At 70.5% G+C, this 57,671-nt stretch carries 49 protein-coding genes and 1 pseudogene (2 of these 50 running past the window's edge); 19 read left to right on the top strand and 31 right to left on the bottom strand.

The genetic code is table 11. From position 1 onward, the window contains the following. The 10 genes from OHA89_RS25900 to OHA89_RS25945 form a co-directional block, all read right to left on the bottom strand. Positions 1 to 34, bottom strand: partial view of a cell division protein FtsK gene (locus OHA89_RS25900; RefSeq protein ID WP_406367225.1) — the beginning only. It extends 2,030 nt beyond the left edge of the window; the window shows 34 of its 2,064 coding nt (coding positions 1–34); it begins with the start codon at positions 32 to 34; the stop codon falls past the left edge of the window. 93 nt (positions 35 to 127) lie between these two features. Next, positions 128 to 367 carry a DUF6257 family protein gene (locus OHA89_RS25905; protein ID WP_406367226.1) on the bottom strand — a complete coding sequence of 80 codons (240 nt, stop codon included), beginning with the start codon at positions 365 to 367 and terminating at the stop codon, positions 128 to 130. A 72-nt stretch (positions 368 to 439) separates the two neighbouring features. After that, positions 440 to 811, bottom strand: a complete 372-nt coding sequence (locus OHA89_RS25910; protein WP_406367227.1) for a DUF6251 family protein — start codon at positions 809 to 811, stop codon at positions 440 to 442. A 9-nt stretch (positions 812 to 820) separates the two neighbouring features. Beyond that, positions 821 to 1,057 (bottom strand): hypothetical protein, encoded by a 237-nt coding sequence (locus OHA89_RS25915; protein ID WP_406367228.1) that lies wholly within the window; start codon positions 1,055 to 1,057, stop codon positions 821 to 823. Positions 1,058 to 1,076: 19 nt separating this feature from the next. Beyond that, positions 1,077 to 1,469, bottom strand: coding sequence for a DUF3307 domain-containing protein (locus tag OHA89_RS25920; protein ID WP_406367229.1), 393 nt, complete (start codon positions 1,467 to 1,469; stop codon positions 1,077 to 1,079). 21 nt (positions 1,470 to 1,490) lie between these two features. Then, entirely contained in the window at positions 1,491 to 1,874 is a 384-nt protein-coding gene (locus OHA89_RS25925) for an RRQRL motif-containing zinc-binding protein (protein WP_406367230.1), read from the bottom strand. Continuing rightward, positions 1,871 to 2,710 (bottom strand): DUF2637 domain-containing protein, encoded by an 840-nt coding sequence (locus OHA89_RS25930; RefSeq protein WP_406367232.1) that lies wholly within the window; start codon positions 2,708 to 2,710, stop codon positions 1,871 to 1,873. Before OHA89_RS25930 ends, OHA89_RS25925 begins: the two co-directional genes overlap by 4 nt. Then, positions 2,707 to 2,982 carry a hypothetical protein gene (locus tag OHA89_RS25935; RefSeq protein ID WP_406367233.1) on the bottom strand — a complete coding sequence of 92 codons (276 nt, stop codon included), beginning with the start codon at positions 2,980 to 2,982 and terminating at the stop codon, positions 2,707 to 2,709. Before OHA89_RS25935 ends, OHA89_RS25930 begins: the two co-directional genes overlap by 4 nt. After that, positions 2,979 to 3,248: a DUF6284 family protein gene (locus OHA89_RS25940; RefSeq protein WP_406367234.1), complete on the bottom strand. Its 270-nt coding sequence runs from the start codon at positions 3,246 to 3,248 to the stop codon at positions 2,979 to 2,981. The genes OHA89_RS25935 and OHA89_RS25940 overlap by 4 nt, the downstream gene beginning before the upstream one ends. A gap of 102 nt (positions 3,249 to 3,350) precedes the next feature. Continuing rightward, positions 3,351 to 3,518: a hypothetical protein gene (locus tag OHA89_RS25945; protein WP_406367235.1), complete on the bottom strand. Its 168-nt coding sequence runs from the start codon at positions 3,516 to 3,518 to the stop codon at positions 3,351 to 3,353. A gap of 559 nt (positions 3,519 to 4,077) precedes the next feature. Here OHA89_RS25945 and OHA89_RS25950 point away from each other — a divergent pair. Both OHA89_RS25950 and OHA89_RS25955 read left to right on the top strand, forming a co-directional pair. Beyond that, complete coding sequence (locus OHA89_RS25950) at positions 4,078 to 4,818, top strand: XRE family transcriptional regulator (RefSeq protein WP_406367237.1); 741 nt, start codon at positions 4,078 to 4,080, stop codon at positions 4,816 to 4,818. A gap of 2 nt (positions 4,819 to 4,820) precedes the next feature. Next, positions 4,821 to 5,294: an NUDIX domain-containing protein gene (locus OHA89_RS25955; RefSeq protein WP_406367238.1), complete on the top strand. Its 474-nt coding sequence runs from the start codon at positions 4,821 to 4,823 to the stop codon at positions 5,292 to 5,294. Here OHA89_RS25955 and OHA89_RS25960 read toward each other — a convergent pair. Both OHA89_RS25960 and OHA89_RS25965 read right to left on the bottom strand, forming a co-directional pair. After that, complete coding sequence (locus tag OHA89_RS25960) at positions 5,287 to 5,850, bottom strand: HD domain-containing protein (RefSeq protein WP_406367239.1); 564 nt, start codon at positions 5,848 to 5,850, stop codon at positions 5,287 to 5,289. The genes OHA89_RS25955 and OHA89_RS25960 overlap by 8 nt on opposite strands. A 26-nt stretch (positions 5,851 to 5,876) precedes the next feature. Further along, positions 5,877 to 6,314 (bottom strand): GntR family transcriptional regulator, encoded by a 438-nt coding sequence (locus OHA89_RS25965; protein ID WP_406367240.1) that lies wholly within the window; start codon positions 6,312 to 6,314, stop codon positions 5,877 to 5,879. Between the two features lie 380 nt (positions 6,315 to 6,694). On the opposite strand from OHA89_RS25965, the gene OHA89_RS25970 reads away from it, so the two are divergent. Further along, positions 6,695 to 7,468 (top strand): hypothetical protein, encoded by a 774-nt coding sequence (locus tag OHA89_RS25970; RefSeq protein WP_406367241.1) that lies wholly within the window; start codon positions 6,695 to 6,697, stop codon positions 7,466 to 7,468. 377 nt (positions 7,469 to 7,845) lie between these two features. Next, entirely contained in the window at positions 7,846 to 8,913 is a 1,068-nt protein-coding gene (locus OHA89_RS25975; protein ID WP_406367243.1) for a hypothetical protein, read from the top strand. Between the two features lie 443 nt (positions 8,914 to 9,356). Here the strand turns inward: OHA89_RS25975 and OHA89_RS25980 are convergent, their stop codons facing one another. Further along, complete coding sequence (locus OHA89_RS25980) at positions 9,357 to 11,078, bottom strand: AIPR family protein (protein WP_406367244.1); 1,722 nt, start codon at positions 11,076 to 11,078, stop codon at positions 9,357 to 9,359. A gap of 285 nt (positions 11,079 to 11,363) precedes the next feature. On the opposite strand from OHA89_RS25980, the pseudogene OHA89_RS25985 reads away from it, so the two are divergent. Then, positions 11,364 to 11,450: pseudogene (locus OHA89_RS25985) on the top strand (glutamine synthetase); the annotation flags it as partial. Between the two features lie 86 nt (positions 11,451 to 11,536). On the opposite strand, the gene OHA89_RS25990 reads toward OHA89_RS25985, so the two are convergent. Both OHA89_RS25990 and OHA89_RS25995 read right to left on the bottom strand, forming a co-directional pair. Then, positions 11,537 to 12,055 carry a hypothetical protein gene (locus OHA89_RS25990; protein WP_406367245.1) on the bottom strand — a complete coding sequence of 173 codons (519 nt, stop codon included), beginning with the start codon at positions 12,053 to 12,055 and terminating at the stop codon, positions 11,537 to 11,539. A gap of 76 nt (positions 12,056 to 12,131) precedes the next feature. After that, the gene (locus OHA89_RS25995; RefSeq protein ID WP_266610015.1) at positions 12,132 to 13,562 is read right to left on the bottom strand and encodes an MFS transporter; all 1,431 of its coding nucleotides are present in this window, start codon (positions 13,560 to 13,562) and stop codon (positions 12,132 to 12,134) included. A gap of 140 nt (positions 13,563 to 13,702) precedes the next feature. Between OHA89_RS25995 and OHA89_RS26000 the strand changes: the two genes are divergently transcribed. Next, entirely contained in the window at positions 13,703 to 14,524 is an 822-nt protein-coding gene (locus OHA89_RS26000; protein WP_251064131.1) for a helix-turn-helix transcriptional regulator, read from the top strand. Positions 14,525 to 14,596: 72 nt separating this feature from the next. On the opposite strand, the gene OHA89_RS26005 is transcribed toward OHA89_RS26000, so the two are convergent. Both OHA89_RS26005 and OHA89_RS26010 read right to left on the bottom strand, forming a co-directional pair. Then, positions 14,597 to 16,651: a PIG-L family deacetylase gene (locus OHA89_RS26005; RefSeq protein ID WP_266610017.1), complete on the bottom strand. Its 2,055-nt coding sequence runs from the start codon at positions 16,649 to 16,651 to the stop codon at positions 14,597 to 14,599. A 207-nt stretch (positions 16,652 to 16,858) separates the two neighbouring features. Next, entirely contained in the window at positions 16,859 to 19,201 is a 2,343-nt protein-coding gene (locus tag OHA89_RS26010) for a PIG-L family deacetylase (protein ID WP_406367246.1), read from the bottom strand. A 250-nt stretch (positions 19,202 to 19,451) separates the two neighbouring features. On the opposite strand from OHA89_RS26010, the gene OHA89_RS26015 reads away from it, so the two are divergent. Further along, the gene (locus tag OHA89_RS26015) at positions 19,452 to 22,439 is read left to right on the top strand and encodes a bifunctional [glutamine synthetase] adenylyltransferase/[glutamine synthetase]-adenylyl-L-tyrosine phosphorylase (RefSeq protein WP_406367247.1); all 2,988 of its coding nucleotides are present in this window, start codon (positions 19,452 to 19,454) and stop codon (positions 22,437 to 22,439) included. A 91-nt stretch (positions 22,440 to 22,530) separates the two neighbouring features. Here the strand turns inward: OHA89_RS26015 and OHA89_RS26020 are convergent, their stop codons facing one another. The 4 genes from OHA89_RS26020 to OHA89_RS26035 form a co-directional block, all read right to left on the bottom strand. Then, on the bottom strand, positions 22,531 to 23,499 hold the full coding sequence (locus OHA89_RS26020; protein ID WP_406367248.1) for a hypothetical protein: 969 nt from the start codon (positions 23,497 to 23,499) through the stop codon (positions 22,531 to 22,533). After that, entirely contained in the window at positions 23,496 to 24,029 is a 534-nt protein-coding gene (locus OHA89_RS26025) for a SigE family RNA polymerase sigma factor (RefSeq protein ID WP_266610025.1), read from the bottom strand. The genes OHA89_RS26020 and OHA89_RS26025 overlap by 4 nt, the downstream gene beginning before the upstream one ends. 90 nt (positions 24,030 to 24,119) lie before the next feature. Further along, entirely contained in the window at positions 24,120 to 24,692 is a 573-nt protein-coding gene (locus OHA89_RS26030) for a maltokinase N-terminal cap-like domain-containing protein (RefSeq protein ID WP_406367249.1), read from the bottom strand. Between the two features lie 67 nt (positions 24,693 to 24,759). Continuing rightward, positions 24,760 to 25,368, bottom strand: coding sequence for a TetR/AcrR family transcriptional regulator (locus tag OHA89_RS26035; protein WP_266610028.1), 609 nt, complete (start codon positions 25,366 to 25,368; stop codon positions 24,760 to 24,762). Positions 25,369 to 25,475: 107 nt separating this feature from the next. On the opposite strand from OHA89_RS26035, the gene OHA89_RS26040 reads away from it, so the two are divergent. Together OHA89_RS26040 and OHA89_RS26045 are read left to right on the top strand one after the other, a co-directional pair. Beyond that, the gene (locus OHA89_RS26040) at positions 25,476 to 26,999 is read left to right on the top strand and encodes an APC family permease (RefSeq protein WP_406367251.1); all 1,524 of its coding nucleotides are present in this window, start codon (positions 25,476 to 25,478) and stop codon (positions 26,997 to 26,999) included. Then, positions 26,921 to 28,516 (top strand): amidohydrolase, encoded by a 1,596-nt coding sequence (locus OHA89_RS26045; protein WP_406367253.1) that lies wholly within the window; start codon positions 26,921 to 26,923, stop codon positions 28,514 to 28,516. The genes OHA89_RS26040 and OHA89_RS26045 overlap by 79 nt, the downstream gene beginning before the upstream one ends. On the opposite strand, the gene OHA89_RS26050 is transcribed toward OHA89_RS26045, so the two are convergent. The 3 genes from OHA89_RS26050 to OHA89_RS26060 all read right to left on the bottom strand — a co-directional run bounded on the left by OHA89_RS26050 (position 28,513) and on the right by OHA89_RS26060 (position 32,184). Then, complete coding sequence (locus tag OHA89_RS26050) at positions 28,513 to 29,397, bottom strand: phosphatase PAP2 family protein (protein ID WP_215140669.1); 885 nt, start codon at positions 29,395 to 29,397, stop codon at positions 28,513 to 28,515. The two genes, OHA89_RS26045 and OHA89_RS26050, sit on opposite strands and share 4 nt — an antisense overlap. 109 nt (positions 29,398 to 29,506) lie before the next feature. Continuing rightward, positions 29,507 to 30,547 carry a LacI family DNA-binding transcriptional regulator gene (locus tag OHA89_RS26055; protein ID WP_257556607.1) on the bottom strand — a complete coding sequence of 347 codons (1,041 nt, stop codon included), beginning with the start codon at positions 30,545 to 30,547 and terminating at the stop codon, positions 29,507 to 29,509. Positions 30,548 to 30,573: 26 nt separating this feature from the next. Next, complete coding sequence (locus tag OHA89_RS26060) at positions 30,574 to 32,184, bottom strand: glycoside hydrolase family 13 protein (protein WP_257556608.1); 1,611 nt, start codon at positions 32,182 to 32,184, stop codon at positions 30,574 to 30,576. A gap of 222 nt (positions 32,185 to 32,406) precedes the next feature. Here OHA89_RS26060 and OHA89_RS26065 point away from each other — a divergent pair, with 222 nt between their 5' ends. From OHA89_RS26065 to pulA, 9 genes are all read left to right on the top strand, one after another. Continuing rightward, the gene (locus OHA89_RS26065) at positions 32,407 to 33,681 is read left to right on the top strand and encodes an extracellular solute-binding protein (protein WP_215140666.1); all 1,275 of its coding nucleotides are present in this window, start codon (positions 32,407 to 32,409) and stop codon (positions 33,679 to 33,681) included. 7 nt (positions 33,682 to 33,688) lie between these two features. After that, positions 33,689 to 34,717, top strand: a complete 1,029-nt coding sequence (locus OHA89_RS26070; protein WP_266610037.1) for a carbohydrate ABC transporter permease — start codon at positions 33,689 to 33,691, stop codon at positions 34,715 to 34,717. 2 nt (positions 34,718 to 34,719) lie between these two features. Then, a complete protein-coding gene (locus OHA89_RS26075; protein ID WP_215140664.1) occupies positions 34,720 to 35,559 on the top strand; it encodes a sugar ABC transporter permease in 840 nt (279 codons plus the stop codon). Positions 35,560 to 35,610: 51 nt separating this feature from the next. After that, entirely contained in the window at positions 35,611 to 37,200 is a 1,590-nt protein-coding gene (locus OHA89_RS26080; RefSeq protein ID WP_266610039.1) for a glycoside hydrolase family 13 protein, read from the top strand. Further along, positions 37,185 to 38,198, top strand: coding sequence for a LacI family DNA-binding transcriptional regulator (locus OHA89_RS26085; protein WP_215140662.1), 1,014 nt, complete (start codon positions 37,185 to 37,187; stop codon positions 38,196 to 38,198). The genes OHA89_RS26080 and OHA89_RS26085 overlap by 16 nt, the downstream gene beginning before the upstream one ends. A 2,169-nt stretch (positions 38,199 to 40,367) precedes the next feature. Further along, positions 40,368 to 41,186 carry a hypothetical protein gene (locus OHA89_RS26090; protein WP_266610041.1) on the top strand — a complete coding sequence of 273 codons (819 nt, stop codon included), beginning with the start codon at positions 40,368 to 40,370 and terminating at the stop codon, positions 41,184 to 41,186. Positions 41,187 to 41,883: 697 nt separating this feature from the next. Continuing rightward, positions 41,884 to 42,138, top strand: coding sequence for a hypothetical protein (locus tag OHA89_RS26095; RefSeq protein WP_308296564.1), 255 nt, complete (start codon positions 41,884 to 41,886; stop codon positions 42,136 to 42,138). 315 nt (positions 42,139 to 42,453) lie between these two features. Then, complete coding sequence (locus OHA89_RS26100; RefSeq protein ID WP_266610043.1) at positions 42,454 to 44,193, top strand: carbohydrate-binding module family 20 domain-containing protein; 1,740 nt, start codon at positions 42,454 to 42,456, stop codon at positions 44,191 to 44,193. A gap of 98 nt (positions 44,194 to 44,291) precedes the next feature. Beyond that, positions 44,292 to 49,673, top strand: a complete 5,382-nt coding sequence (gene pulA / locus OHA89_RS26105; RefSeq protein WP_406367254.1) for a pullulanase-type alpha-1,6-glucosidase — start codon at positions 44,292 to 44,294, stop codon at positions 49,671 to 49,673. Here the strand turns inward: pulA and OHA89_RS26110 are convergent. From OHA89_RS26110 to OHA89_RS26140, 7 genes are all read right to left on the bottom strand, one after another. Continuing rightward, complete coding sequence (locus OHA89_RS26110; protein ID WP_266610047.1) at positions 49,660 to 50,196, bottom strand: GNAT family N-acetyltransferase; 537 nt, start codon at positions 50,194 to 50,196, stop codon at positions 49,660 to 49,662. The genes pulA and OHA89_RS26110 overlap by 14 nt on opposite strands. A gap of 59 nt (positions 50,197 to 50,255) precedes the next feature. Further along, positions 50,256 to 50,972, bottom strand: a complete 717-nt coding sequence (locus tag OHA89_RS26115; RefSeq protein WP_257556615.1) for a TetR/AcrR family transcriptional regulator — start codon at positions 50,970 to 50,972, stop codon at positions 50,256 to 50,258. A gap of 24 nt (positions 50,973 to 50,996) precedes the next feature. Further along, positions 50,997 to 52,040: a PDR/VanB family oxidoreductase gene (locus tag OHA89_RS26120; protein WP_266610048.1), complete on the bottom strand. Its 1,044-nt coding sequence runs from the start codon at positions 52,038 to 52,040 to the stop codon at positions 50,997 to 50,999. Next, positions 52,037 to 52,933: a metal-dependent hydrolase gene (locus tag OHA89_RS26125; protein WP_215140654.1), complete on the bottom strand. Its 897-nt coding sequence runs from the start codon at positions 52,931 to 52,933 to the stop codon at positions 52,037 to 52,039. The genes OHA89_RS26120 and OHA89_RS26125 overlap by 4 nt, the downstream gene beginning before the upstream one ends. A gap of 55 nt (positions 52,934 to 52,988) precedes the next feature. After that, complete coding sequence (locus OHA89_RS26130) at positions 52,989 to 54,902, bottom strand: hypothetical protein (protein WP_266610050.1); 1,914 nt, start codon at positions 54,900 to 54,902, stop codon at positions 52,989 to 52,991. A 59-nt stretch (positions 54,903 to 54,961) separates the two neighbouring features. Further along, a complete protein-coding gene (locus tag OHA89_RS26135; protein ID WP_266610052.1) occupies positions 54,962 to 55,753 on the bottom strand; it encodes a tyrosine-protein phosphatase in 792 nt (263 codons plus the stop codon). A 115-nt stretch (positions 55,754 to 55,868) separates the two neighbouring features. Then, positions 55,869 to 56,456, bottom strand: a complete 588-nt coding sequence (locus OHA89_RS26140; protein ID WP_266610054.1) for a rhomboid-like protein — start codon at positions 56,454 to 56,456, stop codon at positions 55,869 to 55,871. A gap of 800 nt (positions 56,457 to 57,256) precedes the next feature. On the opposite strand from OHA89_RS26140, the gene OHA89_RS26145 reads away from it, so the two are divergent. Continuing rightward, positions 57,257 to 57,671 carry the 5' portion of a PepSY-associated TM helix domain-containing protein gene (locus OHA89_RS26145; RefSeq protein ID WP_406368594.1) on the top strand. The gene runs 1,040 nt beyond the window's last position, so 415 of the gene's 1,455 nt are visible here — the first part of the coding sequence; its start codon is at positions 57,257 to 57,259; the stop codon falls past the right edge of the window.

The following is a 57,671-nucleotide window of genomic DNA, read 5'->3' on the forward strand; positions in this document are numbered from 1 at the left end:
CGGCGCGCAGGTGCGTGGTCGGGGTATCGGTCATGCTGGAACTCCTGCTCTGACTCGCTACGGGTTGTGTGGGGCCCGGGGCAGCCGCGCATTCTTTGGCGAGAGGGGCGGCTGCCCCGGGGCACAGCTACTTGCGGACGTTCCTGGCGTTCTTGGCCCTGGCCTTCAGCGCCGCCTTGTCGGCGGCGGCCTGCTCGGCTGCCAGACGGGCGTCGCGTTCGCGGGCGCCGTCGATGATCCGCTCGACCTTGCGCTCCAAGTCGCCCTGGTAGACGGTCTGACTGGCGATTCCGCGCTTGGCCATCCGGGCGGTGTACCAGGCGATTTTGGCGGTCTCGCCTGCGGTGAACTTCGGGTCCTTCGCCATGACGCTCCCTCCGAGGCCGGGCTGTCCGGCTCCCCTCACCACCCGCCCGCGGGCGGGTGGATCGGGCAACCGTCAGCCGCGACGGCGGCGGGCCTTGCGCATGTTCTTCACGGCAGCTCCGCCCTGCGGGCTGCCCACCGACTTCACGACGGTGTGTACGCACCAGCCCAGGACCAGGGCCAGGAACGCGAGGAACGCGATGTTCGCGGCCATCGCGGTCAGCGCGGCGATGAGCAGGGGGCCGAAGTACACCCCGGCCACGACCGTGCCGGCCCCGATACCCGAGCCGAGCGCGATGCGCTGGACGGTGCGGTCGGGCGGGGCCTGGTGGATGTGCTGGTGCACGACCTGCGGGCCGTGGAACGTGGCGGGCAGGTCTTCGGCGTAGACGTGGGTGCCGTCCGGGAGCCGGACGACGCGGGCGGGTTCGGGCAGGTTCGTCACGGTGCCTCCTCAGGCGGTGGGGCGGGGGATCGCGCGGCAGCTTTCGGCGTGTGTCTGGGCGCTGGCGTGGATGCTGGTGACGTCGCCGCTGCTGCCCCCGACGCCGCAGCCACGGCAGTCGTAGCTGTGGCCGAAGTCGCGGTTCTTGCGGACGTCGACGGTGGCGTCCGGGTCGGAGAGGATCTCTGCGGCCTTGGTCAGGTAGCGGGCGATGACGCTGGCGGGCCATGCGGTCGTGCTGGTCATTTGGTGGTCTCCTTCGGGGTCACACGGCCAGGAAGAGCGCGGCCAGGGTCAGGGCGAGGACGTGCGCGGTCTGGTCGACGTGGGCAGCGCCGCCGTGCGCGGCCCAGCCCTGCTGGCGGGCAATCCGCATCCACGCGGCGATGGGCCAGCGTCGGTCGATGAACCCGTGGCTCACGCCAATCCACAGCACCGCCGCAACGGCGGGCAGGAGCGGAAGCTGCCATCCCAGAGCCATCGAACCGGCCGTGAGGAGGAGTCCGCAGGTGACCATGTGGGTGGCGGCGTGAGCGAGGTTGGCCGTCCAGCCAGTGCGGCCGCATCCGGCCTTGTGCGCGGCCTGGCGGTCACTCTGGAGGGGGTAGTCGGCCAGCAGGTGACCGACGTAGAGCAGGAACGCGATCTCAGCGAACACAGAGAGCCCCTTCCGGGCAGGTCAGGCAGCGTGGGACGACGCCTCGGGGTAAGCGCAGGGCACGCACATGCCGAGCGAGGCCGGGATGACGTATCCGGCATCCATCCGGCAGGCGGGGCAGGTGCGGCGGGCCGTGTTGGCCTTCGCGAGCGCGACTGTCTTGGCCGGCGTCATCGGCCGGACAGGCTTGGCCCGGTCGATGCGGTACAGGAACGCGGTCAGCGGACCGCGCCGGAACCGCGGGCGCAGGACCTGCCCGGCAATGTCCTGACCCCCGGGCCGAAGCCCCAGGGCCCGTAACTGCCGGCGGGTGGCCAGACCTTCGGGGGCCAGGCGCCACGGGAAGGTAGGCAGGCCGTGGATTCTTCCATCCGGGTCGCAGCAGGCCGCGAACGTCAGGCTCATCCGGCCACCGCCGCAACGGAGTCACGCTCGCGCTCCGCCTTCAGCGCTTCCCGCACGATGCGGGCCTTCGCCGGAGATGTACGCAGGGCCTTGCGGATCCCCTCACCGGTCAGCTTCTCGACCGGCCACGACTCCGTCAGACTCCGTGCCTCCGCCAGCAGTTCGGCTTCCGTGCGGATCGGACGGGTCGATCGGGCAGCCGCAGGGACTCGACCGGTCGCCCGACGAGGACGAGTTGACTCGGCCGCCACTGCGAGCTGGGGCAGGGCCTCGATCGGCTCGATCGGAGCAGTGGGGGAAGAGGCCACCTCCGCCCCCGGACCGCTCTGCCCGGCCAGGGGTTCAGCCTGCTCAGCCATGGACTGGTTTGCCATAGTCTGAGTCGATTCCTGCGTATTCGGCTCGATCGGGGGCTGGTGGTGGAGGACTTTCGCGACGAGGTCGGAGCCGAAGTAGATCGATCCGACCGGCAGCGACGTTGCCAGCAGCACGAGCGCCCAGTTCGCTGGATCCCATTCGGCGAGGCGGGTCCAGTCGATCGACTTCGCGTGCAGGTCGGGCACCAGTCCGTGGACGTAGTTCAGGACCAGGGAGGCGAGCGTGTAGGAGGCCAGGACCCGCAGGGCGAACCTGCGGGCCTCATCAGTCAGGACGAGAGCGGCGACCAGGGCCAGGGCCATCAGCCCGTCGACGACGAACGGGTACAGCGTCGCCGCCGTGTCGTCCGCGCCGATCGCCCGGGCTACGTCCCGAAGGGCGTTCCAGGAGACCCGGAATGCCATGCCGACCACGGCTACCAGGGCCAGCACCAGCAGCGTTTTCGCCCGGCGGTTCACCGGTCCGCTCCGTCCCGGGTGAACTCGAACGGCGTGTAGGTGACGGGCTCTTCGGCGGTCCGTCGGCGGATCGAACTCGCTGCCAGCCAAGGATCGCGGCTGTGGGCGAGGTTCGCTCGGAGAAGGATCCGCACGGAGCAGGCACGCTGCTCGAGCAGCCGGTAGTAGAGCCGCTCGTCCGTGTCAGCGATCGACGGCAGAGGCACATCCAGTGCGGCCACGATCGCGGCCAGCAGGTCGGCGTGCGCGGCCTGCATGGTGCGTTCGTTCATGCCGCACCGCCGGGCAGGTGGGCCGCGATGGCCTGGTTGATCAGCGTCCGCCGGGCGGTGAGGACCTTGCGGGCCGCCCGGCGGATCCGCCGCTCATCCAGCTCCGACGGAGCCCGGTCCAGCACCGTGATCTGTGCATCGAGCAGGTCGACCTCCGCCAGGATCAGCGGCAGCTCCCACTCGATCGCGTCCAGCTCCGCGTCCGTCGGCTCCAGGTCGACGGGCAGCGGGGTAACGAGGTTCTGAAGTGCAGCGATGGACTTCATGGGTCTTGCTCCTTCTGTGGAGGAACGGGACCCGAACAGCAGCCCCCGGCGTTCCCGCGCCGGGGGCTGCACTGCGTTCGGGAGGAGAGAGACGAGCCGGAGCTAGCTGGCCTTCTTGCCGGCACCGCGGCTGTGCGCGGCGTCCAGCTCCGTACGAGCGTCCTTGCACTTGCCGGAGGTGATCCGGTCGTAGACCTTCTGGCTCTTCGCCACCGACGACGGCGACGACAGGTCAGAAGAGGACTGCGACGAGGACTTCTTGCCGAACATGCGAACTCCCTCGAAGTAGGTGATGGAGTGGCCGGACGCGCCGGCCCCGGCTCCCCTCAACCCCGCCCGTACACCGTCGGAGCGGCGGACGGGCAGAGGAGGCAGCCGGCCGCAGCGCTGAGCTGCGGAGAAAGCTGAGCGCGCGGACCTGAGCCGCGCCGGCCGCCTTACTGAGGAGGCGGCGGCCTCAACTTCACGTCCACTGTTGAGTTCTCAAGGAACGACGGCTTCCGGGGGGCGCGGTAGACCTGAGAAGGACTCCCGAAAACGGGGCACCGCCGGAACCAGCGAGGTATCGCGTGCAGCTCGGTACAGGCATCCATGCAGGTCAGCGCAGGTAGCCGCGCCCACTGCATGAGATACATGCTTGAACATGTATCTCAGATTGGCGGTTCTGGTTGAGGCTGTCAAGCTCTGCGCCTCAGCCGGTCCGTCTTGTGGTGTGACATCAGAGTGCCGTCGGAGGGCGGGACGAAGTCACCGCGTCTCTGGACGACTTGGGACGTCCTCGATAGCGTTCTGAGGGGCGATTACGTCCCTGGACGTCCCTGGGGGTGGGATGGCGAACGAGCGGTTAAGGTCCGCGATGCTGACGCAAGGCGTCGCCGTGGATGCCCTGGCGGAGCACCTTGGGGTCGACCCCAAGACGGTGGAGCGCTGGATCACCAAAGGGCGGGCGCCGTACCGGCGGCATCGTCTTGCCATCTCGGCGTTCCTGCGGGAGGACGAGGGCTATCTCTGGCCGGATGGCCTGCCGGACGGGCAGCGCAAGGAGGCTGCCGATGCCGAGGTTTTGAAGGTCTACCCGCACCGCTCCTACGTGCCGGCTGACCTATGGCTCCAGCTGTTCGGGAGGGCAGAACGAGAGATCGGCGTGCTGGTGCACGCGGGTGTTTTCCTTGCCGAGAATCCGCGTTGGCCGCAGCTGCTCAGGCTGAAGGCGGCCGGCGGAGTTCGGGTGCGCATCCTGCTCGGCGATCCGGACAGCCCAGAGATCCGGCGCCGAGGGGACGAAGAGGAAATTGGCGAGGGCGTGGCCTACAAGGTTCGCGAAGTGATGAAGCTCTACCGCCCCCTGTACTCGGTTCCGGGGGTCGAATTCCGACTCCACCGGTCGACGCTGCACAACTCGCTGTATCGGTCGGATGACGAGTGGTTGGTGAACACGCAGGTGTACGGGGTGAGCGCGCCTCTGACGCCGGTTCTCCATCTGCGCAAGGTCGCCGGTGCTGAGCTGGTCTCCACGTATCAGCAGAGCTTTGAGAAGGTCTGGTCCGAAGCCGTCCCCATTGAAGGTTGAGCATGAGCCGCCGTACTGACTATTTCGACGATCCCAACGCGCCGAAGGCCAACAGCATCGTGCCCGCAGTGACCGCCTTCGTCGTCAACGAAGGCGGCGATGTGCTGCTGGAGCGGCGGTCGGACAACGGCCGTTGGGGCATGCCGGGGGGTGTCCAGGAGATCGGCGAGAACATCGCGGGAACGGTGGTCCGGGAGGTCCTGGAGGAAACCGGGATCCTCGTCGAGGTCGTCGGCCTGGTGGGCATCTTCACCGACCCTGGGCATGTCATCGCGTTCGCTGACGGCGAGGTGCGACAAGAGTTCTCGCTCTGCTTCCGGGCCCGACCGGTCAGCGGCGAGATCAAGGTGAGTTCGGAATCCCTGGAGGTGCGGTGGGTTTCCAGGGCGGAAATCGAGGCCCTCGACGTATCGCCGACGACCCGCCGGCGGCTGGAGGAAGGCTTCCGCGACTCGCCGGTTCCCCGAATCAGCTGAGCTTGGACCGCTCTGTCTCGAAACTGCGCTGACGTACCCGGGCGACTCGGGCCAGCAACTCCGGTCGAGCCGCGTATACGGCTCGGAACACGACGTGATCCGGGCCGTACCGGTCGAGTACCTCGGTCAACCGGTCCGCTGGATCCACGAGCGCGCCCACGGGGCTGCTGGTCAGGTCGCAGTAGGTGATCGCGTCCACCAGCGCGGGCTCTGCGGGGCCGAACTCCGCCAGCATCTCGTTCAGCCCCAGCTCGGAGGCCTCCCACGGGGAAGACGTATGGAAGGCCACGACACTGCACAGCCGGGGATCGGCACCCACCACGTCACGCAGGTAGCGCGCCCCATCGATCATGTGTTGCCCGGTGTCGACGGCCGCCCGCGCGTACCCAACGTCGTGCGCGATGGCGGCCGCGGCTAGCAGCTCCGCATCCTCACCCAGAGCCGGGGCCAGCGTCAGGGCCTGCGAGTAGACGCGCTGGGAATGAGCCCACCGCTTCGGCAGGCTTTTGGCGAGCAGGGACTCCGCAAGGTCGTGAGCCCACTGAGCCAAGTGCATGCGAGTGCCTCCCAAGGTGTCGAGGTTCAGGACGCCGGGCTGACGAACCGCCCGACTCCGTGCTGAGCTTGAACGTGCCCTGCGGTCTCCAGTTCGTGCACGGCGCGACGGACGGTGCCCCGCGAGACCCCGTAGGACTCGGAGAGTTCTGCCTCGCTGGGGAGCCGAGCACCGGCGGGTAGCTCGCCCGTCCGAATGCGGTCCAACAGGTCCGTCATGATCCGCCTATACGGCGCCATCTGTGAGCGGCCGCCGACCTGGCGGCCCACCCCGGCGACGGTTGTTACGTCGCCGGTTTCCTCCAACGCGCGAAGCGCGCGACGGACGGTCGTGCGTGCCACGCCGAACTCCCGCCCGATCTCCGCCTCGGAAGGAAGGCCATCTGGGTAGGCCCCCCCGGCGATCTTTGCCCGCAGGGCCTCCGCGATCGTCAAGTACGTCCCGCGCGGGCTGGGGTTCGTCACGCTTCCTCCTTCTTCCGGCGCGCGCGGGTGGCTGATAGGGCCTGCCGCGCGGTCCAGCTTCGCACGTCCTGCTCGGTAAGAAAGAGGGGAGTGAACCGCGCCATCCAGGGACGGACCGGGACGGCCACGGATGGCTGACAACGACCAGGACGGGCCGGTGAACCCGTGGGATCGAAACCTCATTCGGCCCGGACCCTCTCGCATCTGGCCGCTCCGAGAGTCCTGGGCAGGGTCTGGCTTGGCGCACGCGGGCGTGCAAGAGGGTCCGCGTGCGGACTGAGCGGGAGAATCTCCTGCGCGTCCCGACGGTTCTAGCTACCCTCCTGGGCACAGTGAACAGTTTTGGGGGAGCGGTGTCAGACGATCTACTGTTTGTCCCTGTGCAGATGACAAAGTCAGCTTCGGATTTCTATGAGCAGCATTTCTTGAATGTGAAGCACTTTGCGCTAAGCCCCATGATGGCGGATCGCTATGACGAGTTCTTGCAATTGGCGCTCGAAGTTTTTGCCTTCAGTGAGAATTATGACCGCCGGGAACTTGTGAAGGTCCTGGCGAAAATGGAAATCCTGAAGGAATTCCTACAGGAAATCAAGGGGGTGATGCGGGAAGTCGCGGTCACGCGCACCGTTGACAATTTTCTGTCTTATGTCGCTGACATCCTCACCGAGATCATGATAGCCAGACCTGAGGTTTTGAAGTCTCAGGAACAGGTGTCCATGAAGGAGGTATTGGAGCACGACTCTCTAGAAGAGTTCACGCGCTGGGCGGCCGAGCGCCACGTAGGGCAGCTTTCCTTCAAGGGGTTGGCTGAAATTTCCGAGTACATTAGCAAGAGGCTGGGGCTGGCACTTCACGTCTCGCCCTCTGATCAGGCCCTATTGGTCAAGTCTGTTGCGATCAGAAATCTTGTAGTCCATCGGCGTTCTGTCGTGGACTTGCGGTTCATTCGCTCTTTCGGTGACCGGTGTCTAGTTGCTGGCGATAAATTTGACATACCTGCCGATGTGCTCCCGGATGCGATTGGGTGCACATTGAAGGCCGTAGCGGCCTTTGATGCCCAGGCGGCAACTAAATTCGGGATTGCGCGTATCCCGAATGTTGATCTTCCCTGGTATATGGCGACGAATGGGCCGCATCGCTTGTCGGGTGGGTAGGCAGGTCAGGGCGGCCAGCGCGAGGGGTGCAGGTCTCCTTTAAGGCCAGTGGTGTGACCCGGAGCTGGCGTAGCCTCACAGGGTTGATCGGATCGACCTAGCGGGGGTGGGGTATGAGCGCTTGGCTCCTTACGTGTAACCCGGACGTCTTTGACCTCGACGGATTTCGTCGCGATGGGCACGAGCTTCGGTCCTGGAGTGTGGGGCGGTACCGGCAGGAGCTCGCTGCTGGAGACCGCTTCGTCATGTGGGTCACCGGACCGAGTGGGGGCCTGGTGGGGCGAGGACGAGTCACTGGCACCCCTGTTCAGCAGCGGAGCACGCCGGACGAGTACTGGCAGGAAGAGCCCGGCCTTCGCTGGTACGTCCCGCTGGTCGTGGACGAATGGCTTGACCGTCCGGTCCCACGGCAGAACTTCACATCGGACGGGCGGTTCTCCCAGCAGTCGCCTCTCCGAACGCTGTTCGCCAGCAACCCTCACAAGGTCACCGGTCCGCAGTGGGAGGCGTTCGAGGAGGCTTTCGGGTCCGACCGAGCCTCCGGGGGACCCGTGTGGCTGCTGGAACCCGGCGAGACCGTGAAGCGAAAGGTGCTGCACGACCGATACGGCGGTAGCCGGCAGGGCGGTATCAGCAAGTGCGCCAAGTCTGCGAACGTGCTGATCTTTACCGACCCCAAAACGGGCCACCAACACGGCTACTTCGACAAGTGGGCTGAAGACGGCACCTTCCACTACACCGGGGAGGGGCAGGTAGGCTCCCAAAGCTTCGACAGCCCCGGCAATGCCGCCATTCGCGATCACGTGAAGTCGGGGCTTGCGTTGCGCGTCTTCGAGGGGTCCAGGGGGACGATTCGCTACGTGGGCGAGTTCGCGGTTGACCCAGCCGCGCCGTACTCGTACGACGAAGCCCCCCAGACAGGTGGAGGCCCACTCAGGAAGGTCATCCGGTTCCATCTCGTACAGGTGGGTTCTACGGCTCAGCCGCCCACTGTGCCTGTCGGATGCGGATATCGCGTCGCCGATGAGTCGGTGACGCCGTCCGCGCCGCAATTCAGCGCGCCGGACCCCGACCTCACGGGACGCAACCTCAAGGCACACCGCGGACTACAGAACGCCCTTGCGGAAGCTGCTCAGGCCCGCGGGCTGGAGATTCTGTCCCCGAGAGTCACCGACCCCGACTTTGACCTTGCGTGGCGAATGACGGCGGACGACCTGACCGTGTGCGAAGTGAAGTCGCTGACGCCGGCCAACGAGACACGTCAGTTGCGCGCTGGTGTGGGGCAGCTGCTCGACTACCACGACAGGCTGCGGGCTCGCGCAAGCAGCGTGCGTGCTGTTCTGTGGGTGGAGTATGAGCCTGCCGATGCACGGTGGATCGCCCTCTGCGAGCGGGTGGGCGTCACCCTTGCCTGGCCTGGTCGCGAGGAAGACGTGCTGGGCTAGCGCGGCCGAAGGTCTGGGCCCGCGACAACTCGAAGCGCGCGACCGGGTCGCCCGCTGGCAGCGCTCAGTCTGTGGCCGTCTGTGGCCGTCAGAGGGTGGCCGATGGCCACCGAAGACGACCATTGATGGCCGCTCCGGTGCTGGATAGAGCCGGGCCGGAGGATGCCCTACTTGGGGCACCAGGGTCATGACTTCCCGATGAAGTGACGGCAGCCTACGAGCGGCTGTGTATACGGGGATTCACAACCCGCCTCGTGCCCATTGGCGGAGCTACATCGAGGGCTAGCCATACCGGCTAGTGTTCATATAGGAATCAAATTTGCGCTGCACCTCGGCCACCATAGGGCGAACTCTAAAGCCGGAACCCTGTGCTATTCCGTCTGCTCGACCCATGGTAGCCCGGTTCGACTCCATACCGCCGTCCCTACGATTTCCCGACGGTATTAAATGCGAGGAATCGACTTCACGCCCTTGAGGATCAGGTCAGTGAAATTTTGGGTTCGGACAGTATCTCGATCGAGAATTCCATCGGCTTCTGTCGCTTGGACGGCGGAGTCAATGACCGGCAAGATACTTTGGACCAACCTCGGCCCCTCGTTCGGATCCCAGAGGCGTTCGGCGAGTCGGATGCAGTATTTCTCAAGATCCCGACGCTTGTTTGGCACGACTCCAGGTTCCGCGAAGTTTCGAATTGCCATCAGTAGTTGATAGCGGGCTGGCTTATACTTCCCGTCAATGTGGCCGTTGCGGAAAAAATATTCCAGGCGATATGAGGCCACGGCGCTCACGTAGTACGGATCAGGTACATCCCCTGGCTTGAAGATGTCATTTCCGCGAATTCGCTGCAATTCTTTGTAGTAGCGACCAGCGCGCCACGGTTCGTTCAGCATCATTGCGGCATAGCTCCGAACGAGCTGCGGCCTAGTGACGATACGCGTCTTCTCCAGTCCGGGAACTGCGCTGTATTGCTTCGAGCGTCGCTCGTAATAAAGTCTTTTTTCGACCGGGTGGGCTTCGAAGAATGCCTCAAGCTCCTTCTGGAGAATCTCCAAGGCTTTTAGGTCCTCGTCTGAAACCAGAGTCTGCTTGTTGGTAGCCGCCGTAACGCTGCTGGCCACATCTTCGTCGCGCGTGACAATCAACCGAAGCGGCACGTGGACGCCATCAAGCTGATCTTTCTCGTCGAACAGCACGTGGCTGGTCTGGCAACCGTTAACGATCTGATAGTCGCGCAGCGTGAATTTATTCCCGACGACGTTCATTTCGCGGGCGACGACAGTGATCCCATTATTCAAAACAACGAATCTACCCCGTAGGCGATCCTCCTGGAGGGTGCTCCGAATTCCCCTGTTTACGTCATTGTAGTCTTGAAAGTCTCGGACGTTTTCGTAAAATAGAGACTTTCGAATGTTTCCATTGCTGTCGCTAATCAGTCGCATGTATTCACTTGCGGCGATGGTGCCAATGTAAGACTGTTCAACCCCCTCGATGTCAGGCAAGAGGACTTGGTTGGAGAACAGGAACTCGGCCTCGACGGTATTTTTGGCGCTGCGGTATAGTGCCTGCACTTCCCGTGCCCCGAGGCATTCGAAGGTGACGGTCTCGAATATGTTGAGTCCCTCTAGCCTTTGGATGGCCGCTGAGACTTTGATCGTGAGATGAGGATCGCCACTCCATGTTCCTGTCGTGACGTAGCTAACGACAAGATCGGGGGAACCTTTTCGGAACGCGGTGCTATTCCCGTAGAGTTTCTCGATGAGCTCTTTGAATCGCCTCAGCTCGTCACTCATGGGGAGCTTCGGGGTTTCCGAAAAGAGGTCGCAAAGATTGTCGGCCAGATCCGTGATTCGCGCTCCATCGAATCCGCTGGTCGTCTTTGCCTGGACGATTAGGATGCGAGCCTGGAGGTAATTGTTCCGAGCGCGCAGGTCATCGATTTCCTCCGGCTCCGTGACGATGTCTCCATTGACTACGAGAGCAGCGGCATCAACAGCGAGGTCGTTCCCGCCACCCGTTCGAAGCTCGACTGGATCAAATTCGCCATCGTATTCACTCGATATCACGCAGTATGCTGAAAATGCTTCAAACTGGTCCGACTGTTTTTTGTGCCCAAGCTGGCGCTCCTGGGAAAATTCCTGAAGAAAACTGTCGGTAATCCTGTCCATGGGCACTCCGTGTGGCGACGTCGCTCGTATCCTGGCCGGACCGTACACCGCATGCAGGCAAGATGGGTGACGTTTCATTAGATGATCACACCGTCACTTGGCGGTGCGCCAGCAAGCAGCGAGGGAAGTCCTCCAGTCCGCATCACCCGGACCCATCTTCTGGGCCGTCCGTGGGCCGTCGGAGGGTGGCCGGCGGTCACCGAGGACGACCAATGACGGCCGCTTGGATGCTGGCTGGGGCGGGGTCGGAGGGTGACCTGGCTGATGGGCCGAGAGGATCATGACTTCCTCCGCAACAAGAAGCAGGAGTGGGAGGAGTACCGCTCGGAGGTCACCGCCTTCGAACTCCGCAAGAACCTCCCGGTGCTGTAACAGCAGGTCACAGCCCCTGCGGGCCGCGCACAACACTCCGGGCCGACGGTCAGCGACCGTCGGCCCGGAGTCGCGGTTGGGCCCCGTCAGTGGCCGAGGGTCGCCTTCGCTGCCACGATGAGCAATACGAAGGCCAGGTTGACCAGGCCCTCGATGACCGCCTGGGTGCGGGACGCACCGGCGTTCAGGGCTCCGAACAGAGCCCAGGAGAACTGCTGCGCCCCCGCGACCGACAGTGCGAGCCATCCCGCGCCGCTCGGCCCCAGCCCCAGGAGCGGGCTCACCGCCACGGCCGCCGCCGGCAGCACGGCCGCCTCGAAGATGGGCAACTCGCGCCGTCCGGCCCGTCGGACCTCGGCCCAGCCGACGGGCCGGCCAACCAGTCGTTCGCCGGCGAGGCTCGCATAGACATGGGCCGCCCAGAAGACCGCGCCCGTCACGAGAAGCAAGACGATGAGCTGGACGTAAGGGAAGTCACCGGCCGCGCTGGCCGTGGCGATCACCGAAGCCGCGAGGATCGACCCGTAGACGGCTCCCGCGTGGTCCGTCCGCGATGCCGACTGGGTGTGGTCGGATCTGTGAGGCCATCGGAAAAGGCGGTGCACCCGTCCAACCTATAGACCGCGGCGCTCCCTCGGCCGCACCACACGCGGACGGGTGCGTTCCGCCGCTGCGCCCTCGCTACGCTGACTTGGCGGCCTGGCGCGGGCCGCGGCCCAGGCCTGCGGCGACCAGGAGGGCCGCCGCGAGCACGATCACCGCGTCGATCACGAGGACCGTGCGCACCCCGTCGAAGAGCGCCGTCTGCGTCGTGGCCAGGGCGCCGAGGAGCGGGATGCCGACGGTGAGGCCGACCTGCTGTGTGGTGGTGACCAGGCCGGTCGCCAGGCCCTGTTCCCCGTCGGGCACACCGCTCGTCACGACGAGTCCGTACGAGATGATCGCGCCGAGGTGGCACATGCTGGCCAGGGACACGGCGACGGCCGCCAGCAGGGCGCCCGACTGCGTGCCCACGCCGAGCAGTCCGGCGGTGAGCACGCCCTGGCCGGCCAGGGAGGCGACCAGTGTGCGGCGGGCGCCGAAGCGGCCGATGACCTTCGGGGCGTACCAACCGGCCACCACGGAGGCCGCGCCCTGGACGCCGAACACCAGACCCGTACGGAAGGACGACAGCCCCAGCGTCTCCTGGAGGTAGAGCGTCAGCACGAAGATGACCGCCGACATCATGGAGAACGTCACCAGTCCGCCCACATTGCCCCAGGCGACCGTACGCCGCCTCAACATCGGCAAGGAGACCAGTGGAGCCGGGGACTTCGACTCCACCACCACGAACGCGGCGAGCAGGGCGAGTCCGACGACCAGCGTGCCCCACACGTCCACACCGCCGAAGCCGCGCTCGGCCGCCGTCGACAGGGCGTAGATGACCGCGAGCAGACCGCCGGTGACCGTGACGGCGCCGGGCACGTCCAGCCGCGGCCGCTCGGGGGTACGCGACTCCGGCAGCAGCCCGGGCGCGAGGAGCAGCACGACCGCCGAGGCGACCGCGAGCAGGCCCATGGTGGAGCGCCAGCCCAGGGTGTCGGTCATGACACCGCCGAGCAGCATGCCGATGGTGAAGCCGAGCGAGAGCAGGGTGCCGGAGATGCCGAGTGCCTTGTCGCGCAGCGGGCCCTCCGGGAAGGTCGTGGTCAGCAGGGACATCCCGGTCGGCACGATGACCGCCGCGCCCAGGCCTTGCAGGGCCCGCCCGGTCAGGAAGGACGCCGGATCCCAGGCGAGGGTGGCGAGCATCGAGGCCGCGCCGAAGACCACGAGGCCGGTCAGGAACAGCTTCTTGCGGCCGAACAGGTCGGCGATCCGGCCGAAGAGGAGCAGGAAGCCCCCGGACGGCAGCGCGAACGCGGTGACCGCCCACTGGAGGGCGGACCGGCTCAGCCCCAGGTCCTCGCCGAGCACCGGCAGGGCCACGTTGAGCACGGAGAAGTCGAGCGCCACCATGAACTGGGCGGCGCAGAGTACGAAGAGGACCAGTCTGGCCCGGCCCGAGAGCCGGTCGGTCCCGGGAGCCGCCGTGTGCTGCCCGGTGCTTGTCGTCTGTGTGTCGATCGCCATGGTCACAGCCTCGCGGCCCGGGAATGCCCGTGCAGAGTGGGAACTTATCCTGTTGGCGGCACCACCAGGCAGCCGAACAGGGGGATTTCGTGGTCACACCGTCCGAAGCGCACCGCCGGACCGAACTCCGCGAGTTCCTCATGAGCAGACGTGCCCGGATCACCCCGGCCGAGGCCGGCCTGCCGGACGGCGGGGCCCGCCGCCGCACCCCGGGCCTGCGCCGGGAGGAGGTCGCGGTGCTCGCCGGAGTCGGGGCCTCCTGGTACCAGTGGCTGGAACAGGGCCGCGACATCACGGTGTCCTCGCAGGTACTGGACGCGGTGGGCCGGGTGCTGAAGCTCAGCAGCGCCGAACTGCGGCACCTGTACGTGCTCGCCGGACTCAATCCGCCCGCCCTCGAGGTCGCCCCGGCCGACCGGGACATGTGCCAGGGACTGAGGCGGCTGATCGACGCCTGGATGCCGTTCCCCGCGCACATCATGGACCGGTACTGGAACACGGTGCTGTACAACGACGCGGCCGCGCTGGTCTTCGGCATGCGCCCGGAGATCGTGCAGAACTGTCTGATCGCCTTCTTCACCGACCCCATCTACCGGGCCCGCTCCCCGCATTGGGAGGAGGTGGCCTGCCAGGTGGTGGCCCAGTTCCGGGCGGCCTGCTCGGAGCACCCGCACGACGAGGGGTTCCGGGCCGTGGTCGAGGAGGCGCGGGAGCTCAGCGCGGAGTTCACCGAGCTGTGGGAGCGGCGGGACATCGAGCCCGGCGGCCAGCTCCAGAAGCAGATGGTGCATCCCGTCGTCGGCAGGCTGTACGTGGAGTCGACCCAGCTGCGCGTCCCGGCCCGCCCGGACCTGGCGATCGTGCTCCACACCCCGCTGCCGGGCACCGAGACGGCGGAGAAGCTGGAGTGGCTGACCTCGCCGGAGGGCCGGCGGGGGTCGATGTACCCCCTCGCCGGCTAAACCCTCCTCCCGGGCCTCTTCCCGGGCCGGTCAGCGAACCCACCCGGGCGGGCCTGCGGAGTCTCCCGGACGTCAGCGGACCGCGCGGCGCCAGATGGGGCGGCCGGGTGCCGCGGTCGTGGTGGTGGTGTGGAGCTGCGCGTCCAGGCCCAGGACCGCCGTCGTCGAGCCCGCGGGTTCGACGACGGCCGCCGGGGCGCCCGCGTAGAGCATCCCGGACTCCGTCCACGCGGGCGGGCCGCCCAGGCCCGTCGTACCGATGGTGCCGCTGTCCGCGCGGCCCGAGATGAGGCGGCCCGCGACGCCGACCGCGCCGTAACCGGCCCGGCCGCCCGCCTCCGAGACGCTGGAGACCTGGGGCTTGCCCGGGCCCGCCGTGACCAGGGCGGAGCGGACGACCCCCGAGTCGGGGCGGCGGAAGTACAGCCGGACGCCCGCCCCGTCCGGGGCCGCCGAGAGGGGGACCGTCGTGGCGGGCAGGCCCGTCGGCTGCGGCCCGACAAGGGGGGCGCCCGGGGCGGCCTGGGTCCAGGCCAGGACCGACTTGGTGGTGGTGGCGTACACGTGGCGGCGCCCGGCGGAGTCGAGCGCCGTCACCGGGTCGCTCTGCAGGTCCTCGCCGCCCAGCCGCCGCCAGGAGGAGAAGCCGCCGTCCGGCTGCTGGGTGGCGGCCCGCAGGGTGCGCCGGGAGTCGCGGAGGTAGACGGTGAGGCGGCCGGCCGCGTCCACGGCCGCGGCCGGTGCGCTGATCGACGAGGTGCCGTCCTCGTCGACGTGCTCGGGGGTGCCGAGCGACTGCCACGGCCCGAACGCCCCGTCGGGCGCGGACTGGACGGCGTACACGACCTCGCGGCGGTAGTCCTCGGGCTGCGGGGAGCCGAAGACGGTGCGGGTGGCGAGGACCGCGATCCGCCCGTCCGGCAGGCGGGCGGTGGTCGCCCCCGGGTCGATGCCGGTGCCCGGGAGGAGGGACGGGCCCGTCCAGTCGCCGCCGGGGTTCCGGGTCCAGTACGCGGTCTGCCCGTCCAGCGTGGCGAACGCCCAGAGGCGGCCGGGCGTGCCCTCGACCAGCCAGGAGGTGTGGTCGGCGCGGGTGTAGCGCAGCGACTGCGCCCAGTTGCGCCCGGTCGGGTTGCCCGCGACCTTGCGGTCGCCGCAGCCCGAGGGGGAGCCGCAGTAGTCCTGGCGGTCCTGCCAGGCGTACGTCCGCAGGAAGCCGGTCTTCGTCTCGGCCGTCTGCGGGTCCAGCGCGTGCGGGAGGGTGCTGTTGTGGTAGCCGAGGTAGCTCTGGACCGCGAACCGGGGGCGGTCCGTGTACTGGGCGGCGTAGGCGGCCGAGGCGGCCTGCACGAACCGCGCCCCGTACATGTGGTCCTGGTGGTCGGTGTACCGGCCGCTCTCCTCGTACCGGCCCGGCGTCGGGTCCTGCATCCGTATCGTCGTCGGCTCGTAGCGGGCCAGGACCCCGGCTATCGCCTGTATCAACTGGTCCTTCGTGTACGTGAACTGCTGCTTGACCGGGGTGCCGGAGGTCAGCTGGGCGCCCAGCGCCGGTATCCGGCCGTTCCACAGGCCGCGCAGGCTGTCGGGGGTGTCCGCGCCGGTGCTGCGGGCCTCGCGCAGCTGGAACCAGACCAGGTTGACGTGCGGCTTCGCTATGAGCACGTCGAGCTCGGCCTGGCCGCCGCCGGCGGTGGGTATGACGGTGCGCTTCCACGCACTGGTCCGGTCCCCGGTGGCCATCTGCGCGTAGGCGGAGCGTATGCCGTTCTGCCGGGCCTCCGCGTAGTGGGTGCGGTCGGCGGGCTGCTCGGGGTCCCGGATGCTCGCGCCGTGCGCCTCGTTGCGGCCGTCGGCCTCGCCGGAGGTGAGGTAGGCGGTGGTGACGGGGACGCCGGACAGCAGCGAGCGGCTGAGGTCCGGGTTCATGAAGAACAGGTCGTCATCGGGGTGCGCGACGACCTGGACGACCGATCCGGCGGTGACGCTCGCGGGCAGTGCGGCGGCGCTCTTCTCCTGGGTGGCCCCGGCCGACGTCTGCTGGCCGGAGGCGACGGCGAGCACACCGGTGGTGCCGGCGGTGAGCACGCCGAGCAGAGCCGCGAAGCGGCGGCGGGTCATGGGCATCGGGCACGCCTAGGGTTCGATCGTCCGGGCGGGAAAACCGCTGAGCAGTCAGAGAGAGGCCATTACGGGGAACTTGGTTCACCGATTTCGGCGATGACTCCTGCTTTCCGGAAATGACCGGACGTGATTGTGCCCTGTGGAGTTTTTGATCCGGATATGTGACCGAAATGTGGAGGCTGTTCGTCCGCGTGGCTGCGATCCGATGCGCTACGGACCCGCGTTGCGCGGGCCCACCGGCTGCCACGGAGCCAGGTGCGCGTCCGGGGCGTCCGCCGACGAGGTCACGTACAGCCGCGCGTCGAGCCCCACCACGGCCAGGCTGACCAGGTTCTTGCCGGTCATCGTCGAGGACGGGGCGCCGACGAACATCAGCGGCGACCGCTCCCACGGCCGGCCCCACCCGACGTCCGAGCCCAGCTGCCCGCCCGCCGCGCGGCCCGCCAGCACGTGCCCGCTCGCCGTCACCGAGCCGAAGCCCTTGAGGCCGCCGAGGTCGGTGAGATGGTTCAGCTTCAGCCCGCCGTCACCCGTCATGAGGGCGGTACGGACGTTGCCGGAGCCCGGCTTGCGGAACCACAGCCGCACCCCGCCCTCGCGGCCCTCCGCCGTGAGCGGGAGCGTGGTGTCCGGCAGTCCGGTGACGGTGACCGGGCCCAGCGCGGCGCCCGGATTCGGCTGCACCCAGCCCACCACCGTCTTGGAGGTCGCCGAGAACACCATCCGGCGCCCGGCGCCGTCGGTCGCGGTGGCCGGGGTGCCGTGCAGGTCGGAGCCGCCGTACTTCTCCCACGGCCCCCAGTTGCCGTCCGCCTGCTGCACCCTGCCGCGCAGGGTGTACGCGCCGTCGCGAACGTACGCCGCCAGCTGCCCGGTGCCGTCGACCGAGACGGCCGGCGCACTGATGTCGGAGGTCCAGTTCTCGTCCGCCGTCTCCGGGGTGCCCAGCGACTGCCACTCCCCGAACTCCTCGGAGCCCGGCCCCTTCTGGACCGCGTAGACGATCTCGCGCTTGTAATCGGCGGGCTTCGCGCCGAAGGAGGTGCGGGTGCCGAAGGCGGCCATCCGGCCGTCCTTGAGGGTGACGGTGGACACCCCCGGGTCCATGCCGGTGCCGGGCAGCAGGTTCGGACCGCTCCAGCGGCCGATCAGGCCCTGCCGGTGCCAGACGGCGACCTGGCCGTCGAGCACCTTGAAGGCCCACAGCCCGTGCTCCTTGTCGGAGGCCAGCCAGGAGGTGCCGGTGCCGCGGGCGTAGTTGATGGAGTCCGACCAGTGGTTGCCCGCCGGGTGGTCGGCGACCTTGAGGTCGCCGCAGCCGGCGTCGCTGCCGCAGTGGTTCTGCTGGTCGAGCCAGGCGTAGGTGTCCAGGATGTCCAGCTTCTCCTTGGCCTCGTCCGGGTCCAGGGCGCTGGGCAGGGAGCCGTTGAAGTAGCCGAGGTAGTTCTGGAGCGCGAAGTGCGGGCGGTCCTTGACGTCCTTCGCGTACGCGGCGGTGGCCAGCTGTACGAAGCGGGCGCCGTAGAAGTGGTCCTGGTGGTCGGTGTACCGCTTGGTGTCGGGGTACCGGCCGGGGGTCGGGTCCTGGGAGCGCACGGTGGTCGGCTTGTACTGCTCCAGGATGCCGACGAGGGTCTGGACGACCTGGTCCTTGGTGTACGTGAACCTCTGCTTGACCGGGGTCCCGGAGGCGAGCATCGACTCCAGGCGGGGGACCTTGCCGTCCCACAGGCCGTGCAGGCTGTCGGGGACGTCGGCGTAGACGTTGCCGGCCTCGCGGAGCTGGAGCCAGACCAGGTTGACCTGGGGCCTGGCGACGAGGACGTCGACCTCGGCGTGGCCGCCGCCCCTGGTCGGGACGACGGTGCGCTTCCAGGCGCTGCCGCGGTCGCCGGTGGCCATCTTGGCGTAGGCGGCGCGTATGCCGTTCTGGCGGGCCTCGGCGTAGGCGGGCTTGTTGGGCGCGGTGGTGGCCTGCTTGGCGGAGCCGGCGTTGATGCCGTCGGCTTCGCCGGAGGTCAGGTAGACCGAGGTGACGGGGAGGCCGGCGGATATGGAGTAGCGCAGGTCCGGATTCATGAAGTAAAGATCGTCATCGGGATGCGCGATGATCTGGAGCACCCGGCCGGGGTCGGGCGCGTCCGCGGGGGCCGCGGGGGCGGTGGCCTTGCTGTCGGGAACCACGGGGGAGGCCAGGCGGTCGAGGGCGTCGTTGCCCCGGAGCATGAGCATGCTGCCGGCGGCGGTGGCCGCGCAGAGGGCGACGACCTTGACGAACCCGGCCCAGCGGTGGCCCTTCGGCTCCGGCGCGGCGCTTCCGGCCGCGGCGCTTCCGCGCCGTCGGCGTCCGCGCCCGGCTTCCGGTGCGGCGGGTTCGGTTACGGCGGTTCCGGCCCGGCGGCGTCCGCGCTTCGGCTCCGGCGCCGCGGTGGCCTTCGTTCGGCCGCGCCGGCCGCCCGTGCGTTCGGCCTCGCGGGCCCGCCGTGCGGCCTTGCGTCCGCCGGGCGCCGGCTCCGGCCTGGCGGAGCCGGGGTAGGGGCGTCCGTCGGACATGGGGCTCCTCGCGGCCAGGGTCGGCGGGGAGTGGGCCCCATCACGCCATAAGTCTTCGGATAATCAGATAATCCCGCTCATGGTACGTGCCGGTGAGTCGAACACCTGCTCCGGCCAGTGCTGTGGCTGGGAAGGTTTGCCGGGGTGCCGTGCCGGGGGCCGTGGCCCGGTGAACCTTCACGGTCACAGCGCTAGGCTCACGTGGAGGTACGCCAGGGCAGTGGCAGCGACAACCGCGGGAGGCGGCGGGATGACAGTCCCGGGACGCAGGAGCAGCACCTTCATCCGGCTGCTTCGCAGCGGCTTCACCGACCCCTCCGCCGCCGCCCGGCTGCTCGACGCCGACGCGCTGGCCTCCGTACGCGCCGATCCGGTGCTCCTCGACGCCCTCGGGGCCACCGCCGATCCCGACCTCGCCCTCCTCGGGCTCGTACGGCTCGCCGAGGCGCAGCCGCCCGAGGAACTCTCCGTGCTCCTCGACACGCTGGTCAGCGCCAAGCCGCTGCGCGACCGGCTCCTCGGCGTGCTCGGCGCCTCCGAGGCCCTCGGCGACCACCTCGCCCGCCACCCCCGCGACTGGCACGCCCTCGTCACCTACGAGGCCGCCGACCTGCACCCAGGGCTCCCCGAGTTCGAGCACGGCCTCGCCGAGGCCCACGACCCGGTCGCGCTGCGCGTCGCGTACCGCCGCTGCCTGCTGTCCATCGCCGCCCGCGACGTCTGCGGCACCATAGACCTCGCACAGAGCGCCGCCGAGCTCGCGGACCTCGCCACCGCCACCCTCCGCGCGGCCCTGCGCATCGCGAGCGCCGCCGCCCCCGAGGACGCCGCCCAGTGCCGCCTCGCCGTCATCGCGATGGGCAAGTGCGGCGGCAACGAGCTGAACTACGTCTCCGACGTCGACGTCATCTTCGTCGGGGAGGCGAGCAGCGGCAGCGACGAGGGCAAGGGCATCCAGGCCGCCACCCGCCTGGCCTCCCACCTCATGCGGATCTGCTCCGAGACCACCGTCGAGGGCACCATCTGGCCCGTCGACGCGAACCTCCGCCCCGAGGGCAGAAACGGTCCGCTCGTGCGGACCCTCTCCTCCCACCTCGCCTACTACCAGCGCTGGGCCAAGACCTGGGAGTTCCAGGCCCTCCTCAAGGCCCGCGCCGTCGCCGGGGACCCCGACCTCGGCGCGCAGTACATCGAGGCCATAAGCCCCCTCGTCTGGCAGGCCGCCGAGCGCGAGAACTTCGTCGCCGACGTCCAGAAGATGCGCCGCCGCGTCGTCGACAACATCCCCGCCGCCCAGGTCGACCGCGAGCTCAAGCTCGGCCCCGGCGGCCTGCGCGACGTCGAGTTCGCCGTCCAGCTGCTCCAGCTCGTACACGGCCGCAGCGACCACACCCTGCACTCCGGCACCACCCTCGACGCCCTGCACGCCCTCGCCGCCGGCGGCTACGTAGGCCGCACCGACGCCGCCCAGCTGCACGACGCGTACCGCTTCCTGCGCACCATGGAGCACCGCATCCAGCTCTACCGGCTGCGCCGCACCCACCTCGTCCCCGAGGACGAGCACGACCTGCGGCGCCTGGGCCGCTCCATGGGCCTGCGCACCGAACCCGTCGCCGAACTCAACAAGGCCTGGCGCCGCCACGCCTCCGTCGTGCGCCGCCTGCACGAGAAGCTGTTCTACCGGCCGCTGCTCGATGCCGTCGCCCAGCTCACCCCCGGCGAGACCCGGCTCTCCCCGCGCGCCGCCGGCCAGCGCCTCGAAGCCCTCGGCTACGCCGACCCGGCCGCGGCCCTGCGCCACCTCGAGGCCCTCGCCTCCGGCGTCACCCGCAAGGCGGCCATCCAGCGCACCCTGCTGCCGGTCATGCTCGGCTGGTTCGCCGACTCCGCCGACCCGGACGCCGGGCTGCTCAACTTCCGCAAGGTCTCCGACGCCCTGGGCAAGACCCCCTGGTACCTGCGCCTGCTCCGCGACGAGGGGGCCGCCGCCGAGAACCTCGCCCGCGTCCTGTCCGCCGGCCGCCTCGCCCCCGACCTGCTGATGCGCGCCCCCGAGGCCGTCGCCCTGCTCGGCGACCCCGAGGGCCTCCAGCCCCGTACCCACGAGGCCCTGGAGCAGGAGGTGCTCGCCGCCGTCGGCCGCGCCGAGAACCCCGAGGCCGCCGTCGCCGCCGCCCGCGGGGTCCGCCGCCGCGAGCTCTTCCGCACCACCGCGGCCGACATCATCCGCTCCTACGGCACGGAGGACAGCCCGGCCGAGGAGGACCACGGAGCCCTCGTCGACCAGGTCGGCGGAGCCGTCTCCGACCTCACCGCCGCCACCGTCGCGGGCGCCCTGCGCGCCGCCGTCGGCTCCCACTGGGGCGACACCCTGCCCACCCGCTTCGCCGTCATCGGCGTCGGCCGTTTCGGCGGCCACGAACTGTCCTACGGCTCCGACGCCGACGTCCTGTTCGTCCACGAACCCCGCGAGGGCGTCGACGAACAGGAGGCCGCGAAGGCCGCCCAGGCGGTCATCGCCGAGATGCGCCGCCTGCTCCAACTGCCCACCGCGGACCCGCCGCTGCTCATCGACGCCGACCTGCGCCCCGAGGGCCGCTCCGGCCCGCTGGTGCGCACGCTGGCCTCCTACGCCGCGTACTACCGGCGCTGGGCCCTGACCTGGGAGAGCCAGGCCCTGCTGCGCGCCGAACCGGTCGCGGGCGACGCCGAGCTGGGCCGGCGCTTCATCGACCTGATCGACCCGCTGCGCTACCCGATGGAGGGCCTCGGCGAGGACGCCGTACGGGAGATCCGCAGGCTCAAGGCCCGGATGGAATCGGAGCGGATGCCGCGCGGCGCCGACCCGACCCTGCACACCAAACTCGGCCGCGGCGGCCTCAGCGACGTCGAGTGGACCGTCCAGCTGATCCAGATGCAACACGCGTGGGCCGAACCGGGACTGCGCACGACCCGCACCCGCGAAGCGCTGGCCGCCGCCCACGCGGCCGGGCTGATCCCGACCGAGGAGGCGCAGATCCTGGACGAGGCCTGGGTACTGGCCACCCGGGTCCGCAACGCGGTGATGCTGGTCCGCGGCCGCGCCGGGGACACCTTCCCCTCCGAAGCCCGCGAACTGGCGGCGGTGGGCCGCTACCTCGGCTACGCGGAGGGCACGGTCGGCGAGCTGCTGGACGACTACCGCCGCATCACCCGCCGCGCCCGCGCGGTCGTGGACGAACTGTTCTACGGGGCGTAGGGGCCGTGCGACCCGGCACGGGAGCGGGACCTCGCCGCCGACCCCTGTACGGCGGCGAGGTCCCGCTCCCGAGGCACAGCCCGGAGAGGGCCTAGGGGATGGGCTTGTCGTAGGACTTGTCCTGGTCGGAGTCGTAGACCTGGGTGCCCTGGGCGTCGTAGCCCTTGATCCGCGGGGCCTGGGTGACGGCCCGTTCCAGGATGCCGGTGGCGGCGAACCAGCCGTGGTCGAGGGCGGCTTCGGCGGTGGCGCCGCCGTAGCTGACGGTGACCCGGGCGACGCGGGGGTCGACGACGGTGCCGATGCTGCCCCAGCGGTAGGGCAGCTTCCATGGGCCCTCGGAGCTCAGCCGCTGCAGGTAGAGCTTGCCTCCGTTGATGTCGGGAACGACGGGGCCGCGCTCGGGATTGTCGTCCGCGCCGACGGAGGTGTTGAGGCCGCTCGTCTGGCCGTTCTTGATGCTGCAGATGATCCGGGTGGGCGTCGGGTTCTCCTTGACGGCGACGATGTAGCGGCCGTCGCCCGGGGTGTTGTCGTTGCCGGTGCTGCGGTGGGCGAGCAGGATCCGGTAATCGGCGGCCTTGCCCAGGTCGCCGCGCTGGAGACCCGCCCCGCCGGGGCGCTGCCGGTCGTACTCCAGGCACTGCTCCAGCCCGGCGGCCGCCTCCGGGAGGGTGATGCCGTCGGCGAGCTGCCCGGGAGTCGCCGGAGCGGCCGGCCCGGCGGGCGGCCGGGGCGACTGCGGCGCCGCGCTCGGCGTCGGGCCGCCACCCGCCACGGTCACGCGGTCCGACGGCCCGGCGCCGCGGTCGCCGGTGAGGGTGATGGCCGTGACCGGTACGACGGCCAGCACGACCAGGGCCGCCCCCGCCACCGCCAGCCTGCGCCGCCGCTGCTCCACACGGCCCTGCCGGACGATCGCCTGGTACGGCGCGGGAGCGGGCCGCACGGCCGTCGCGCCCTGGACCATCTGCACCCGCAGGTCCGACTCGAAGCCGCCCTGCCCGCCGTGGCCGTCTTGTCCGCCGTGCCTGCCCTGCCCGTCGTCTCGCCCGTTCACCGGAGCGCCCCCTGATGCGTTTCGTTCGTCGTGGTGATCTGCCCCAGCCCGGGCCAGGCGCGCAGCTTCGCCAGCGCCTTGGACGCCTGGCTCTTGACCGTGCCCTGGGAGCAGCCCAGGACATCGGCGGTCTCGGCTTCCGAGAGGTCCTCCCAATACCGCATGACCACCACCGCCCGCTGTCGGGCGGGCAGTTGGGCCAGCGCCTCCATCAGCACGCTGCGCTCGTCGGCCCACGCCACGGCGTTGTCGCGCACGGAGGTGTCCGGCACGCTGTCCGTCAGCCGCTCGGCGACCCGGCGCTTGCGGAACCGGTCGCTGTTGCAGGTGACCAGCATCCGGCGGACGTACGCCTCGGGGCTGTCACTGCGCGCGACCCGCCGCCACGACCGGTACGCCTTCGCGAGCGCGGTCTGGGTCACGTCCTCCGCATCGTGCGGATCGCCGGTCAGCAGGTACGCGGTCCGCACCAGATGGGTCCAGCGCGCGGCGACGAACGACTGGAACTGGGCCTCTTCTTGGGCTTGCATCGGCACCCCCTTCGCCCCCTTGACCACCTCCTGTTCGAGTTCGGTTGCCCGGCGCCGGGAAAAATCTCATGCGGCCTCGGCCGCGCCGCGTCACACGTGCAGGGACGCGAAGACGCCTCGGGCCGGCGTGCCGTCCGGGGTCTGCCACGTCGCCGAGACGTGGGCGGGGGTGTCCGGACCCGCCGGAGCGCCCGGGTGCAGGACGCGGGTCACCGAGAGGGTGGGGCCGTCCTTGCCCGGGACGACCGTGACCGTGGGGTCGGGGGCGTCGCTCTCGCTCTGGGCCTGGGGGACCGCCTTGCCCCGGAACAGCGCACGCAACCGGGCCAGCAGGACCGGGTCCTGAGCGCCGTCGTAGACCCACCGCAGCCCCAGTACGCCGTGTTCCGACGTGCCGACGAGGGCGTGCTCGGCGCCCTCCAGCGGCGCCCCGCGGTAGGTGAGGGGGACGTGGTAGGCGACCGGGCCGTCGCCGGCGCCATCGGTGACGACCATGAACTCGATGCCGACCTCGCCCTCGGGGTCGTCCAGCCGGAAGCCGCCCGCCTTGGCCAGCTCCGGGGTCCGGCCGGGCCGTCCCGCGTACCAGGGCTGCGACGGGAGCCAGGACGCCAGGAGCTCCAGCTTGCCGGGGGTCATGGTGGTGTGGTGGATGACAGCCATGCGGACGTGACTCCAGGGGATCGTGGGGATAGCGGGGGATGGCGGTGGACGAACTGCCCTCCGGATCCTAGGACTTCGCCTCGCTCCGCAGGGTCCGGGCGTACGTGAGGAACGCCGCCAGCCCCAGTTCGAAGGCCGCGTCCGCCCGGCCCGTGCCCACGGTGGACAGGGCGCGGGCCAGCAGCGGGGTCTGCGGGGACGGTTCCCACATGGCCTCGGGGGCGGCCAGGTCCAGGGCCGAGCCCAGGATCAGGTTCTCCAGGGCGGTCAGCAGCGGCATCACCTGGGCGCTGCCGAACCCCGCCGCCAGCAGCAGGGCGACCGCGCGTTCGTAGTGTGCGAGCACCCGCGGGGCCCGGACCGGCGTGGTCATCAGCAGCGGGATGGCCCGGGGGTACGCGGCGAAGGCCGCCCGGTAGGAGCGCGCCCACTCCTCCAGGGCCCGGTCCCAGGGCTCCAGGGTCAGGGCCTCGTCGGTGATCCGCTCGCACACGAGCTCCCGTATCAGCTCCACCACCCCGGCCCGGCCGTCCACGTGGTGATACACCGACCCGGTCTGCACCCCGAGCGCCCGGGCGATCTGCGGAACGCTGAACTCGCCCTGCTCCGCGACCAGTTGTAGGGCGGTCCTGGCGATCCGCTCTCGGTCGAGGAGGGGGGTGCGCGGCCGTGCCATCGGTTCTCTCCCTCTTCAAGGTCTTCCCGTATGCCAAAACCGGAGGCTACATTGCCGCAAACCGAAAGCCTTTAGGTTTCTGCCTCCCCAGCAGAAGGGCCCCTGCCTTGCCCGAAAGCACCACACCGGCCGAGCTGCGCCCCGCAGCGCTCGGCACCGCCGACATCACCTTCTTCGTCGTCTCCGCCGCCGCCCCGCTCACCGTCATGGCCGGCGTCGCCCCCGTCGCGATCCTGCTCGGCGGCATCGGCGCCCCCGCCGGGTACCTCCTCGCCGGCCTCACCCTCGCCGTCTTCGCCGTCGGTTTCACCACCATGAGCCGCCACGTCCGCAGCGGCGGAGCCTTCTACGCCTACATCACCCGCGGCCTCGGCAAGCGCGTCGGCATCGGCGCCGCGCTCCTCGCCCTCATCGGCTACAACGGCATGGAGATCGGCGTCTACGGGCTCCTCGGCACCACCACCGCCGACACCGGCCGCGCCCTCTGGGGACTCGACATCCCCTGGCTCCCCGCCTCCCTCGCCGGGCTCCTGCTGATCTGGTACGGCGGCTTCCGCTCCATCGACTTCGGCGCCAAGCTGCTCGGCGTGCTGCTCGTCGCCGAGACCGGGATACTCGTCCTCCTCGCCGGAGGGGTCCTCCTCAAGGGCGGCGCCCACGGACTGTCGGCAGCCTCCTTCGCCCCCGGCGCCGTCCTCGTCCCCGGCACCGCCGCCGTCCTGGCCTTCGCCTTCGCCGCCTTCACCGGCTTCGAGTCGACCGTCATCTACCGCCGCGAGGCCCGCGACCCCCAGCGGACCATCCCGCGCGCCACCTACCTCGCCGTCGCCTTCCTCGGCCTCTTCTACGCCTTCGTCGTCTGGACCGTCATCCAGGCCTTCGGCGCCGAAGAGGTGGTCACCGCCGCCACCGAGGACCCCGGCGGCCTCTTCTTCGCCGCGATCACCACCTACGTCGGCCCCTGGGCGGCGGACCTGATGCACGTCTTCATCGTCACCAGCGTCATCGCCTCCCTGCTCGCCTTCCACAACGCCATCAACCGGTACGCGCTCGTCCTCGCCGAGGAAGGCGTCCTGCCCGCCGCCCTCGGCCGCGTCCACCCCCGCCACCGCTCCCCGTACCTGGCCGGAGCCGCCCAGACCGCGCTCGGAGCCGTGATCGTCCTCGGCTTCGCCCTCGCCGGAGCCGACCCCTACCAGCAGCTGCTGCTGTGGGTGAACACCCCGGGCATGATCGCCCTCATGGCCCTGATGCTGCTCACGGCCCTCGCCGTACCCGTCTACTTCCGGCGCGTCGCCCACCGGGAAGGCCCCTGGCGGACCGTCGTCGCGCCCGTCACCGCCGCCGTCCTGCTGGCCGTGGCGATCTTCCTGGTCGTCTCCAAGGTGGCGCTCTTCACCATGGCCTCCACCGCCGTCAACACCCTCCTCATCGCCCTCGTCCCCGCCGTCTTCCTGGCCGGCCTCGCCCTCGCCCAGCGGCTCAAGACCCGCCGCCCCGAGGTCTACGCCCGCTTCGCCGAAGAGCCCGCCCACCCCGAAGGAGCAGAGCAGTGCCCGCTGCCGACACCGTCCTCACCGGAGCCCGCGTCCGCACCCTCGACCCCGGCCGCCCCGAGGCCCGCGTGGTAGCCGTCCGCGACGGGCAGATCACCGCCGTCGGCGACGAGGCCGACGTACGCGACTGGCGCGGCCCCGGCACCGAGCTGATCGACCTCGGCGGCGCCACCCTCACCCCCGGCCTCACCGACGCCCACAGCCACCCCGTCTGGGGCATCGAGATGGCAGCGGGCACCGACCTCTCCGCCGTCCGCGACCTCGAACAGCTGCGGGCCGCCCTGCGCACCGCCGAGCGCACCAAGGGATGGGTCGTGGGCCACGGCCTCGACCACAACGCCTTCGGCGGACAGCCCGTCGACCGCACCCTGATCGAGGACGCGCTGGACGGCGCCCCCGCCTTCCTGCGCCTCTACGACGGCCACTCGGCCCTCGCCAGCGGCCCGGCCCTGGCCGCCGCCGGCATCACCGGCCCCCGCACCTTCGCCCAGCGCTCCGCCATCGTCTGCGACGCCGGCGGCCGCCCCACCGGCCACCTCGTCGAGCACGCCGCGATGGCGCTGGTCGGAGCCCTGGTCCCCAAGCCCACCCACGCCGAACGCCGCACCCGCCTCGTCGCCCTCCTCGACGCCATGGCCGCCACCGGACTGACCGGCGCCCACGTCATGGACCTCGGCGACGGAGACGTACCGGCCCTCCTCGCGACCGTCGAGTACGAGGGCCACCTGCCGCTGCGGCTGCGCCTGGCCCCCTGGTGCATGCCGGGTGCGGACGAGGAGGAACTGGCCGGGCTGATCGAGCTCCAGCGCCTGGCCGGCCGCCACTGGCAGGTCGGCGGCGTGAAGTTCTTCATGGACGGCACCGTCGAGGGCGGCACCGCCTGGCTGGAGCACGCCGACTGCCACGGCCAGGGCACCGACGCCTTCTGGCCCGACCCGCGGGCCTACGCCCGGGCGGTACGGGTCCTCGACGCGGCCGGCGTGCGCACCGCGACCCACGCCATCGGCGACGCGGCGGTCCGCCACGTCCTGGACACGGTCGCCGCGCTCGGCGGGCAGGCCCGGATGCGGCACCGGATCGAGCACATCGAAACCGTGCCCGACGACCAGCTGAAGCGGTTCGCGGAGCTCGGGGTGATCGCCTCGATGCAGCCGCCGCACACCGCGTACACCCGCGCCGACCACACCGACGAGTGGTCCAGGCGGCTGGGGGAGGACCGGGCCGGGCGCGCCTGGCGCTGCCGGGACCTGCGGGACGCGGGAGCGGTCCTCGCACTCGGCTCCGACTGGCCCATCGCCCACTACGACGCCCGCCAGGTCCTGGTCACCGCCCGCAGCCCGCTCGGCGCGGCATCGGCGGGACCTGCCCTGACCGGGCTGATGGCACTGGAGGGGATGACCTCGCACGCGGCGCTCGCGGCCGGGGAACAGCAGGTGGCGGGCCGGATCGCACCCGGCAGGAGGGCGGATCTGACGGCCTTCGCACTCGACCCGGTCACGGCCGGGGTGGACGAGCTGGCCGAGGCCCCGGTCCGCCTCACGATGTCCGGCGGGCGCGTCACCCACCGGGAGAGCGGGATCCAGGGGGCCTAGCGGCGGAAGCGGTTCAGCAGCGCCGCCGCCGGGTGCGGACCCGCGTGCTCGGGGTGGCGCGGCAGCTGGTGCGGGAGCGAGCCGAACCAGGCCCGCGAGGTGCTGTAGCCGAAGGCCAGGCAGAGCATGCCGCCCACGGCGTCGAGCCAGAAGTGGTTGGCGGTGGCCACGATCACGACGAGGGTCGCCGCCGGGTAGAGCAGGCCCAGGATCCGGGCCCAGGGGGCCGAGGCGACCGCGAAGATCGTCAGCCCGCACCAGAGCGACCACCCTATGTGCATGGACGGCATCGCCGCGTACTGGTTCGACATGTGCTTGAGGTTCCCGGAGGCCATGGAGCCCCAGGTGTGGTGGACCAGCACGGTGTCGACGAAGTCCTGCCCGTTCATCAGCCGGGGCGGCGCGAGCGGGTAGAGGTAGTAGCCGACCAGGGCGACGCCCGTGGTGGCGAAGAGCACGAGGCGGGTGGCCGCGTAACGCCCGGGATGAAAACGGTAGATCCACACCAGCACGCCGATGGTCACGATGAAGTGGAGCGTGGCGTAGTAGTAGTTCATGCCCACGACCAGCCACGTCACGGAGTTCACGGCGTGGTTGACGGTCTGCTCGACGGCGATGCCCAGCGTCCGCTCGGCGCTCCAGATCCAGTCGGCGTTCGCGAGGGCGGCCGCCTTCTGCTCAGGCACCGCGTTGCGGATCAGCGAGTAGGTCCAGTAGCTGACTGCGATGAGCAGGACCTCGAACCAGATCCGCGGCCGGCGCGGACTGCGCAGCCGGGTCAGCAGGGAGCGCTCGGACCCCGTCCGGACCTCACTCTCGGCCACGGGGGGTGACGAGACGTCCGTCCGGGTTTCCAGTGTCTTCACGCTCGCTTCACCCATGGGGAGAGAGTCTGCCAGATGCGATCTCGCCTCCGATCATCCCTCGGGACGGTCTTGGGCGCCTGCGCTCCGACCTACGGACTACTCCGGCCTGAGGGACGGCTGCGGCCTACGGACGACTCCGGCCCCGGGCCTGTCCGGGGCCGGAGGCCGTGGACCCCCGGACGACCAGCTCGGGCAGGAAGACGAACTCGCTGTGCGGGGCCGGCGTACCGCCGATCTCCTCCAGCAGGGTCCGGACGGCCGCCTGCCCCATGGCCAGGACCGGCTGCCGGATGGTGGTGAGCGGCGGATCGGTGAACGCTATGAGAGGGGAGTCGTCGAAGCCGACCACCGACACGTCCTGCGGCACCCGCAGCCCCTGCTGCCGGGCGGCGCGGATCGCACCGAGCGCCATCATGTCGCTCGCGCACACCACCGCCGTGCAGCCCCGCGAGATCAGTGCGGTCGCGGCGGCCTGGCCGCCCTCCAGCGTGTACAGGGAATGCTGGATCAGCTCCTCGGTCTCGGCCTCGTCGAGCCCGAGCCGCTCCTTCATCCCGAGCCGGAAGCCCTCGATCTTGCGGACCACCGGCACGAAGCGCTTCGGCCCGACGGCGAGCCCGATCCGGGTGTGCCCCAGCGCCGTCAGGTGGGTGACCGCGAGCTGCATCGCCGCGCGGTCGTCGGGGGAGACGAAGGGCGCCTGCACCTTGTCGGAGAACCCGTTGATGAGGACGTACGGGACGCCCTGGCCGCGCAGTTGGTCGTAGCGGCCCATGTCGGCGGTCGTGTCCGCGTGCAGGCCGGATACGAAGATGATCCCGGAGACCCCGCGGTCGACGAGCATCTCGGTCAGTTCGTCCTCGGTGGACCCGCCGGGCGTCTGCGTGGCCAGCACGGGCGTGTAGCCCTGCCGGGTCAGCGCCTGGCCGATGACCTGGGCGAGCGCCGGGAAGATGGGGTTGTCCAGCTCGGGCGTTATCAGGCCGACGAGGCCCGCGCTGCGCTGGCGCAGCCGTACGGGCCGTTCGTAGCCGAGCACGTCGAGCGCGGCCAGTACGGATTCACGGGTGCCCGCGGCCACACCGGGCTTGCCGTTGAGCACGCGGCTGACTGTGGCTTCGCTGACCCCCGCCTGGGCTGCGATGTCGGCTAGCCGTGCGGTCACGGGATTGGACTGTACCGGTCGCACGTTCAGATTGCCCACCACGTGCACGAGTCCGGTGGCAGCAGCACCGTGCGGCCGTCCGTCTCCACGGGCGCGCTGGACAGTACGGGGCGGCCGGGCTCCGGGAGTTCGACCGGGGTGGGCCGGCTGTTGAGGGTGCAGGCGAAGCCGGGCCGGGTGAAGAGGAGCACGTCCTGGGGCGCGGGCAGCCAGGTCAGCGGGCCCGAGTCCGGGGAGCCGAGACCGGGCAGGGCCCGGCGCAGTTCCAGGGCGGCGCGGTAGAGCTCGAGGGTGGAGTGCGGATCGCCGGTCTGGGCGGCGACGCTGAGGCCGCCCCAGCCGGCGGGCTGCGGCAGCCAGGTGCCCGACGGGCCGAAACCGTACGGGGGCTCCGCGCCGGACCAGGGCAGCGGCACCCGGCAGCCGTCGCGCAGCCCGTCCTGACCCGCGGTGCGGAGGAAGGCGGGGTCCCGGCGGGCCTCGTCCGGGAGGTCGGCGACCTCCGGCAGGCCCAGCTCCTCGCCCTGGTAGACGTACGCCGACCCGGGCAGGGCCAGCATCAGCAGCGCGGCGGCGCGTGCCCGCTCCAGGCTGCCGAACCGGGTCCGGTGCCGTACGACGTCGTGGTTGGACAGCACCCAGGTGGTGGGCGCCCCCACCGAGGCGGTGGCGGCCAGGGACTCGTCGATCACGGTCCGCAGGGCGGTGGTGTTCCACGGGCAGTTCAGGAAGCGGAAGTTGAAGGCCTGGTGCAGTTCGTCGGGGCGGACGTAGAGGGCGAGGCGCTCGGAGGTCGGCACCCAGGCCTCGGCGACCCCGATCCGGGGGCCCTCGTAGGAGTCGAGGAGCCGGCGCCAGGAGCGGTGGATCTCGTGGACCCCGTCCTGGTCGAAGAAGGGGAGCGGCTGCGTGCCGATGAGGGTGGCCTGGGCGCCGTGCCCGATGTCGGGCAGCCCGGCGGCCTTGACCATGCCGTGGGCCACGTCCACGCGGAAGCCGTCGACGCCGAGGTCGAGCCAGAAGCGCAGGACGGAGGCGAACTCGGCGGCGACCTCCGGATGGCCCCAGTCCAGGTCGGGCTGCTCGGGGGCGAAGAGGTGCAGGTACCAGGCGCCGTCCTCGACACGGGTCCACGCGGGGCCGCCGAAGACGGACTCCCAGTCGTTCGGCGGCTCGGCGCCGCCGGGACCCCGGCCGGGGTGGAAGTGGTAGCGCGCCCGGGCCCGCGGATCCCCGGCGCGGGCGGCCCGGAACCACGCGTGCTGCTCGGAGGTGTGGTTCGGCACCACGTCCACGATGATCCGCAGCCCCAGTGCGTGGGCGGCCCGTACGAGGTCGTCGGCGTCGGAGAGGTCCCCGAAGAGCGGGTCGACGGCCCGGTAGTCGGCGACGTCGTAGCCGCCGTCCGCCTGCGGGGAGACGTAGAAGGGGGTCAGCCACACGGCGTCGACCCCCAGGCGGGCCAGGTGGGGGAGGCGCTCGCGCACCCCGCGCAGGTCCCCGACGCCGTCGCCGTCGCTGTCGGCGAAGGAGCGCACGTACACCTGGTAGATGACGGCATCACGCCACCAGCCACTGCTTGCGGTGGCGTTGCTGGAAGCGCTTGCAAGCTGGACGGCCGTCGACTCATGGGTCATATCGGGGTCAACGCAAGCACACGCCCCCTGGTTGCGGGCCGGGACAGTCGAAGGTGACTCGAACTAACAGCAAGCTGCGGCAACCGTACGGACACACCGATGTAACGATCAGCCCTTCTTGCAGAAAATTGCCGCAAGCCCTTTCGGTCTTCTTTCAGCCTTGTTACGTTCCTGGCAACTCGGGACCGCGAGGGCGCGGCCGGGATCATCGAAGGAGTTCATATGCGGCGTGGCATAGCGGCCACCGCGCTGGTCGCGGCCCTGGCGCTCGCGGCGACGGCTTGCGGTGGGGACGACAAGGACGCGGCCGGCGAGACGAAGGCCGGCGGCGAGCTGTCCGGCACCGTCACCTGGTGGGACACGTCGAACGACGCCGAGAAGGCCAGCTTCCAGAAGATCGCCGAGGCGTTCACCGCGAAGCACCCGAAGGTGACCGTCAAGTACGTCAACGTCCCGTACGGCGACGCGCAGAACAAGGTCAAGAACGCCTTCAGCAGCGGTTCCGACGCCCCCGACGTGATCCGCGCCGACGTCGGCTGGGTCGCCGACTTCGCGTCCCTGGGTTACCTCGACGAGGTCCCGGCCGAGACGGCGAAGAAGGTCGACTCCGAGTTCCTCGCGCAGGCCGCGGCCAGTGGCAAGTACGAGGGCAAGACCTACGCAGTGCCGCAGGTCATCGACACCCTCGGCCTCTTCTACAACAAGAAGATGCTCGCCGACGCCGGGGTCCAGCCCCCCAAGACGCTCGAGGAGCTGAAGACGGCCGCCGCCGCCATCAAGGCGAAGACCGGCAAGGCCGGGCTCTACCTGCGCGGCGACGACTCCTACTGGTTCCTCCCGCTGATCTACGGCGAGGGCGGCGACCTGGTCGACGCGAAGAACAAGACGGTCACCGTCGACAACGCGGCGGGCGTCAAGGCGTTCAAGACCGCCCGTGACCTGGTCACCTCGGGCGCGGCGGTCACCAACGCCACCGACGGCTGGACCAACATGCAGACGGCCTTCAAGTCCGGCGAGGCCGCCATGATGATCAACGGTCCGTGGGCGGTCGCCGACACCTACGCCGGTGACCAGTTCAAGGACAAGGCCAACCTCGGCGTCGCCGCCGTCCCGGCCGGCTCGGTCAAGGCGGGCGCCCCGCAGGGCGGCCACGACCTCGGTGTCTACGCCGGTTCCAAGAACCGCGCCGCGGCCCACGCCTTCGTCGACTACATGACCTCGCAGGAGGTCCAGGTGCAGTCGGCCAAGGAGCTGAGCCTGCTCCCGACCCGCACGGCCGCCTACGAGCAGCCGGACGTCAAGAGCAGCGAGATGGTGCAGTTCTTCAAGCCGGCCGTGGACAAGGCCGTCGAGCGCGCCTGGATCCCGGAGAACGGCTCCCTCTTCGAGCCGCTGAAGGTCGAATACACCAAGGCGATCACCGGAGCGTCGAGCCCCGAGGACGCCGCCAAGGCGGCCGGCGTCGAGTTCCGCAAGATCCTCAAGGGTTGGAAGTAACGACAAGATGGCTGCTCACACCAGCCAGTCGGTGGCGAAGGCCGCGGACGACGGCGTCGAGAACGACGCCGCCGCCCGCGGCCGGAGCCGCAGGACTGACAGCGGGAACACACGTGGACTGAGGCGTGCCCTCGCCACCCACTGGTACGCCTGGGCCATGATCGCCCCGGTGGTGCTCGTACTCGGCGTGATCATCGGCTGGCCGCTCGTCCGCGGCGTCTACCTGTCGCTGACCGACGCCAACGAGCGCAACGTCGCCCGCACGATCGGCGCGCGTCACATCGACGCCACGTACGAGTTCGTCGGACTCGACAACTACACGGCCGTGCTCGGCGACCCGGTGTTCCTGCAGCGGCTGGTGTGGACGGTGATGTGGACCGTCGCGTGCGTGTCCATCACCTTCACCCTCGGCCTGGTCCTGGCCAACATGCTCAACCGGGACTTCCGGGGCCGCGCCGCCTACCGGATGGCGCTCATCCTGCCCTGGGCCGTTCCCGGCTTCGTCTCGGTCTTCGCCTGGCGGTTCCTCTTCAACCGCGACAACGGCATCCTCAACAAGATCCTCGACGGCGGCGGCATCGCCGCCATTCCGTGGCTCGACGACCCGACCTGGGCCAAGTTCTCGGTCGTGGCCGTCAACGTCTGGCTCGGCGTCCCCTTCATGATGGTCGCCCTGCTCGGCGGACTGCAGTCCATCCCCGGTGAGCTCTACGAGGCCGCCGAGATGGACGGCGCGAGCGCCTGGCAGCGGTTCCGGCACATCACCCTGCCCGGGCTGCGCGCGGTGAGCATGACCGTGATCCTGCTCTCCACCATCTGGACCTTCAACATGTTCCCGGTGATCTTCCTGCTCACCCGCGGCGGACCCGGTGACTCCACCGAGATCCTGGTGACGCAGGCCTTCCGCGAGGCGTTCGTCTCGAGCCCGCGCGACTTCGCCGGCTCCGCAACCTGGGGCGTACTGATCCTCGCCCTGCTCATGATCTTCGCGCTGGTCTACCGGCGCTCGCTGCGCAAGCAGGGAGAGGTGTGGTGACCATGACCACCCGCACTCGGGGCGCCCGCGCCCCGCTCGCCTCCGTCGGCCTGCACCTCACCCTGCTCGGCGCGTCCGTCATCGCCGTCTTCCCGGTGCTGTGGATCCTGCTGACCTCGCTCAAGCCCGCCGAGCACGCGATCACCACCGACTTCGTCAAGGACCCGACCCTCGGCAACTACGAGTACCTGCTGGAGTCGAGCCACTTCCTCAGCTGGTTCGCCAACTCCGTCCTGGTCGCCGGCGTCACCACCGTCCTCGGTGTGTTCATCGCCGCCACCACCGGATACGCGGTCAGCCGCTTCAAGTTCCCCGGCATGAAGCCGCTGATGTGGACCCTGCTCATCACGCAGATGTTCCCGATGGCCATCCTGATCGTCCCGCTCTACAACCTGATGGGCGACCTCGGCCTGCTCAACCAGCCGCTCGGTCTGATCATCACCTACCTCACCATCGCCGTGCCGTTCTGCGCCTGGATGATGAAGGGCTTCTTCGACACCATCCCGGTGGAGATCGACGAATCCGGCCGCGTCGACGGGCTCAACCCCTTCGGCACCTTCTGGCGGCTGATCCTGCCGCTCGCCAAGCCCGGCCTCGCCGTCACCGGCTTCTACGCCTTCATCACCGCCTGGGGCGAAGTCGCCTACGCCTCCGCCTTCATGGTCGGCGAGGAGAACCTCACCCTGGCCGGCGGGCTCCAGACCTTCGTCACCCAGTACACCTCCAACTGGGGTGCGATGAGCGCCGCCTCGGTCCTCATCGCCATCCCCGCGGCGATCTTCTTCGTTTTCGCCCAGCGTCACCTCGTCGCCGGAATGACGGCAGGCGCCACCAAGGGCTGACCACCCGTGCCTGCCCCCTCTCACCCCCGGCCCGATCTCTCCAAGGACGACATGACCCAGCACCTCGCCGACGCACTTCCCACCTCCACCGGCACCCAGCCCGGCTGGTGGAGAGAAGCGGTGATCTACCAGGTCTATCCGCGCAGCTTCGCCGACTCCAACGGGGACGGCATGGGGGACCTCGAAGGCATCCGCAGCCGCCTGCCCTACCTCAAGGAACTGGGGGTCGACGCCGTCTGGCTGAGCCCCTTCTACGCCTCCCCGCAGGCCGACGCGGGCTACGACGTCGCCGACTACCGGGCCATCGACCCGATGTTCGGCACCCTGCACGACGCCGACGCCGTGATCCGCGAGGCCCACGCCCTGGACCTGCGCATCATCGTGGACCTGGTCCCCAACCACTGCTCCGACCAGCACGAATGGTTCAAGCAGGCGCTGCGCGAAGGCCCCGGCACCCCGCTGCGCGAGCGCTTCCACTTCCGCCCGGGGCAGGGCGCGGACGGCGCGGAGCCGCCGAACGACTGGGAGTCCATCTTCGGCGGGCCCGCCTGGACCCGGGTCGCCGACGGGGAGTGGTACCTGCACCTCTTCGCCCCCGAGCAGCCCGACTTCAACTGGGAACACCCCGCCGTCCAGGACGAGTTCCGCTCCATCCTGCGGTTCTGGCTCGACCTCGGCGCCGACGGCTTCCGCATCGACGTCGCCCACGGACTGGTCAAGGCCCCCGGCCTGCCCGACCTCGGCCGCGACGAGCAGCTCAAGCTGCTCGGCAACCAGGTGCTGCCCTTCTTCGACCAGGACGGGGTCCACGAGATCTACCGCTCCTGGCGCCGGGTCCTCGACGAGTACGCGGGCGACCGCATCGGCGTCGCCGAGGCGTGGACGCCGAGCGCGGACCGCACCGCGCTATACCTGCGCCCCGACGAGCTGCACCAGGCCTTCAACTTCCACTACCTGAGCACCGGCTGGGACGCGGACGCGCTGCGCGGCGCCATCGACGACTCGCTCGACTCGATGCGCCCGGTGGGCGCCCCGACGACGTGGGTGCTGTCCAACCACGACGTCGTACGGCACCGGACCCGGTTCGGCAGCCTGGAGCGGGCACGCGCCGCCGCGCTGCTGATGCTGGCCCTGCCCGGGTCGGCGTACGTCTACCAGGGCGAGGAGCTGGGGCTTCCGGAGGTGACGGACCTCCCGGACGAGGTGCGCCAGGACCCCTCCTTCTTCAAGGCGAACGGCCAGGACGGGCTGCGCGACGGCTGCCGGGTGCCGATCCCGTGGTCCGGCGACCAGGCCCCGTACGGCTTCGGCAGCGGGGGCAGCTGGCTCCCGCAGCCGGCCGAGTGGGCGGGCCTGAGCGTGGCGGCGCAGACCGGTGACCCGGCGTCCACGCTGGAGCTGTACCGCTCGGCGCTGCGGATCCGCCGCGAGCACGCGGACCTGGGCGCGGGCGACGCCGTGGAGTGGCTGACCGCCCCGGACGGGGTGCTGGCGTTCCGGCGCGGGGGCTTCGTCTGCACGGTCAACACGACGTCCGCGGCCGTACGCCTCCCCGCATTCGGCACGGTGCTCCTCGCGAGCGGCCCGCTCGCCGAGCCGGACGTCCTTCCCGCCGACACCGCGGTGTGGTGGAAGGGGTGACTTCCCCGCTGCGGCTGACGGACATCGCCGCGCAGGCCCAGGTCAGCGAGGCGACCGTCAGCCGTGTGCTCAACGGCAAATCGGGCGTGGCGGCCGGCACCCGGCACAAGGTGCTGGCCGCGCTCGACCTGCTGGGCTACGAGCGGCCGGTGCGGCTCAAGCGCCGCAGCAACGGCCTGGTGGGTCTGCTGATCCCGGAGCTGACGAACCCCATCTTCCCGGCCTTCGCGCAGGTCATCGAGCAGGCGCTGGCCGGGCACGGGTACACGCCCGTGCTGTGCACGCAGACCCCCGGCGGGGCCACCGAGGACGAGCTGGTGGAGCAGCTGGAGGAACGCGGGGTCACGGGGATCGTGTTCCTGTCGGGCCTGCACGCGGACTCGGCGGCGGACCCTTCGCGCTATCAGCGACTCGCTGCGCGCGGCACCCCCTTCGTCCTGATCAACGGCTTCAACGAGCAGGTGAACGCGCCCTTCATCTCCCCGGACGACAGGGCGGCGGCGGACATGGCGGTGCGGCACCTGGAGGACCTGGGGCACCGCAGGATCGGCCTGGCGATCGGGCCGACGCGGTACGTGCCGTCGGCCCGCAAGGAGCAGGGGTTCCTTGCGGCCGTGCCGTCCGCGGAGTCGGAGGGCCTCATCCAGCGGACGCTGTTCACGGTGGAGGGCGGCCACGCGGCGGGCGGCGCACTGCTGGACCGGGGCTGCACGGGTGTGGTGTGCGGGAGCGATCCGATGGCGCTGGGAGTCATACGGGCGGCGCGCGAACGCGGGCTCCGGGTCCCGGAGGACGTCTCGGTCGTCGGCTTCGACGACTCGCCGCTGATCGCGTTCACGGACCCGCCGCTGACCACGGTCCGCCAGCCGGTCCGCGCCATGGCGACGGCGGCGGTGGGCGCGCTGCTGGAGGCGGTGGCCGGCACCCCGGTCCAGCGCACCGAGTACGTGTTCCAGCCGGAACTGGTGGTCCGCGGCTCGACGGCCCAGGCGCCGTAGGCGGGGTACGGCTTTAGGTGCGTGCGGGGCCCTTACCCCCTCGCTCCCCGCTCCGGGGCTGGGCGGGGAGCGAGGGGGTAAGGGCCATGCGATGTGGTCCCCCTCCATGGGTTCCGGTCACGGTCAACAGTCCTCAGCGGAGCCGGACCGGCCGGGAGTCTCGGGTTTTCCAAGGGTTCGACACCATGGACATTCGCGGAGGTCGCTCGCGGCGCTCGCCGGAGGCGGCAAGGGCAGAGGGAAACCCGCCCTGTATTCGTCCCGGAGCGCCTGGATCGTCGCCGTTCTCGTCCGGGGTGGGGTGGCTGCGCACGCCGTGCCCGCTTCGGCCACGCGGTGTCCCACCTTCGCCAGCGCCGCCCACGCGGTACGCGCCACCCGCGTTGCGGCCAGCCGGAGACGACGACGAGCCATCGGCCATGGGCCACGATCGGCTGGGTCACCAGAGGCGGCCATGCTCACGCAACCCTTCTCCCGGACTGCGTGCGGATGAGCCGGAACCCGGGCCCGTGTATTCCTTTCGTCAGCCGTGCCACGAAACGAGTTCCTCCTTCTCGGTCGCACGCAACCTTGGGGGGATGTGAATGATGAACTTATCGCACCTACAGCAATGGGCGTATAATACTTCTTTCGATTTAAGCAAATTCTCACCCTTTTATTGCTGCGTCGGGCACGGGAATGCGTCGAACAGTTCTCCGCCGGTTTAGTAGCGACCCGATGTGGCGGACGTGACCGGCAATGTGCGAATTGCCGGGGTTTTTTGCATGGTCGGCAACGTGCGAATTGCCGGGGTTTTTAGAGGTTCAGTGATATCGCCCCCTTTCCGTCTTGCCCGTGTCAGAACTGCAGCCACTCGGCAGGCGGAGTCGGCCACCTGCGTGACGATGCCTTGTCGTGAAGGTCTCGTGGGAAGGGTGGCCGATGCGGCTCATGGGCGACCGGGAGAGCCTCCGCACCCAGGCAGGCCGAGGCGCCGGCGGGCTTCTCCCCCGGCCGTACCGGCGCTGCGGATTCCTGACGAGACCGCCGGAAGCAGCTGTCTACATGTCGGGACATGACGTACTGGAAGCGTTCATGGCGCCTCAGTTCGAGCATGTCCACATGCCACAGACGGCCAGTGCCTGACGACGTCAACGCGACGACGGCCGTACCCGGTACGGCGGAGATCAGCACGATCCACGGGAGGATGTCTCCCACAGCTGGTCCTTTCCGAAGGCTGATGTTCAAGGGGCGCACACGATCGGAGCCCCAGCGATCCTTCGGCATAACGCAGCGGCATATGCGGAGTTGCGCTCCTCCATCCAATTGCAGCCATGCGCAGCAATCCGCCGGCCAGGCATCTCAGTGGACTTGACGATGATCGGTCGAGTGCTGAGGGCAGCCGGACGAGAGGCCGCGCAGGCGACCTTACGGGTTCCGGCTCGACGATCGGCATGCTCGTGCAGGCCGGTGCGGCTGCAAGCGCGGGCTGGTAAGAGTGAAATATGAAGGATGGAGAAATGTGCTGGACGGTGGCCCGCTGCATGTAAGCACGCGCTGCCGCCGGCCGCACCGACGTTCGGCGGACGGGGGGCCGTCGTGGACGAAGACTCCGTCACGGCGGGGCCTGTGCCCGCCCGCCGCTCATCGTCGCCTGAGCTGCGGAATTATGCAGAAGGGTGCGGGTTCTGCACTCTTGTGACGTTTGCAGAACCGATAAAAGACACGGTCGGCTCTCGCTCATCCGCCAGCATCACCCGGACGGCGCATACCCTGACCAACATCGACAGCGTTTATGGAATATGACAACAGCAAAGCTTCCCGCTTTCTTCCGCAGGTCTGCGGAAGGCGACGGGCAGGGGGGTCGCTTTCACGCCGGGGCCACCCGGATCGGAAAGTGGATTTTCACGCCCCGCTCATCTGGCCGCAGCCGGACCGGGAACGCAACACTCGAACACGAGGACCTGGAAATCGATCTGAGCTACTCGTCTGCGATCTTTGAGGACTTCCTCCGCACGATGAGCATGATCCAGATCGAGTTCGACCGACGGTCCGGGAACGCGGCACCATCCACGACGTCTGCCGACGAGTGCGACGAGTACTCCGGGGGCACCTCCCGTGTATGAGCCGTACGGGCCCCCAGACGTCCACGGCGCCCACCCCCGGCCGGAGACCCCAGCCTTCTGGCCCGTGCCAGACCACGTGCAGCACCCTTTCCCCGGGCATCCGCTCGACGAGGCCCACGGGCCGTGGGATCCGGCGGAGGAGCTCGCGAGCCTCCTTCAAGAGGCCATCGCCCCCAGACAGCCGGAGCCGGTCACCCCCGTCGGCTGGGACACCACCGGTGACACGGTCAGCGCCGTCGGCCTCGTCGCCGGGCTGAAGCAAACCCATGCCGAGAAGCCGCACGCACAAGTCTCCGGAGGGCACCGTCGGCACCCGTCGAAGACGCGGGTGATGACCCTGCTTCAAACGGGCAGTCTGTGCACCGCCGTGCTGGTCGCCGTCATCGCCGCCGTGGTGAGCATCCTCAGCGGTCTGGCGATCTGCGACGCCCTGCGCCACAGCGCCGGACCTCAGGCAGCACGCGAAGTGGTCAGCTGGTGGCCCCTGTTGATCTACGGGCCATGGATGGTCGCCTCCCTGTCCATCCTCAGATCCGCGCTGCACCAGCGCCGCGCGCTCCATTCCTGGTCCATCGTCCTGTTGTTCTCCACCCTGGCGACGCTTCTTTGTGTAGCCCAGGCACCCAGAACAATCGCCGCCGGGGCGGCCTCTGCCCTTCCTGCCATCGCCGCGCTGGCTTGCTTCCAGCAGCTGGTCCGCCAGATCACCCTCACGCGACCGCCCCGCCAGGCCACTCCACGACACCGGAACCCGACGCCCTCCCCGCTCGGGCAGGCGGCCGCAGCCAAACGCAGCCCGACGGCCCCTCCCGGCTACTCCCTGGCGGACAAAGGGGCTGCCCGTGCTCCGTCCCACGGTCGCGGGTTCGGGTACGGCGCATGACGGTAGTACGCGTGTGGCAGTGCCATCTGTACAGGTCGGAGCAACGTCCACGCGGGTGGGCAGTGGGTTGAAGGGAGGGACCGGGCGGCCGCGTCTCAGTCCCGCATGCCGCGTGCGAGATGGGTCCGCCGTCCGGGCAAGGGGCCTTCTGCAGCCGGCCGATGGGCGCGTCAGGCGGGCAAGGCAGCGGGAGTCCTGCGCTGGTGTCCCGGTGGGAACGGCACCGCCGGACCATGACGTAAGGAAGTCGTCGAGCGTTCCGCGGGCGGCGACCGCGAAGAGCGAAGGCGGTGACAGCCGCTAATTTCCTGGACAACCCGGTCCTTCCCACACGTCAGAGGGGTCCTCGCCTGCACCTTTTGAAACGAAGATCGAAAGCGATAGTCACGGGGTGTGCGCAGACTCAACCCGACGGTCTACCTGCCCCATCGCGACCAGAACCGGGCCCACTCACTGTGCTGCGGCTCAGACCGCACCCCGCGCCCGCCCGGCAGCGAGGCCGCTGCCGTCGGCATGTCCGGCGTGCGCGCTGCCGAAGTGATCACTGCCTCGTCCCCCCTGGGGCGCCCGTGTGCCCAGAGCCTGCACATCGGGCAACGGCCACGGCCTGCTGAACCGAACCGACCGAAATCCACGACGTGTTCCGGCACCTCACCTCCCACGCCTACCACGCCTACCACGAGAGGGCAGCATCATGGTGTACGAATTGACCCGCACCGAACGAATCCAGTACAAGCGGCGCCAGGACGCCGCCTACCAGGCCGGCGAAGACGCTGTCACCAACCTCCAGGCGGCGCTTGCGCTCGCCGACCTGACCCTTCCTTCGCTGTGCAATGACGGACCGGTGGCCGGCCGCGGCTTCGTCCGGCTCGGAGGATGCAACGCGGCTTTCGCCAACCGGCTCGCCGAAGTCATCGCCGCAGGCGCCGACGCCCTGCAGTGCCAACGGTGAAGGGCCGGTGAACCGGCTTCCGGACGGCGGGGCCGCTCGGAACCCGTTGGTGTATCGATCGGGGGGTCTGGCGGTTCGAACTTCCTGACCCCGCCCGACGGGATCTGAATCTCCGGCCGCCGGGCGGGTGCCCTGTGGGCCCTGCCGCCTGAGCACGTGCCCCTGTGCGAAGGGGCCGGAGGCGCCGCCGGAGCGTGGCGCACCGCCCGGCGCCGGAAACAATTCTGCAATCTCTTGCGCAAAGTCTTGCAACACTCCGGGCTACACCTCTACGGTCGCGGACAATCCCCACCTCTCCCGCCAGGAGGCCCCCGCATGTCTGCCAGAGCCGCCAGACCCGCACGATCCCCACGCTCCACCACCATCACCGCCCGCGCCGCCGCTGCGGGCGTGCTCGCCGCCGCCGCGCTCGCCGCGCTCACCGCACATGCCCCCCAGGCCTCCGCAACGCCTCCCGGAGACAAGGACGTCACCGCCGTCCTCTTCGAGTGGAAGTTCGACTCCGTGGCCGCGGCCTGCACCGGCACCCTCGGCCCCGCCGGCTACGGCTACGTCCAGGTCTCGCCTCCCCAGGAGCACATCCAGGGCTCCCAGTGGTGGACCTCGTACCAGCCCGTCAGCTACAAGATCGCCGGGCGGCTCGGGGACCGGGCCGCCTTCAAGGCCATGGTCGACACCTGTCACGCCGCCGGGGTGAAGGTCGTCGCCGACTCCGTGATCAACCACATGGCCGCCGGGGACGGGACCGGCACCGGCGGATCTTCGTACACGAAGTACAACTACCCGGGCATCTATTCCGGCTCCGACATGGACGACTGCCGGGCGACCATTTCCAACTACCAGGACAAGGCCAACGTCCAGAACTGCGAGCTCGTGCAGCTCGCGGACCTGGACACCGGCGAGGACTACGTGCGGGGCCGGATCGCCGGCTACCTCAACGACCTGCTGTCGCTGGGCGTCGACGGGTTCCGGATCGACGCCGCCAAGCACATGCCGGCCGCCGACCTCGCCAACATCAAGTCCCGGCTGACGAACCCCGGCGTCTACTGGAAGCAGGAGGCCATCTACGGCGCCGGCGAGGCCGTGTCGCCCAGCGAGTACCTCGGCAGCGGTGACGTGCAGGAGTTCCGGTACGCGCGGGATCTGAAGCGGGTCTTCCAGAACGAGAACCTCGCCTACCTGAAGAACTTCGGCGAGGCGTGGGGGTACATGGCGAGCGGGCAGTCCGCCGTGTTCGTCGACAACCACGACACCGAGCGCGGCGGCGACACCCTCACCTACAAGGACGGCTCCGCATACACCCTCGCCAGCGTGTTCATGCTGGCCTGGCCCTACGGCTCCCCGGACGTGCACTCCGGCTACGAGTGGACCGACAAGGACGCCGGCCCGCCCAACGGCGGCTCGGTGAGCGCCTGCTACGCCGACGGCTGGAAGTGCCAGCACGCCTGGCGCGAGATCTCCTCCATGGTCGGCTTCCGCAACGCGGCCCGCGGGCAGTCCGTCACCAACTGGTGGGACAACGGCGGCGACCAGATCGCCTTCGGGCGCGGCGCCAAGGCGTACGTGGCGATCAACCGCGAGGCGAGCGCCCTGACCCGTACCTTCCAGACCTCGCTCCCGGCCGGCGACTACTGCGACGTGCAGAGCGGGCGCGCGGTGACCGTGAACTCCGGCGGTCAGTTCACCGCCACCCTGGCCGCCGGGACCGCCGTCGCCCTGCACACCGGCGCCCGTACCTGCTCCGCGGCTCCCGCCCCGGTCGCGGCCGGCGCCTCCTTCGCCGTCAACGCCACCACCGCCCTCGGCCAGGACGTCTACGTCACCGGTGACCGCGCCGAGCTCGGTGCCTGGAACACCGGCAGCGCGCTGAAGCTCGACCCGGCCGCCTACCCCGTCTGGAAGCTCGACGTCACGCTCCCGGCCGGGACCTCCTTCGCGTACAAGTACGTACGCAAGGACGCCTCCGGGAACGTCAGCTGGGAGAGCGGTGCCAACCGCACCGCGACCGTTCCCGCGAGCGGCAAGGTCGCGCTGACCGACACCTGGCGCAGCTGAACCGCCCGCCCCACCGACCAGGGCCGCCCGGCACCCCCCTTCCCCGCCAACCGCCGGGCGGCCCTTATCCACGCGACACGTACACAAGGAGATCCGCCTTGATACGCCCTGCCGCAGGAGTCCTCGCCGCCGCCCTGGCCGTGACGCTCCTGCCCGCCCTCCCCGCCGCGGCCGCCACGGCGCGGCCACCGGCGCCGCCCTCGGACGCGAAACTCGCCGCCGAACCGGCCCGGCACGACCTGACCCGGGAGCAGTTCTACTTCGTGCTCCCGGACCGGTTCGCGAACGGCGACCCGCGCAACGACCGGGGCGGCCTCACCGGCTCCCGCCTGGAGACCGGCCTCGACCCGACGGACAAGGGCTTCTACCAGGGCGGCGACCTCAAGGGGCTCACCGACCGGCTCGACTACATCAAGGACCTGGGGACGACGGCCATCTGGATGGCGCCGATCTTCAAGAACCAGCCGGTGCAGGGGAAGGGCGATGACGTCTCGGCGGGCTACCACGGGTACTGGATCACCGACTTCACCCAGGTCGACCCGCACTTCGGCACCAACGCCGATCTGGAGCGGCTGATCGACAAGGCGCACGGGAAGGGGATGAAGGTCTTCTTCGACGTCATCACCAACCACACCGCCGATGTCGTCGACTACCGGGAGGCGTCCTACTCGTACCTGTCGAAGGGGGCGTTCCCGTATCTGACCAAGGACGGCGTTCCTTTCGACGACAAGGACTATGCCGACGGGAAGGGGAAGTTCCCGAAGACCGGAGCCGGATCCTTCCCGCGGACCCCGTTCGTGGCCGACGCCAAGAAGAACCTCAAGGCGCCTGCCTGGCTCAACGACCCGCAGATGTACCACAACCGGGGCGACTCCACCTTCGCCGGCGAGTCCTCCGAGCAGGGCGACTTCTTCGGCCTCGACGACCTGTGGACCGAGCGTCCCGAGGTCGTCAGCGGCATGGAGAAGATCTACGAGAAGTGGGTCGAGGACTTCCGTCTCGACGGTTTCCGGATCGACACCGTCAAGCACGTCAACATGGAGTTCTGGAGCCAGTGGGCGACCGCGCTCGACAAGTACGCGGCGAAGCGCGGCCGGGACGACTTCTTCATGTTCGGGGAGGTCTACTCCGGCGACACCGCCGTCACCTCCCCGTACGTGACGCGCGGACGCCTCGACGCCACCCTCGACTTCCCGCTCCAGGACGCGATCCGCTCGTACGCCTCCCAGGGCGCGGGAGCCGGGCGGCTGGCCGCCGTCCTCGGCGACGACTACCGGTACACCACCGACAAGGCCAACGCCTACGAGCAGGTGACCTTCCTCGGCAACCACGACATGGGGCGCTTCGGCGCCTTCCTCAAGCAGGACCGGCCGGGCGCGGGGGAGCAGGAGCTGCTGGACCGCTACCGGCTCGCCAACGAGCTGATGTTCCTCTCCCGGGGCAACCCGGTGATCTACTCCGGCGACGAGCAGGGCTTCACGGGCGCCGGCGGTGACAAGGACGCCCGCCAGCCGCTCTTCGCCTCCCGGGTGGCCGACTACCTGGACGACGACCAGCTCGGAACGGTGCGCACCCACGCGAGCGATGCTTATGATCCGGGACACCCGCTCTACGAGCAGATCAGTGCTCTCTCGAAGCTGACCAAGGCCCACCCGGCCCTGCGCGACGGCATCCAGAGCGAGCGCCTCGCCGACGGGTCCGTCTACGCCTTCGCCCGGACGGACGCCCGCAGCCGCACCGAGTACCTGGTCGCCGCGAACAACGCGGCCGAGCCCCGGACCGTCGAGATCGACGCTCCGGCCGGCGCCCAGTACCGCACCCTGTACGGCGGCACCGCCCTGCTCCGCGCCTCCGCGGCCGGCAAGCTCACCGTCGTCGTCCCCGCCTTCGGCTCGGTCGTCCTCCAGGCCACCGCCCCCCTCGCGGCCCCCGCCGCCAAGCCCGCCCTGACCCTCAAGGCCCCGGCCCCCGGCGCCACCGGCACCGTCGAGCTCTCCGCCGACGTCAGCGGCGGCGCCCTGAACCGGGTCGTCTTCGCCGCGCAGAGCGGCAACGAGAAGTGGCAGGTCCTCGGCTCCGCCGACCACGCCCCCTACAAGGTCACCCAGCACGTCACCGCCCCGGCCGGAACCGCCCTGCGCTACAAGGCCGTCGTCGTCGACTCTCCCCCAGCTACCGCTGGGGGTGCCCCCACCGGCCGCACCGCGAGCGCCCTCGCCGAGTCCGTCGCCGGCCAGGCGCCGCCCGTCGAGACCCCCACCGCCACCCAGCGCGACTACGCCGTCGTCCACTACAACCGCCCCGACGGCGACTACACGAACTGGCGGCTCTACGCCTGGGGTGACATCGCCGAGGGCGAGGCGACGCCGTGGCCCGCCGGGCACGGCTTCACCGGCCGCGACGCGTACGGCGCCTTCGCGTACGTCAAGCTCAAGCCCGGTGCCTCCTCCGTCGGTTACCTCGTCATCGACAAGGACGGCAACAAGGACGTCGCCGCCGACCGCACCATCGACGTCACCAAGACCGGCGAGATCTGGCTGGAGCAGGGCAAGGAACCCGCCCGCACCGACCGCCCCGCCTACCCGCCGCAGGACACGGCCAAGGCCGTCCTGCACTACCAGCGCCCCGACGGCGCCTACGACGGCTGGGGACTCCACCTCTGGACCGGCGCCGCGACCCCCACCGACTGGTCCAAGCCGCTGCTCCCCGCCCGCACCGACTCCTACGGCGCGGTGTACGAGGTCCCGCTCGCGGCCGGGGCGACCAGCCTCAGCTACATCCTCCACAAGGGCGACGAGAAGGACCTCCCCTCCGACCAGTCCCTGGACCTGACGGCGGTTGATCGAGGCGGCCACGAGGTCTGGATGCTGGGCGGCCGGCCGAACTACCTCCTCCCGCAGCCCGCGGGCTCCGGCGCCGCCCTGGACCTCACCAAGGCCCAGGCGGTCTGGATCGACCGGGACACCCTCGCCTGGAACGCCCCCGCTGCCGCCGCCTCCGCCCAGCTCCTCGCCTCCCGCGACGGCGCCGTCAAGGCCGAGAACGGCACCCTGCACGAGGACGGGGCCCGATGGCTGCGACTGAACCGGACCGAGCTCACCGCCGCCCAGAAGCAGAAGTTCCCGCACCTGGCCGGGTACACCGCCTTCACCGTCGATCCGCGCGACCGCGACCGGGTCCGTGAGGCCCTGCGCGGCCAGCTCGTCGCGAGCGCCCGCGCCGCGAACGGCGCCGTCCTCGCCGCCACCGGAGTACAGCTCGCCGGGGTCCTGGACGACCTGTACGCCACCACCGCATCACTCGGCCCGGTCTTCAAGGACGGCCGCCCCACCCTCTCCGTCTGGGCCCCGACGGCCCAGCACGTCGCCCTCGAACTCGACGGCCGCACCGTCGCCATGCGCCGCGACGACGCGAGCGGCGTCTGGTCGGTGCGCGGCGAGCGCTCCTGGACGGCGAAGCCCTACCGCTACGCCGTGACCGTCTGGGCACCGAGCACCGGTCAGGTGGTCCGCAACCTCGTCACCGACCCCTACTCCACCGCCCTGACCGCCGACTCCACGCACAGCCTCGCCGTGGACCTGGCCGACCCCAAGCTCGCCCCGCCCGGCTGGAAGGAGCTGCGCAAGCCCGCTCCCGTGCCCTTCACCTCCGCCCAGATCCAGGAGCTCCACATCCGTGACTTCTCGGTCGCGGACCGGACCTCCAAGCACCCCGGCCAGTACCTGGCCTTCACCGACACCGGCTCGGCGGGCATGACCCACCTGCGCGACCTGGCCGCCGCCGGAACCTCGTACGTCCACCTCCTCCCGGCCTTCGACATCGGCACGATCCCGGAGAAGCCCGCGGACCGCACCGAGCCCGCCTGCGACCTCAAGGTCTACGCCCCGGACTCGCAGGAGCAGCAGGCCTGCGTGGCCGCCGCGGCCGCGAAGGACGCGTACAACTGGGGCTACGACCCGCTGCACTACACCGTCCCCGAGGGCAGCTACGCGAGCGACCCCGACGGCACGGCCCGTACGGTCGAGTTCCGCAGGATGGTCCAGTCCCTCAACGGGGCCGGGCTGCGCACCGTGATGGACGTGGTCTACAACCACACCGTCGCCTCGGGGCAGGCGGACAAGTCCGTCCTCGACCGGATCGTCCCCGGCTACTACCAGCGCCTGCTGGCCGACGGCAGCGTCGCCACCTCCACCTGCTGCGCCAACACCGCCCCCGAGAACGCCATGATGGGCCGCCTCGTCGTGGACTCGATCGTCACCTGGGCGAAGGAGTACAAGGTCGACGGCTTCCGCTTCGACCTGATGGGCCACCACCCGAAGGCCAACATCCTGGCCGTCCGCAAGGCCCTCGACGAGCTCACCGTCGCCAAGGACGGGGTCGACGGCAAGAAGATCGTCCTCTACGGGGAGGGCTGGAACTTCGGCGAGATCGCCGACGACGCCCGCTTCGTGCAGGCCACGCAGAAGAACATGGCCGGCACCGGCATCGCCACCTTCTCGGACCGGGCGCGCGACGCGGTACGCGGCGGCGGCCCCTTCGACGAGGACCCGCGCGTCCAGGGCTTCGCCTCCGGCCTGTTCACCGAGCCCAACGGATCACCCGCCAACGGCACTCCGGCCGAGCAGAAGGCCCGCCTCCTGCACGCCCAGGACCTGATCAAGGTCGGCCTGTCCGGCAACCTCGCCCCGTACACCTTCACCGACACCACCGGCCGTAAGGTCAAGGGCTCCGAGGTCGACTACAACGGCGCCCCGGCCGGTTACGCGGCCGCCCCCGGCGACGCCCTCGCCTACGCGGACGCCCACGACAACGAGACCCTCGCCGACGCCCTGACCTACAAGCTCCCGCCGGCCACCGGCGCGGCGGACAAGGCCCGGATGCAGGTCCTGGCCATGGCCACGGCCGCCCTCTCACAGGGTCCGGCCCTCTCCCAGGCGGGCACGGACCTGCTCCGCTCCAAGTCCCTGGACCGCAACTCCTACGACAGCGGCGACTGGTTCAACGCCGTCCACTGGGACTGCCGCGACGGCAACGGCTTCGGCCGCGGCCTGCCCCCGGCCGCCGACAACGCCTCGAAGTGGCTCTACGCGAAGCCCCTGCTGACCGCCCCGGCCCCCGGCTGCGCCGAAATCACCGGAGCCTCGGCGGCCTACCGCGACCTGCTGAGGATCCGTACGACGGAAGGGGCCTTCGCCCTCACCACCCCGCAGGCGGTCCAGGACCGGCTGTCCTTCCCGCTCTCCGGCAAGGAGGAGACTCCGGGTGTGATCACCATGGTCCTCGGCGACCTGGTGGTGGTCTTCAACGCCACCCCCACCGCCCGGCCCCAGCGCGTCCCCGCCCTCGCGGGCACCGCGTACACCCTGCACCCGGTGCAGGCCGCGGGCTCCGACGCCACGGTGAAGCGGTCCACGTACGACGCGACGACAGGAGAGTTCACCGCCCCCGCCCGCACGGTGTCGGTCTTCACACGGCGCTGAGCCGGTCCAGGCGCTTCTCCAGCAGGATCACCCCGTAGATCCTGCCGTCCTTCCCCTCCTTGTGGGGGAACTCCCCGACCACCCGGTAGCCCGCGCCCCGGTAGTACGCGAGCAGCCGGGGGTTGGTGGAGACGCAGTCCAGCCGCGCCCGCTCCCGCCCGGTCCTGGCGATCCGCCGCTCGGCATGTTCGAGCATGCGGCGCCCGGCCCCGGCGGGGGCGGCCTCGCGGGCGACCATCAGCCGGTGCACGTAGCCCGCGACGGGCGGCTGGACCCCCCAGGCCTCCTCGTCGGACCACCACAGTTCGTAGGCCCCGCAGACGTGTCCGTCGGAGTCGGCCGCGATCCACACCTCGCCGTCGCGCATCTTCGACCGGAAGTGCGCGGCGTCCTTGTCGCCGGGCTTCCACTGCTCGATCCCGTGCTTCTGCATCCAGCGGGCGGCCTGGTCGTACAGCCGCACGAGCAGTCCGGCGTCCTTCTCCTCGGCCTGCCGGAACAAGATCCCGTCGTCAATGATCACGCGGGCAATTATTGGTGATCAAGCACGCCCGTGATCACGCGCGGCCACCGGAAGCACGGTCACCTCGGGCCGGGCACTCCTGTAGGAACCAGCCCGACCAGCCGCCCGACCAGCTCCCCGAAGGGCCCGTCGGCGGGTTCGTGGGCCAGGATCCGTACGAGGATGCCGGCCATCTCGGCGTCGTACGCCGCACTCACGGCGGCCAGCGCCGCGAAATCGTGCACCAGCTGCAACTCCAGCTCGGCCCGGGGGATCTTCCGCCCGTCCAGCCAGATCAGCGCGGTGGACTCGGCCAGCGACACCCAGGACCGCACCACCAGTTCCAGCCGCGCCGGCGGGTCCTCCAGGCCGATGTTCAGGTGCGAGAGGATCTGCTCGTACGCCGCCTGCCGCACTTCGTCGATCATGGCGTTGGTCTGGCTGCTCCCCACCGCCGGGCCGCCGCGCATCAACGCCGAGAAACCCGGACCGTGTTCGTCGACGAAGGCGAAGAACCGCCCCATCACGCGCAGCAGCCGGGACCCGAGCGGCCCCTCCTGCGGCTCCACGAACCGCAGCGCCAGCTCATCGGCCGCCCGCCGCAGCGCCGCCTCGTACAGGCTCAGCTTGCCCGGAAAGTAGTGGTAGACGAGCGGCCGCGATATCCCCGCGGCCGCCGCGATCTCGTCGATCGACACATCGTCGGGGGAGCGGTGGCTGAACAGCTCCAGGGCAACCCCGATCAGCTGCTGTCGCCGCTCCTCGACACCCATTCTGCGCCGCACCCCGGTTGTCATGCGGAACACCCTACTTCGGACAGGTCACAGGTCCAGGGTGAGGTGACCGTTCTTCGCGCGCGAGACGCACAGCAGCATAGAGTCCGCGCGCTCGCCGTCCGTGAGCAGTTCGTCGCGGTGGTCCACCTCGCCCGCCAGCACCCGGTGTTGGCAGGTCCCGCAGAACCCCTGCTCGCAGGAGTACGGGGTGTCCGGCAGCTCTCGGCGCACCGCGGCGAGCGTGGTCTCGGCGGCGCCCACCTCCACCGTGCGGCCCGAGCGCCGCAGTTCGACCGTGAAGGGCCGGGCGGGCCCCGGCGCCGCCGGGGCGAAGCGCTCCAGGCGGACCGCCGCCGGGTCCGCGGCCGCCGCCGTGACGGCCCGCATCAGCGGCTCCGGACCGCAGCAGTAGACCAGCGTGCCCGGCCGGATCCCGGCGAGCGGGGCCAGGTCGGGCAGGCCCGCCTCGTCCTCCGGGAGGACCGCGACCCGGTCGCCGTAGGCCGCGAGCTCGGCCAGGAACGGCATCGAGGCGCGCGAGCGGCCCCCGTAGAGGAGGGTCCAGTCGGCGCCCGCCGCCGTGGCCGCCCGCAGCATCGGCAGGATCGGTGTGATGCCGATGCCGCCCGCGACGAAGACGTACGAGGGCGCCGGGACCAGCTCGAACCGGTTGCGCGGCGGGCGCAGTTCCAGCTCGGCGCCCTCGACCAGCTGGGCGTGGGCCTCGCGGGAGCCGCCGCGGCCGTCCTCGATCAGCCGGATCGCGATCGTGTACGTACCGGCGTCCGCCGGGTCACCGCACAGGGAGTACTGGCGGACCAGGCCCGAGGGCAGGATGACGTCCACGTGCGCGCCCGGGGTCCAGGCCGGGAGCTCCGGGGATTCCAGGGTCAGCCGGAGCACCCCCTCCGCCGGTTCGGTACGGGAGGTGATCAGCGCGCGCAGCGGGCGGCGCGGCGAGTACCCCGAGACCGGGGTCTCCAGGGCCGGCAGCGGCCAGAGCGGGGAGGTCCCGATACGGCGGTTCAGGGCGCGCTTGGCCACCCAGGCGGCGCCCGCCACCGCCGTGACCGTCAGGGCGCGCCTCACGCCTTCACCCCGCCGTTCGCCCCGGGAGAGGCGGCGAGATAGGCCACCGCCTGGGCCGTCGAGCCCTCCTGCGAAGGGTGGTAGGTACGGGCGAGGTACTTCGGTATGGACTGCAGCATGGCGCCCGCGGACGGCAGGACGCCCTGCTGTCCCGCCCGGAAGAACTGGCCGAAGGAGGCCTTGCCGTCCACCAGCTCCGGGTCGTTCTCCATGAAGAAGCGGACGCCCCGCTGCCACAGGAAGACCAGCGCCGAGAAGGCGGTCGCCCAGGTCCGCGCGCGGCGCCGGTAGCCGCCGTCCACGTGCAGGAAGAGGTCGAAGGCCACCGAGCGGTGCTCCACCTCCTCCGCGCCGTGCCAGCGCAGCAGGTCGAGCATCATCGGGTCGGCGCCGCGCCGGTCCAACTCGTCCGCGTTCAGCACCCAGTCGCCCAGGAACGCCGTGTAGTGCTCGATCGCCGCGATCATCGCGACCCGCTCCATCAGCCACCAGTGCCGGGCCCGGCCCGGCGGAAGGGTCTTGTCACCCAGCAGCTTCTCGAAGAGCCAGTCGACCTGCGCCGTGTACGGGGTCGGGTCCAGCCCCAGCCGCTTCAGGTGGGGCAGTACGTCGTCGTGCGCGGCGGCGTGCATGGCCTCCTGGCCGATGAAGCCGACGACGTCCGCGCGCAGTTGCTCGTCCTTGATGTAGGGGAGCACCTGCTTGTAGACGTGCACGAACCACCGCTCACCCGCGGGGAGCAGCAGGTGCAGCACATTGATCATGTGCCCGGTGAAGGGGTCGTTGGGCAGCCAGTGGAGCGGGGTGTCCTCCCAGCCGAAGGACACGTTCCGGGGCCTCAGGTCCACGTGTTCCGACGCCACGGGGGCGGGCGCGAGCGGCGTATTAGACATGGCGTCAATGTACTGATGGGTAGTGGAGAGGAGAACCCCTCTGCGCGGACTTCTCTCAGCGCAGCGCCCCGGCCTTCGTCCCGTCCGTGAGCTTGCCCGACAGGTCGACCTGCGCGCCGGCCGGTGCCTTGACCGCCAGCCGGTTGCCGTTGGCCGACCCGTTCACCCCGCCGCCCGACACCGACAGCGAGGCGAACTGCGCACTGCCCGCCGCGAGCACGTACCACTGGCCCGCGCGCGACTTCCACAGCACGCCCGCCAGCACCCGCGGCTCCCGCGGCCCGCACGCCGGCGACCCCTCCGACCGGGCGGCCTGCGCGGCGAGCGGCGCGCCCGGCGCGAGGAACTGCGCCTGCACCCGGTCCGCCGAGCCCTGCCAGGTCTCGGCCCGCGTACAGAGCCAGGCCGCCGTCCCGTCGCCCTCGGGCAGCGGCTGCTTGGCGTAGGTCCAGGCGTTGACCGTACGGACTCCGTGCGAGCGCACCGACGGCAACAGGCAGGCGATCCGCGACCAGTCGCCGAGCTCCGCGGCCTCCGTCACGTCGCGCTCGGCACCCGGCGCGCCCGAGGTGAGCCGGGCCGGGGTCAGCTCACCGAGGTCGGTGATCAGCCGGGTGGCGCCGTCGCCGGTCAGGGCAAGGGCGTTCCAGCTGGTGCAGTTGCCGGCCGGGGCGGGACCGGGCACCGGCGGGGTCACCCCGTCCGGGGCCGGCTTCAGCGCCACCGCGGGCTCGCCGGGCTTGAGCAGGTCGCGCAGGGCCGCGCCGCTGACCCAGGGGGCGGTGAGGTAGCGGACGTTGCCGTCGACCCTGCTCAGCACGAGGGCGGTGGCGGTGTCCGCCGAGGCGCCGTCGGTCCGGGCGAAGTCGAGGGCCGCGCCGGTGGTCCCGGCGCGCGGCTCGGCGTACCGGACCACGCGCAGCCCGTCGTACAGCAGGACCACGACGGCCTGGTCGACGGCGCCCGCGAACAGCAGCTGCGCCGGACCCATCGGCGGCCCGGCCGGGGTTCCCGGGGTGGCCGAGACGACCACGGAGGAGCCCGGGCGGGCCCAGACGGCCAGTGCCCGGCGCAGCAGTTCGGCGTCGTCGGCGCGGTCGCCGCGGGCGGGCCAGGCGGAGAAGTCCGTACGGGAGGACGTACGCCAGAGCGCGGGCGCGGCGCGCAGCAGCTTGTCGGGGTCCAGTGCCTGCTCGGCCGCGGCGTTGCGGGAGTACAAGGGGGCGGCGGCCCCGTCCGTGCCCCAGCCGCCGCCGGGCAGCGCGAGCAGCGCCCCGCACACGGCGAGGGCGGCCCCGGCGGCCAGCGCGGCGCGCACGAGCCGGCGCCGCCTCAGCAGGTCGGTGGGCCGGGCCTGGAGCACGCACGGGTCGAACTCGGGGGAGGTGAACAGGGAGTCGTTCGCCGGATCGCCGGACTCCGCGACCGCGGCGGCCGGGTCCGCGACCCCGGCTTCGTCCAGCACCCGGAGCACCTCCGGCTCGGGCAGCCGCTCCAGGGCCCGCAGTACGCAGGCGGCCCGGCCGGGCCCGTCGAGGGTGGCCAGCCACTGGTCGAGGGCCAGCTCCTCGGCCCCGCCGGAGCGAGGGAACAGCCGAAGCCCCCACACCTGCGGCAGCGCCGGCGGGAGCTGCGCGCGGCGGGGCAGGGCCCGGAAGGTCAGCGGAATTCCGGCCTCCAGGGCGGCGCGCAGCACGCGCAGCCGCACGTACGCGTACCCGGCCTCACCCTCGCCGCCGCGCTGGCCCGGGACCCCGCCGCGCACGGCGGCCGCCGCGTCCCGCCGCCCGCGCGGCAGCGCCCGCTGGACCAGCGAGTGGGCGGTGAGCACCCGGCGGTTGCGGCCGAGGGCGGGCGGCAGCACCAGGTAGGCGAGCCGCACCAGCCGCGGGTAGTGCTCGACGATGGCGGCCTCGGCCTGCTCGACATCGGGAGACGGGGGGAGGGTGGCGGTATCCGGCGCAGTCACGTTCAGCAGAACGAGCGAATCGTCGGATGGTCACCCGTCCCCGGCGCGCGCTCCCGCGTCTACACCAGACGGGCGCGCAGCGCCTCGACCGTCTCGTCGGAGACGCCGAGCCCCTCGCGCACGTACTTCTCCATCGAGCCGTAGCGCGCCTCGACCTCGGTCAGGGCGGCCTCCAGGTAGGAGGGGAAGACGCCGATCAGCGCGAGCGCGATGTCCGGGTCGCCGCCGGCCCCCGTGAAGCCCTCGATCATCGGGGCGAAGGCCTGCTTGACCGCCGGGTTCACCGACAGGTACTCCGCCATCAGCGTCTCGTCGTCCGCGCCGAGCAGCGACAGGATGACCGTGGCGCCCCATCCGGTGCGGTCCTTGCCGGCCGTGCAGTGGAAGAGCAGCGGGCCGGCCTCGGGGTCGGCGGCCTCGGTGAGCAGCAGCCGGAACGCGGCCTGGGCCGAGGCCGAGTGCACGAAGAAGCGGTAGAGGTCGGCGAACAGCGCCTGCGCCTTGCCGCCGCCCAGGTGTTCCTCGGCGACGGCCGGGTCGGACAGCAGGTCCTTGAGCTGGGCGGCGGCGGGCATCCGGCCCGAGCTCACCTTGTCCGCCAGGACGTCGGCGACCAGCAGCCGGGCTCCGGCCGGCACCCGGTCGGGGTGGTCGGTGCGCTCGGCGTCGGTGCGGAAGTCGATGACGGTCCGCAGGCCCAGCGCGGCCACCACCGGGTCGGCGTCCAGGTCGAGCCGGTCGAGCTGGCCCGAGCGCAGCACCAGGCCGGGGCGGACGGTGCGGCCGCCGGAGAGCGGGGTGCCGCCGAGGTCGCGGAGGTTGGCGACGGTCGTGGCGGGGGTGGCGGTCATCGTGGCGACTCCAGCGGTGTGCGAGTTACTCGTGTCAGGAAGCGGTCCATGAAGCCGTTCATGAATCGCTTCATGCAGCTCATGCGGTTCGTGCAGCTCATGCGGTTGGTTCAGTTCATGCAATTTTCTGATGTTTCGCCCCGGAAAGGCAATCCAGGGCCAGCGAGACCCCGATGCCGATCCCGAGCGCCGCCAGGTGCCCGGCGTCCGTGAAGGTCCGCCCCCGTTTGGCGACCGGCGCCGCGGCGAGTGCCAGCAGCCCGACCCGGGCGGCCGTTCGGACCGCTCCGCGCGGCAGGGCCGAGGTCAGCGCGCCGAGTACGGCGTTGAACCCGTAGCTGGTCCCCACGTCCAGGGCGCGTCGAGTGCGCGGATCGGTTGTCCTGCGCAGGGCGCCGTACACCAGGAGGGTCGCCGTGGCGTGCCCGAACAGGAACACCGCGGCCGTCCACCAGGCGCCGTACGCGTACTCGGCGTATCCGAGGACGGCGACGAGCAGCAGCGCGTACGGCAGGGGCATGGGCTCCTCGACGACGAGAGCGCTGGTCAGCAGCGTCTCCCAGTGTCCGGCGGCGAGATTGTCGACATTCGTCGAGCACTCGCGGAGCAGTCCCTCCCGCTCCGCCGGTGCCATCCGCTCCAGGGCGTAGGCCCCGAGCTGGACCCCACCCGTGTACACCGCTCCCAGTGGTATTGGATTCACAAGTCCATGATCGGATACGGCCCTCTGGCGGACACCACCGGGCCCCGTGGGAACATGTCCCGGCCATGCCACAGCACCCCGCGCCGATGCGCGCCACGCGGGCCGCGATGTTCGCGGCGGTGTGCACCGCTTTGGGTGCGGTGGGGCATTCGTACATGTCCGGCACCGACATTCCCCTTGCGGGGCTTCTGGGTGCTTTCGCGGTGACCGGTGGACTGGCCTGGGCCGCCGCCGGCCGACGGCGGGGACCGGCGGGGATCGCCGCCGCGGTGCTCGCCGTGCAAGGGGTGCTGCACCTCCTCTTCTCCGGGAGCAACGCGGCGAAGCCCGCGCCCGCGGCGATGCACCACCACATGCCGGGCATGGACATGGGAGCGATGGCCGCCGGAACATCCGGCGGCATGGCGGAAGCGGCCGGGCACGGCGGGGCCGCGATGATCGCCGCGCACGTGCTCGCCGGGCTGTTCTGCGCCGCATGGCTGGCGCGGGGCGAGGCCGCCGTCTTCCGGCTGGCCCGGACCCTGGGCGCCGCCGCGCTGCACGCGGCACGGCCGCTGTCCCGCGCGCTCGCCCTGGCCGGGGCTCGGGTGGCCGCCGTACCGGTCCCGCTCGCGCCCTGCCCCCGTACGAGCGGCCGCGCCGCCTGCGCGGGGCCGTGCACGCCTATGCCGTGGTGCGGCGCGGCCCGCCCGCGAGCCGCGCCTTCCGAGCCACGGCCCCCGGCCGTCCCGCCCGCGCCTGAGCGAGGGGGCGAGACCTGGGGTCGCTTCCCCACGTCTTCGCCAACGCCTAGGACCACCATGTCTCTTGACGAGGTTCAGGACGTCCGGACCCCGGACGCCGATCCAGCCGACATATCCAACACGGCCACGTCCCGCAGCGGCGGCTGGGCCGCCCTGCGGCCGCTGTTCCTGCGCATGCACTTCTACGCGGGCCTGCTGATCGCCCCGCTGCTCTTCCTCGCCGCCGCCACCGGGCTGCTCTACGCCGGCTCGTGGCAGGCCGAGAAGATCGTCTACGCCGACGAACTGACCGTCTCCCGCGTCGGCGAGAGCGCCCTGCCGCTCAGCGCCCAGGTCGTCGCGGCCAAGGGCGCCGCGCCCCAGGGCGAGGTCGTGTCCGTGTGGCCCGCGCCCGAGGCCGACGCGACCACCCGGGTGATCATGGAGCGCAAGGGGCTCCCGGAGGGCGAGACCCTCACCGTGTTCGTCGACC

This window comes from Streptomyces sp. NBC_01546 (assembly GCF_045208355.1).
Classification (GTDB): Bacteria; Actinomycetota; Actinomycetes; order Streptomycetales; family Streptomycetaceae; genus Streptomyces.

Excerpts from the sequence above, each read along its gene's own strand:
- OHA89_RS25980 (WP_406367244.1), bottom strand. The coding sequence starts at position 11,078 with ATGGACAGGATTACCGACAGTTTTCTTCAGGAATTTTCCCAGGAGCGC.
- OHA89_RS26065 (WP_215140666.1), top strand. The coding sequence starts at position 32,407 with ATGCGGCGTGGCATAGCGGCCACCGCGCTGGTCGCGGCCCTGGCGCTC.
- OHA89_RS26135 (WP_266610052.1), bottom strand. The coding sequence starts at position 55,753 with ATGACCGCCACCCCCGCCACGACCGTCGCCAACCTCCGCGACCTCGGC.
- OHA89_RS26125 (WP_215140654.1), bottom strand. The coding sequence starts at position 52,933 with ATGTCTAATACGCCGCTCGCGCCCGCCCCCGTGGCGTCGGAACACGTG.
- OHA89_RS25915 (WP_406367228.1), bottom strand. The coding sequence starts at position 1,057 with ATGACCAGCACGACCGCATGGCCCGCCAGCGTCATCGCCCGCTACCTG.
- OHA89_RS25945 (WP_406367235.1), bottom strand. The coding sequence starts at position 3,518 with ATGTTCGGCAAGAAGTCCTCGTCGCAGTCCTCTTCTGACCTGTCGTCG.
- OHA89_RS26005 (WP_266610017.1), bottom strand. The coding sequence starts at position 16,651 with ATGCCCATGACCCGCCGCCGCTTCGCGGCTCTGCTCGGCGTGCTCACC.
- OHA89_RS26075 (WP_215140664.1), top strand. The coding sequence starts at position 34,720 with ATGACCACCCGCACTCGGGGCGCCCGCGCCCCGCTCGCCTCCGTCGGC.
- OHA89_RS25925 (WP_406367230.1), bottom strand. The coding sequence starts at position 1,874 with ATGAGCCTGACGTTCGCGGCCTGCTGCGACCCGGATGGAAGAATCCAC.
- OHA89_RS26060 (WP_257556608.1), bottom strand. The coding sequence starts at position 32,184 with ATGACCCATGAGTCGACGGCCGTCCAGCTTGCAAGCGCTTCCAGCAAC.
- OHA89_RS26070 (WP_266610037.1), top strand. The coding sequence starts at position 33,689 with ATGGCTGCTCACACCAGCCAGTCGGTGGCGAAGGCCGCGGACGACGGC.
- OHA89_RS26010 (WP_406367246.1), bottom strand. The coding sequence starts at position 19,201 with ATGTCCGACGGACGCCCCTACCCCGGCTCCGCCAGGCCGGAGCCGGCG.
- OHA89_RS26000 (WP_251064131.1), top strand. The coding sequence starts at position 13,703 with ATGAGCAGACGTGCCCGGATCACCCCGGCCGAGGCCGGCCTGCCGGAC.
- OHA89_RS25950 (WP_406367237.1), top strand. The coding sequence starts at position 4,078 with ATGGCGAACGAGCGGTTAAGGTCCGCGATGCTGACGCAAGGCGTCGCC.
- OHA89_RS26030 (WP_406367249.1), bottom strand. The coding sequence starts at position 24,692 with ATGGCTGTCATCCACCACACCACCATGACCCCCGGCAAGCTGGAGCTC.
- OHA89_RS25940 (WP_406367234.1), bottom strand. The coding sequence starts at position 3,248 with ATGAAGTCCATCGCTGCACTTCAGAACCTCGTTACCCCGCTGCCCGTC.
- OHA89_RS26080 (WP_266610039.1), top strand. The coding sequence starts at position 35,611 with ATGACCCAGCACCTCGCCGACGCACTTCCCACCTCCACCGGCACCCAG.
- OHA89_RS25960 (WP_406367239.1), bottom strand. The coding sequence starts at position 5,850 with ATGCACTTGGCTCAGTGGGCTCACGACCTTGCGGAGTCCCTGCTCGCC.
- OHA89_RS25905 (WP_406367226.1), bottom strand. The coding sequence starts at position 367 with ATGGCGAAGGACCCGAAGTTCACCGCAGGCGAGACCGCCAAAATCGCC.
- OHA89_RS25935 (WP_406367233.1), bottom strand. The coding sequence starts at position 2,982 with ATGAACGAACGCACCATGCAGGCCGCGCACGCCGACCTGCTGGCCGCG.
- OHA89_RS25955 (WP_406367238.1), top strand. The coding sequence starts at position 4,821 with ATGAGCCGCCGTACTGACTATTTCGACGATCCCAACGCGCCGAAGGCC.
- OHA89_RS26115 (WP_257556615.1), bottom strand. The coding sequence starts at position 50,972 with ATGACAACCGGGGTGCGGCGCAGAATGGGTGTCGAGGAGCGGCGACAG.
- OHA89_RS26035 (WP_266610028.1), bottom strand. The coding sequence starts at position 25,368 with ATGGCACGGCCGCGCACCCCCCTCCTCGACCGAGAGCGGATCGCCAGG.
- OHA89_RS26025 (WP_266610025.1), bottom strand. The coding sequence starts at position 24,029 with ATGCAAGCCCAAGAAGAGGCCCAGTTCCAGTCGTTCGTCGCCGCGCGC.
- OHA89_RS26100 (WP_266610043.1), top strand. The coding sequence starts at position 42,454 with ATGTCTGCCAGAGCCGCCAGACCCGCACGATCCCCACGCTCCACCACC.
- OHA89_RS25995 (WP_266610015.1), bottom strand. The coding sequence starts at position 13,562 with ATGGCGATCGACACACAGACGACAAGCACCGGGCAGCACACGGCGGCT.
- OHA89_RS26015 (WP_406367247.1), top strand. The coding sequence starts at position 19,452 with ATGACAGTCCCGGGACGCAGGAGCAGCACCTTCATCCGGCTGCTTCGC.
- OHA89_RS26050 (WP_215140669.1), bottom strand. The coding sequence starts at position 29,397 with ATGGGTGAAGCGAGCGTGAAGACACTGGAAACCCGGACGGACGTCTCG.